Below are 57,671 nucleotides of genomic sequence, written 5' to 3'. Positions count from 1 at the left end.
CCCCTCCGACTCCGCGACCGGCAAGATCACCCTGGCGGTGCGCCTGGGCGACGCCGGCTCGCGCCGGATGTTCGTCGCGCTGGCGTGCATGCCGCTGGTCGCCTCGGTGGCGCTGGCGTTCGCCACCTGGCCGGCGCTGGCCGGGCTGGTCGCCGCGCCCCTGGTCCTCGCCGGGGCGCGCCCGGTCGTCGGCGGGGCGCTGGGCAAGGACCTCATCCCGGTGCTGGGTGCCACGGGCCGCGCGATGCTCGTGTGGGCGCTGCTGACCGCCGCGGCCCTGGCCCTGGCGCCGACCGGCTGGCTGCCCGGGGTGTGACGCCATGATCGGGGTGGTCACCGGCTTCGCCATCATCTTCACGGTGGTCGGCGCGGGCTTCGCGCTGGGCAGGGCCGGCGTCTTCGGCGGCGACGGCGGGCGCCTCGTGCTCAACCGCGTCGCCTTCCACGCGGCCACCCCGGCGCTGCTGTTCACGGTCGTGGCCAAGTCCGACCAAAAGGAGCTGTTCTCCCCGGTCATCCTGGTCAGCCTGCTGGCGGCGGTCGTGACCGCGCTGATCTACGCGGCCGTCTCGGCGGTGTTCTTCCGCCGTGACCTGGCCACCACGACGATGGGCGCGGCGGCGGCCAGCTACGTCAACTCCAACAACATCGGCCTGCCCGTGGGCATCTACGTGCTGGGCACGGGCGCCTACGTCGCGCCGGTGATCGTGCTGCAGGTGGTGCTGTTCACCCCGCTGATCCTGGCGCTGATCACCGCCGAGGACCACCGCGGCGCCTCCCGTGCGCGCCGCATCGGCCACTCGCTCCGCGAGGCCCTGGCCACTCCCCTGGTGCTCGGCTCGGTCGCGGGCCTGGTGGTCTGCCTGGCCGGCTGGGAGATCCCGCAACCGGTCATGGCGCCGCTGGAGCTGCTCGGCGGGGCGTCGATCCCGCTGATCCTGATGAGCTTCGGCGCCTCGCTGACCGAGCAGAAGATGCTCGACTCCCCCGCCGACCGCCCGGCCGCGCTGGTGGCCACGGCTATGAAGCTGGTCCTGATGCCGGCCGTCGCGCTGGTGCTCGGCCTCGGGCTGGGGCTGTCGGGCACGCAGCTCTACGCCGCGCTGATCCTCGCCGCGCTGCCGACGGCGCAGAACGTCTACAACTACGCAGCGACCTACCGAAAGGGCGAGATCGTCGCGCGCGACACCGTGTTCCTGTCCACCTTCCTGGCGCTGCCCGTGATGCTGGGCATCGCCGCACTGTTCGGGGGTTGAGCCATGATTGACGACGTCGCGCCCGCCTCCCGCACCGCGCGGACCACCGTGGCGTGGTTGGCGGTGGTCACCGTCGCCGGTGTCGCGCTGCGCACGGCCGTGGCGGCGCGCGGGTGGTTCTACTGGGACGACCTGACGCTCTTCGCGCAGGCCATGGGTGTCGGAGACGGTGCCGCGGACGGCGCAGGCGCGGACGCCGGTGGGCCGAGTGGTTTGGCTGCCCAGGAGTTGTTTGGGCTATTGGCCACGCCGCACGACGGGCACCTGATGCCCGGGGCGTGGCTCATCGAGTACGTGCTCGCCCACTCGGCGGGGCTGAGCTGGCCGGCGGCCGTCGGCACGCTCGCTCTGCTGCAGCTGTGTGCGGCGGTCGCGGTGGCCTGGCTGTGCGCGGAGCTGTGCCCGGGGCGGTGGGCGGCGGTGCCGTTGGCGGCCTACCTGCTCACGCCACTGACGCTGACGTCGACGACGTGGCTGGCCAACGCGGTCAACGTCCTGCCGCTGCACGCCGCCCTGGCCGCGGCGCTCGCGCTCTCGGTCCGCACCCTCAAACGCGCCGGTTCCCACCGGATTCCTGATCACCGTGGTCACTCACGCGCGACGCTCGACGTTCGCGAGCACGCCGGAGCCGGTGGCCGGAGTGCCGAACGAACCACCGCGGCAACCAGATTCCGCACGACGACACAGCTGGGGCCCGCGTTGAGGTCTGCTTCGGGTGTCGCGGCGATCGTGCTGGCCGGCTGCCTGTTCAGCGAACGGGCGATGGCCGCCGCCGTCGTCGTGCCCGGCTTCCTCGTCTGCTACCTGGCCAGCCGACGGGGACGGACTCCCGCCCAGCCGTCGAGGCGCCCTACGGGCCCGGAGGCACCTCGCACGGCGGTGCTGGCGCTGAGCGCGGGGGCAGGCGCGGCGTCGGCAATCTGGGCCGTCGTCTACGCGCTCGCCGTCGGGGACCCGCGGGGTTGGGGCACGGGGCCGTCGGCAAGTGAGCTGACCTGGCACGGCTGGGTGCACGGGCTCCTGCCGACGCTCGCCGGCGGGCCGTGGGCGTGGCCGCGGTGGCAGCCGGGCCCGCCGTTCGCCGACGCCGGGGTCGCGGGGGTGATCGCGGGCGCGGTCGTTCTGGTGGCGGTGCTCGTGTGGTCCGGGCGGCGCGCGCTGGCGTGGGTGCCGGGGCTCGTCTACCCGGTGCTGCCGCTGCTCGCGCTCGGCGTGGCGCGCGGCGGGCCCGACACCGCGCTCGAGATCACGCTGACGCTGCGGCACTTCTCCGAGGCCGCCGTGCTGCTCGCCGCCGGGCTCGCCGTGACGTTGGCGGGGCGGGGCGCGCTGCGGTGGCGGCGCGCGGCCGGTGTGCTGGGCGTGGCGCTGGCGGTCTCGGCCGGGGTCTCGACGCTCGCGTACGCGCGGTCGTGGGCGCAGCAGCCGACGCACGACTACGTGACGACGCTGCGCGGCGAGCTCGCCGGCCACGACGGGCCGATCCTCGACCAGGACCTGCCCGCCGACGTACTGCTGCCGGTGGTGCACCCGTACAACCGACTCTCGGCGATCGCGCCGGGGCTCGGCGGCGACGAGGTGGTGGCGGACTGGACGCGCGAGCCCACGCTCGTCGACGCCGACGGGCGGCTCGTGCCCGCCGGGCTGGTGACGATGCGCGCGACGGTGCCCGGCGACGATCCCGGCTGCGGGGCACGGGTGACCGGCAGTGAGGCGCTCGAACTGGACGGGCCGTTGATGGACGCCGAGTGGGTCGTGGAGTTCAACTACTTCGCCGACCGCGACGGCGAGTTCGCGCTGCGGCTCGACGGGCAGGAGGTCGCGGTGCCGGCGCGCGCGGGGCTGAACCAGGTGTGGGTGCAGCTCGAGGGCGGCGGCGAGCGGCTCGAGGTCAGCGCGCGCGACGGGCTGGAGCTGTGCGTGGGGCGCTCCCCCGTCGGGCGGCTCGCGGTGCAGTGACGCGGCCGGGTTCTGTGATTCGAAGGCGGTGACCGGCGTGATCCGCCTGCCGTGCCGTGGCTAAGCGGGAGCGGAGAGGGCTGATCGGGCTACTACGGCGGCTGCGTCCGGAGCATTCCCCGTGAGGGCACGCCGAATCGCCCGGCCAGTGGACCGGGTTTTGTGGTTCGAAGGCGGTGACCGGCGTGATGGCGGCAGCGAGGACCCCCACGCGCTACCGCGAGTGGGCGGGACTGCCGGTCAGCCCAGGCGGGGTGGGTGTTTCGGCGGTTTAAGCGGCCCGGGCGGTGCGGCGGGCGGCGTGCTCGGCCATCATCCGCCGCGCCAGAGTCGGCGTGGCATCCCGCTGCTTCCGACCACCCGGCAACACCCGGTAGACGTCCAGACCGTCGCGTTCGATCCGACCGTGACGGACCGGGCCTTCCGGATCGTCGTCGTTGGCGGCGTTGTGGTACTTGCACAGCGGCGTCAGGTTGTCGATGTTGGTCATCCCGCCACGCACCCACGCGATGTCGTGGTCGGCCTGGCAGAACTCCGCCGGCTGGTTGCACTCCGGATGGGCACACACCCCGAAGGTGGCGCCGAGCATCGTGCGCTGCTTGCCGTTGGCGAAGCGTCTTGTCCGGTACAGGTTGCTCGGGCCCTGGGTCGGGTGGACGAGCATGATCATCGAGTCGGCGTCGAAGATCATCTCCGGGATCCTCGTCGGGATCTCCGCGGCGAACAGTTCCAGGTCCGCAGCGTCCTCGGCGTTCTCGGCGTCGGTGTCCGGGACGGGAACCAGTTGGCCGCCGGGCCGGAGGCCAGCCAGGTTTCCGGTTGCCTGGTCGCGGTGTCCCCGCGAATCATCAGTGCCGGCGTCCGCCGCGGTGGCGGCTTCGGCTTCGTCGCCGGGCTCTGCGGCGGGGCGGGTGGTGCCCGCCTGGCGCAGCAGGCGCTGAAGGAACTCCGAGCCCGTCATTCGCGAGCCATCCGAGGCGACCAACTCGATGTCGTCGCCGTGGCCGTCCTCGATGCGCACCGCCTCATTCAGGCTCAACCCGACCACCGCGTGCACAACTGATCCGGGCGCGCCCTCGGAGAGGAAGTTGGCGAAGGCCTCACCGCAGGCCTCGGCGTCGACGTTGTCCTCGCCGACCGCCTTCGCCGCCGCGGTGTGGGCCGCGTGGCGAAGCGCTCCGATCTCCGCCGACGGACCGCGGAACAACAGTCCCTGCCCCTTGGTCTTGGAGTTGATGAACTGCAGGCTGCGGGTCTGCGGGGCGGGCTCAGCCGGCCCGTTGTACTCGTCGAGTAGCTGCCGGCAGGCCTTGCGTACCTCGTCGTGGGTGCCAGCGGTCCGGCAGGCCCGGGTGCGGAAGCCCCAGGCGCGGCGTTGGTTTTTCACCTTCGCGGCAAACGACTCGATCATGTCCAACGTGACGATCGAGTGGCCGTTGGCCCGTGCCGCCTCGATCGCGTTGGTCTTCGCGGAGGTTACCGGGAAGTACTCGCGGGCCACCCGCGCGATCTTCTGCGCGTCCACGGGCAGCACGCCCAGTTCGATGAGTTGGTGTTTGCTCATGCCTCGGGCGCCTTCGGCGAGGCCTATGCCTTGCCGGGTCACCGTGATGAGTTGGTCGAGCAGGTTCATGTCCCCCAGCATGACGGGCCCGCAGACAGCACGCGAGAGTACGTTGCGGCGTCTGTGGAGCGCGGGGAGCGGTCCACAGGCGGCCCTCCGGGGCGCCGCACGGGGGCGGCGACTTCCGGTACGGGGCTCAGCGCCCGGCGAGCTCCTCGCGGATCCACTCCTTGCGCTGCCGCCGGCGCTCGTGGCGGGCGGCGACGGCCTGCGTGGCCTCGACACGCATGCGCGGGAAGATCAGCATCGACAGCGGGAACGCCACGAGCAGCGCCAACAGCGCCGACATCACCAGCGGCACCGGCGCGCCGATCAGCCACGCCGCGACCTGGATGACCACCGTCAACGCCACGAACAGGCCGAGGCGCGCCAGACCGTAGCGGGTCAGCGCCCGGCGCGCCCGGGAGCGGATCTGCTCGTCGCTCTCCTCGGCGCCCACCGCGCGCGCGTCGTCGGTCGGTTCGGTCGGGGTCGGATCCTGATCTGTCACGCCCCCAGGCTACTAAACCCACGCCCATCATCCGTATTGTGGTTATCGGACGCGAAGGGAGGACCCCGTTGGGACGCCTGATTCTGTTGGCCCTGATCATCCTGGCCGTGGTGCTGCTGTGGAAGGCATTCGGCCCCGGCTCCGGAAAGCGCACCGGCGCCGGCCTCGACCGGCCCGCCGAGCGCCCCGAGATCAAGGGCCCCGACGACGACGAGGAGTTCCTCTGGACCCTGGAGAAGAACCGCTTCAAGGAACGCCGCGCCCGCGAGGAGGCCGAGCGCCAGGAGAACGAGCGCATGCGCCGTGCCCACGAGCGTTACGACGCCGCGCCCGCACCCGAGCCCGGGACAGAGTCGCCGTCTGACGCCACGGGGGACACCACACCCGGCGCAGGTTTCAGCCATTCCGGGAACGACCCGGAGGCAGGCACCGAGGACACCGACGGCCCGGACGCCGGCGAGGACCACCCCGAACGGTGACCACGGCGCCCACGCGGGCCGCCGCCCCCTAGCCCCGCTCGCGCTCGAGGATCTCCAGCAGGTACTCGCCGTAACCCGACTTGCGCAACGCGTCCGCACGGGCGCGCAGCGCGGCGTCGGAAATGTAGCCCATGCGCCAGGCGACCTCCTCGGGCGCGCCGATCTTCAGCCCCTGGCGCTGCTCGATGGTGCGCACGAAGTCGCCGGCGGCCATCAGCAGGTCCACCGTCCCCGTGTCCAGCCACGCCGTGCCGCGCGGCAGCACCTCGACGTGCAGTTTCCCGCGGCGCAGGTACTCGTTGTTGATGTCGGTGATCTCGAGCTCGCCGCGCGCGCTCGGCGAGAGCCCCCGCGCGATCGAGACGACCTCGTTGTCGTAGAAGTACAGCCCCGGCACCGCGAAGTGGCTCGCCGGGCGCTCGGGCTTCTCCGCCAGCGACAGCGCGCGGCCCTCCGCGTCGAAGTCCACCACCCCGTAGGCCTGCGGGTTGGACACCCAGTAGGCGAAGATCGCCCCGCCGTCGGGGTCCGTGAAGCGCCGCAACCGCGTGCCCAGCCCGGCGCCGTAGAAGATGTTGTCGCCGAGCACCAGCGCCACCGAGTCGTCGCCGATGTGGTCGGCGCCCACCACGAAGGCGTCGGCGAGCCCGCGCGGGCGGTCCTGCACCTCAAACGAGATGCGCACCCCGAACTGCGAGCCGTCGCCGAGCAGCCGCTCGAACTGCGGCAGGTCCGCCGGCGTCGTGATGACCAGGATGTCCGTGATGCCCGCGAGCATCAGCGTGCTCAGCGGGTAGTAGATCATCGGCTTGTCGTAGACGGGCACGAGCTGCTTGCTCACCGCGTAGGTGATCGGCCACAGCCGCGAGCCGGTGCCGCCGGCGAGGATGATGCCTTTCACAGGCCGGCCTCCTCGGCCGCCTCCGCCCAGCCCGCGCGCAGCTCGTCGAGGCGCCCGCGGCAGACCTCGACCTCGGGAAGCAGCCCGCGCTCCTCGAGCTCGACCAGCGACGGTGCGGCCTGGTCCTTCTCGGAGCGGATGTAGTCCATCGTCGGCCACGCCACGTCGACGTCGCCGTCCAGCGCGTCGAAGCCGTGCTCGACGCCGGGCTGGTACTCGGAGGTGGTCAGGTAGACGACCACGGAGTCCGCCAGGGCGAGGAAGCCGTGCGCGTAGCCGGAGGGGATGAACACCGCGTGCCGGTTGGCGGCGGTCAGCTCGAAGGCCTTCCACGCCCCGAAGGTCTCCGAGCCGCGGCGCACGTCGACGAGCACGTCGGAGACGGCGCCGGCCGGGCACGTGACCAGCTTGGCCTGTCCGGGCGGCACCTCCGAGTAGTGCAGCCCGCGCAGCACGCCCGCCTTCGAGACGGACATGTTGGCCTGCTGCAGGTCGAGCGGGAAGCCGAGCGCCTCCTCGAAGGCGGAGGCCTTGAACCACTCGTGGAAGGTGCCGCGGTCGTCGGGGTGCACCTCGGGCACCATGTGCAGGACGCCGTCAAAGCCGTCGACTGGAGTGAACATGGCGCCCAGTGTAGCCGCGGCTCAATTGCCGACGTCCCGCACAGCACCGCGAGCGGGAACCCGCGCCGTGGGCGCGGCGCGGCGCTCGGTGGCGGCGTAGAAGTCCTCGGCGGCGTCGAAGGCGGCGCGCCACCACGGCTCGTTGGCGCGGTACCAGTCGACGGTCCCGGCCAGGCCGGCGGCGAGGTCCATGTGGCGCGGGGTCCAGCCCAGCGCGCGGGTGGAGGCGGCGTCGATGGCGTAGCGGCGGTCGTGGCCGGGGCGGTCGGTGACGTGCTCGAAGTCGTCGGCGTCGCGGCCGAAGGCGCGGTTCAGCGCGCGCACGACGTCGAGGTTGCTCGCCTCGCCGTCGGCGCCGATGAGGTAGGTCTGGCCGGGCTCGCCGCGCTCGATGATCGCCCAGACGGCGTCGTTGTGGTCGTCGACGTGGATCCAGTCGCGCACGTTCTCGCCGGTGCCGTAGACGCGCGGCGGGCGGCCGGAGAGCAGGCGGAGGATCTGGCGCGGGATGAACTTCTCGGGGTGCTGGCGCGGGCCGTAGTTGTTCGAGCAGTTCGAGATCGTCGCGCGCAGCCCGAAGCTGCGCACCCAGGCGCGCACGAAGTGGTCGGCCGACGCCTTCGACGCCGAGTAGGGGCTCGAGGGCCGGTAGGGCGTCTGCGGGGTGAAGCGGGCCGGGTCGTCGAGGGCGAGGTCGCCGAAGACCTCGTCGGTGGAGATGTGGTGCAGGCGCACGTCGTGGCGCGCGCAGGCGGTGAGCACCGCGACGGTGCCCTCGACGTTGGTGCGCACGAAGGCGGCCGGCTCGCGCAGGGAGCGGTCGTTGTGGCTCTCGGCGGCGAAGTGGACGACGAGGTCCGCGTCGGCGACGAGCTTGTCGACGAGCGCGGCGTCGCAGACGTCGCCCTCGACGAGGCGGCACCGGCCGGCGTCCAGGTCGGCGAGGCTGGCCGGGTTCGCGGCGTAGGTCAGCTTGTCGAGCACCGTGACCCGCGTGTCGGGGCGGGTGGCGAGGGTGCGCCGCACGAAGTTCGAGCCGATGAAGCCGGCGCCGCCGGTGACGAGGATGCGCATGGGCTCAACGGTAGCGTCTCGGGGAGCCGGATCCCGCGGGCGGGCCCGACGCCGAGCGCGCTCGCCTCGTTCAGAGATGTGCCGCGAGAACTCGGCGGGACGCCCCCGGACGGAGTTTGTTCTCCTGACTTCCGGTGGCCGGCACCGGGAGGTCAGTTACGGGCAGTGGCTTCCGCGGGTTCCGCATCAGCGGCTTCGACCGCCGCGGCCCCGGAGGCCTCGGCGAAGCAGAGCTCGAGGCCGAGCACCCGCGCGACCGACTGGACCTTCTCCCAGCGCACCCCCGTCGCGCCGTGCTCGATGGCGTGCAGGGTCGAGCGGGAGACCCCGGCGGTGGCGGCGACGTCCTGCTGGAGCCGCCCCAGCTCCCGGCGGCGCTCGGCGAGTTCGGATCCCAGCTGGACCAGCTCGGGGATGTCGCCCGCGGGTTTGCCGGTCTTGCGCCTGGGTGCGCTCATCGCTGATTCCTCCTGTGTCCTGCGCTGGTCCGGGGGCACCCGGGCCGACGGTGACGCCAACTTTTACAGTAAGCCTAGCCTTAGAACATACCCGGACCGCGGGCGGAAAATCCAGCCCCTGGGCCACCCCCTCCCCCGCCGTCGTGACACCGGCCCGATACGACGCAACCCCGCCGTCCGGGGAGGAATCCGGAGGCGGGGTGATGCTGGCCGACGGCGCCGGCCGCGCGGGCGGGCACGGCTGCGCCAGCCGCGCGGGCGGGCACGGCGTGCCGGCAGCGCGGGCCGCGGTCAGTTCAGACCGGCGTAGGAGTGCAGGCCGGAGACGACCATGTTGATGAAGAAGAGGTTGAAGACCATCGTGCCCATCGCCACGATGTTGATCCAGGCCGCGCCGACCTTCCAGCCGACCGTCGCACGCGCGTGCAGGTAGGCGGCGTAGAGGATCCAGGTGATGAAGGAGAACGTCTCCTTCGGGTCCCAGCCCCAGAACCGGCCCCAGGCCGCCTCGGCCCAGATCGCGCCGAGGATGATGCCGATGCCCAGGATCGGCAGCGTGTACACGGCAAGGCGGTAGGCGATGCGGTCGAGCTTCTCGGCGCTCGGCAGCGGGCGGACCACCGGGGCGAGGAAGCCGTGCTCCTCGCCCACGGGCTGCCACACGCGCAGCAGGAACAGGATCGAGAACACGCCCGAGACCAGGCCGATCGACGCGCCCACCGACACCGAGGTGACGTGGATGGGCAGCCAGTAGGACTGCAGCGCCGGCACCACCGGGGCGGCCTCGGCGTAGAGCTTGGTGCCCGCGAAGAACATCAGCACCAGCATCGGGGTCAACAGCCACGGCCAGACCACGCGGCTGCCGCGCGCCTGCACCACCACGGTGGCCACGACCATGGTCGCCGCGGTGATCATCAGCATGTACTCGTAGAGGTTGCCCAGCGGGAAGCGCCCGACGGCGAAGCCACGGGTGACCACGGCGACGACGTGCAGGATGATGCCCAGCCAGACCACCGACTGCGTCGCCCCGCCCCACTTGCGCGCGCTCGCGCGCTGCTTCGCCAGCGTCTCGTCCGCCGCGCCGTCGCCGGGGACGGCGACGTCTGCGCCGGGGGTTCCGGGCGCGACGTCGGAAATCGGGGCGTCCGAGCCGGCGCCGACGGTGACGAGCTCGCGCTCCTCGGTGCGGCGGCGGGTGCGGGCGATGATCGCCTGGGCGCGCACGTAGTAGAACAGCGACAGGACCAGGGCGATGAGGTAGACGAGGAACGTCGCCTGGAACGCCCGGTCCGACAGGGTCGCCATGGTCGGATCGACGATGCTATCCACTGAAGCTCTCTCCTTCTTCCGCCGGCCCGACCGCCACCGGCGGCAGGCCACGTATGAGGGGGAGATTACCAGAACCGCACGTAAAACCCGAGGTCGGCCCCGTTGGGCGGACCACCCCGGGCGGGGGTGGCCGGCGCGCGATTGCCGACGTCGCGCGGCGCGCCGTGGGCGGTTCCGTCACGGCGGGGCGGGTGTGCGCGCGTGCGTGCGGGCTCGGGATTCGACACCCGCAAGTTCAAGACCCGGTACCCGGTGGACCCGCGTGCGCGCGGGCGCGGGCGTGGTCCGCACGCGGAGCCTCGGGCACCGCAGCGCCGGCGCCCTGCGACTCCCTGGGCCTGCCGGGGCGGCGCCGGGACCACGCCGGGCTAAGTGCGCGGGCCCTCGATGAGCTCGTCCTCGTCGGGCTCGCCGGCGCCGCCCTCGACCTCGTCGGGGTCGGGCAGGTCGAAGATGTCGCGGTAGAGCTTCTCGAACTCCTCGCCCCAGCCGGCGCGGTCCGTGCGCGCCAGGCCGGCCATCTCCAGGTCGGTGCCGCCGGTGGCGGACGGGCGCACGCGCACCCACACGCGGCGGCGCTTGATCGCCAGCGAGGCGACCAGCGAACCCAGCATGACCACCGCCGAGACCAGGACCCAGCCCTGGAAGGGGTCGCGGGCGATCTGGTAGTTCGCGTACTCGCTGGCGCCGTCGAAGGTCAGCTCGGTGCCGTCGTCGAGGGTGACCGACTCGCCCTGGTCGAGGTTGACGCGCTCGATGCGCTGCAGCTGGCCGGAGTGCACCAGCGAGGAGTCCAGGCTGAAGATCGACTGGCCCACGCCGGTGTCCAGGCCGTTGTCGCCGCGGTAGACGTCGATGGCCACGGCCGGGTCGCGCAGCTCCGGGAACGAGGAGCTGAGCAGCGCGCCGTTCTCGCCGGTCCACTCGGCCGTCGGGGCGAACAGGCCCTCGATGGCCAGCTGGTTCTGGCGACGCTCGTAGAGGTCCGGGTACATGCCGGCCGGCGGGTCGAAGCGCATCGCGCCCGAGGACAGGAAGTTCGTCGGGTCGTCCGGGCGGAACTGGATGGTCTGCGTGCGGGTCTCGCCGTTGGGCCACTTGACGGTGAAGGTCGGCGCGAAGCCGTGGCCCTGCAGGTAGACACGGTCGCCGCCGAGCCGCAGCGGGTGATTGACCTTGAGCTCGTAGTCGCGCCAGGTCTTCGGGTCCGTGGTGATGTCCTCGCCCTCGGCGTAGGAGATGTTCGAGGTGAACATCTCGGCCTGGCCGTTGGGCAGGTAGTCCGCGGTGAAGTCGTGGGCGACGAAGCAGAACGGGCTCAACTTGCCGCGGTAGAGCGGACCGGAGCGGAAGGAGTCGAAGTTGGAGTCCGAGGTGTTGCAGAACTCCGTGGACTGGTCCAGGGCGACCGCCCCGGTCGAGCCCGACTCCGTGACGACGATGACCTGGCCCTCGTAGTAGACCATCCGCCCGGCGGCGATGGTGACCAGGATGGCCACCAGGCCCAGGTGGAAGACGAGGTTGAAGAACTCGCGGGCGTAGCCGCGCTCCGCGGACAGCGAGCGGGCCCCGGCGCGGTCCTCCTCGGCGGAGAACACCGAGACGCGCCAGCCCTTGAGCCGGCCGCGCACCTGGTCGAGCACCTCGTCCGGTTCGGCGTCGAGGTGGCCGGTGTGGTGGTGCGGCATGCGCGTCAGGCGCTTGGGCGCACGCACCGGCTTGGCGCGCATCGCCTTGTAGTGCTCCCAGCTGCGCGGGATGATGCAGCCGACCAACGAGATCGTCAGCAGGACGTAGATCGCCGTGAACCAGGACGAGGAGAAGACGTCGAAGAGCTGGAGCTTGTCGTAGATCTCGGCGAGGCGGCCGTTGTTGGCGATGTAGTCGCTGACCTTCTCCTCGTTGAGGCTGCGCTGCGGCAGCAGCGCGCCCGGGATCGCCGCGACGGCGACGAGGAAGAGGAGGATCAGCGCCGTGCGCATGCTGGTCAGCCAGTTCCATGCGCGACGCAGCCAGCGCGTCACCTGCTTCATCTGTTCCTTCTCCTCTGTCCTCTGGTCGGGTATCGGATTTTTCCGGGGTCATGCCCGGGCGGTTGCTGCCGCGGGCGGCCTTCGTCGGCCGTGCTGTCCTCCGCCGGGACCGTGGCGCCGACCGCGCACCGGTCGCGCCCAGGTCTCACCTGCGCCGGCACCGGCCTCGGGCGATCCTAGATCACGGTCGTTCCGTAGCCGAGCGTCCACTGGCGGACCCAGCCGACGAACTCGGCCCACACCCCGGTCACCAGCGCGAGGCCCACGAGGATCATCAGGACCCCGCCGATGACCTGGATGGTACGGGAGTGCCTGCGCAGCCAGCCCACGCCCCGCAGCGCCCAGGTCGAGCCCAGCGCGAGCAGCAGGAACGGCAGGCCGAGGCCCAGGCAGTAGGCCACGATGAGCACCACCCCGCGCGCGGCCGTGGTGCCCTCGGTGCCGGCGGCCACCGAGACGATCGCCGCCAGCGTCGGGCCCAGGCACGGCGTCCAGCCCAGGGCGAAGACGCCGCCGAGCAGCGGCGCGCCGACCCAGGTGGTCACCCGCTTCGGGCTCATGCGCGTGTCGCGCTGCAGCCCCGGGATGAAGCCCAGGAAGACCAGGCCCATCACGATGGTGACCACCCCGCCGACGCGCATGAGCGTCTCGGCATTGAGGGTGAGCATCCCGATCGCGCCGAAGACGGTGGCCGTGCCGAGCACGAAGACCACCGTGAAGCCGAGGATGAACAGCAGCGCGGCGATGACCACGGCCCACTGGCGGCGCCGGCCCACGGTCGGGCCGTGCTCGCCGGAGTAGTCCATCTCCCCGCCGACCGTGCCGGCCAGGTAGGAGAGGTAGCCGGGCACCAGCGGCACCACGCACGGGGTGGCGAAGGAGACCAGGCCGGCCAGCGCCGCGGCCACCAGGGCCAGCACCAGCGGGCCGCCGGCGACCGTCTCGGCGAAGGTCCCGCCGGCGGCGAGCAGGTCAACGCCCGCCGAAGCAGCGCCGTCCGCCAGGAACGCCGTGTCGGATGCCCCCGCCGCGCCGGTCGCGCCGGTCGCGCCGGCTGCCTGGCCCGCCGACGCCGCGCCGCCGACCAGGAACTCCGTCACCGTCGAAAGGTTCACTGCTCCTCCAGGAGGCCGTCGACGACCTCGGAAATCTCGGTGTCGGTGATCCCGCGCAGGAAGACGGCGGCCGGACGGTGCTGCTTGTCCAGCACGATCGTCGTGGGCACCACGGAGGTGGGCACGCCGCCGAGCGCGGCGGCGGTGCGGAACGGCGGGTCGTAGATCGAGGGGTAGGTCACCCCGTTGTCCTTGACGAAGTCCCGCGCGATCTCCGCGTTGTGGTCGCGCACGTTGATGCCGAGCACCGTGGCGGGCTTGTCGCCCTCCCGGAAGGACTCCTGCAGGCGCTCGAGGTCGTCGACCTCCGCGCGGCACGGCGCGCACCACTGCCCCCAGGCGTTGAGCACGACGACCTGGCCGTCGAAGTCCGACAGCGAGATCGTCTCGCCCTCGTCCATCAGCGACTCACCCGAGAAGCCCTGCAGCGGGGCGCGCTCGGACTCGTCGTAGAAGACCTCGGTGCTGCCGCTCGGCGAGTAGAAGTCGAAGGTGCCGCCGATGGCCACGGCGTCGTCGCCGCCGGCGTCCTCCATCGAGCACGCCGACAACGTGCCCGCCGCCACCACGACGGCGCCCAGCAGCCCGGCCACGCGCGCGGCGCGGCGCACGCGACCACCGGCACCGCCGCAGACGACGTCGCGGACGGTCCGGTCAGAACGCCCGGCGCCCACGGCGCCGGCACCCGCACCCACAGCGCGGGAACCGCGGCGGCGCAGGGCGGGACGTCGGAAATTGAGGGGTTCCGCCACAGTCAGATCTCCTGCGCGGGCTCGGTGTAGACGCACTCGGCGACGGCGGCGCCGCGGAAGACCAGCGAGGTCACGCTCGCCAGCTCGCAGCGGCGGTCCCACGGCATGTGCGCGACGTCGAGACCGGCGACCCAGCGCTGCACGGTCACGATCGGCAGCTGGTGGGTGACCAGCACGGCCTCGTGACCCTCGGCGGCCAGGCGGGCGCGCTCGACGGCGTCGAGCATGCGCGACTGGATGTCGCGGTAGGGCTCGCCCCAGCTCGGCTCGGAGGGGTCGACCATCAGCGGCCAGCGCACCGGGTTGATCAGCTGGGTGCGCCAGCCCTTGGTGCGCAGCCCCTCGAAGCGGTTGCCCGCCTCGATGAGGTCCTCGTCGACCTGCGGCTCCAGGCCCGTCACGCGCGCCATCGGCAACGCGGTCTGGCGGGTGCGCTGCAACGGCGAGCAGGCCAGGTGGGTCACGTCGTGGCCCTCGAAGGCCTGGGCCGTGCGCGCGGCCTGGGACTCCCCGCGCGCGGAGAGGCGGAAGCCCGGCAGGCGACCGTAGAGCACGCGCTCCGGGTTGTGCACCTCCCCGTGGCGCACGAGGTGGACGATCGTCGTGGACATGGCTGTCTCCTAGGAGTTCGGGTCGGCCGCGGCGGCGGCGCGGGCGGCCGGGGCGAGCGCGGCCTCGATGCGCTCAAAATCATCGTCGGTGAGCGCCGACGAGACAAACCAGGTCTCGAAGACGCTCGGCGGGGCGTAGACGCCCGCGTCGAGCAGCGCGTGGAAGAACGCCGGGTAGCGGAACGTGTCCGCGGCCTTCATGTCGGAGAAGTTGCGGCCGGCGCCCTCGGCGAAACGCACCGAGAGCATCGTGGCGGCGCGCTGGATGTGGTGCGGCACGCCCTCGGCCTCCAGTGCGGTGTCGATCAGGCCGGCCAGGCGGTCGGCGTTGGCGCTCACCGCGTCGTAGACCTCCGGGGTGGCGCTGGTCAGCGAGGCCACACCCGCGGCGGTGGCCACCGGGTTACCGGACAGGGTGCCCGCCTGGTAGACGGGGCCCTCCGGGGCGAGGTGCTTCATGATCTCGGCGCGCCCGCCGAAGGCCGCCGCGGGCAGGCCGCCGGAGACGACCTTGCCGAAGGTGGTCAGGTCGCCGGCGACCCCGTCGACGCCGTACCAGCCGTTGTAGGAGGTGCGGAAGCCGGTCATGACCTCGTCGAGGATGAGCAGCGCGCCGTCGGCGTGCGCGATCTCCTTGAGCGCGGCGTTGAAGCCCTCGTCCGGGGCGACGGTGCCCATGTTGCCGGCGGCGGCCTCGGCGATGATGCAGGCGATCTCGCCCGGGTGCTCGGCGAAGGCGCCGCGCACGGCCTCGAGGTCGTTGTAGGGCACGACGATGGTGTCGGCGGCGGCCGCGCCGGTCACCCCCGGCGAGTCCGGCAGCGCGAAGGTCGCCACCCCCGAGCCGGCCGAGGCCAGCAGCGCGTCGACGTGGCCGTGGTAGCAGCCCTCGAACTTGAGCACCTTCGGCCGGCCGGTGTAGCCGCGGGCCAGGCGCACGGCGGACATCGTCGCCTCGGTGCCGGAGTTGACCAGGCGGACCTCCTCGACGGAGGTGCGGTCGACGATCAGGCGGGCCAGCTCGACCTCGCCGTAGGAGGGCGTGCCGAAGGACAGGCCCTTGAGCGCGGCCTCACGCACGGCCTCGACGACGGCCGGGTGCGCGTTGCCCATCAGCATCGGGCCCCAGGAGCAGACCAGGTCGACGTAGTCGTTGCCGTCGACGTCGGTCAGGTGCGAGCCCGTGGCCGACTCGATGAAACGGGTCTGGCCGCCGACGGAGCCGAAGGCGCGCACCGGGGAGTTCACCCCGCCGGGGGTGAGCCGGCGGGCCTCGGTGAACATCTCGGCGGACCGGGCGGTGTTTTCGGAGGTGGGCTGGGAACCGGGGGTAGTCATGGGGACCATTGTAGGGACCACCGCCCGGATGTCCCCACCGGCCGCGGTGTGCGGTGCCCCTCCCCCGGCAGCGTGCACATGGCGCGGCACCTGGCGCGCACCGCCCGGCGCGCGCCCGGCGCCGGGCTCAGTCCCCCTGGCCGAGCAGCCGGGCGGCGGCCGCACGCGCGTCGGCGATGACGGCCGGCACGCCGACGCCGCCGGCCCAGGAGCCGGTGACCTCGACGCCGGGCACCTCGGCGACGGCCGCGCGGGCGGCGGCGACGTGCTCGAGGTGGTGCTCGTCGTAACGCGGGATCCCGCCGAGCCAGCGCTGCACGTAGATCTCGGCCACGCCGGCCTCGCGGGCGTCGAAGCCGGTGATCGTCTTCAGGTCGTCGAGCGCGTAGTCGACGAGGGTGTCCTCGTCCTCGCGGATCAGCGCGTCGTCGCCGAAGCGGCCGAAGCTGGCGCGCAGGGTCAGCCCGCCGCGCTCGGCCAGGTGCGGCCACTTCTTCGACGAGAAGGTGAAGGCCTTGGCGTGCACGCCGGGCTCGTCGCCGGCGACGAGCACCCCGGAGTTCTCCGGGAAGCCCTCGCCCGACTCGAGGCGCAGCCCCACCACGACGGAGCCGGCGAGCTTGACCGGCCCCAGCGCCTCGGCGGTCGCCGGGGAGACGGCCGCGAGCAGGCGGGCGGTGGTCGGTGCCGGGGTGGCCAGCAGCACGGCGTCGTACGTGCCCTCGCCGGCGCCGGTCAGGCGGTAGCCCTCGCCGTCGCGGGTGAGACCGCTGACGAAGGCGTCGAGGTAGATCCTGGCGCCGGAGGCCTCGGCGAGCGCCTCGTAGAGCTCGCGGAAGCCGCCGCGCAGGGTGCCGAAGATGACGGGGCGCTTCCTCCGCTTGCCGACGCCGTCCTGGTCGCCCTCGGCGCCACCCGCACCGTCGGCGGGCTGGGCGCCGTCGCCGGCGCCCGTGGCCTGCGTCCCGGCGGGGTGCGCGGCACTGGTGCTCGGCTCGGCGGTCGCGGCCACGGAGCCGCGCGCCTCCTTCTCCCCACGCTTCGCGGCGGCCTGCGCGGCCCGGGAGTCGAGCACGCGCTGCACGGCCCCGGAGAGCGTGGGCTTCTCGCCGGCCTCGACCATCGCGTCGAAGGCCTCGGCGAGCTGCGGCACGGTCGCGCGCACGCCGAGGTCGTCGGCGGTGCAGGAGTAGACGCCGCCGAGCAGCGCGGAGACGGCCCGCTCGACGACCTCGCCGCCGTAGCGCGCCCGCACCAGCTCACCGACGTTGAGGTCGCCGCCGACCGGCCAGTCGACCGGCTCGGCGTCGCCCTCGGCGTCGATGCGCGCGGCGGTCTCCGCGGAGACCAGGTGGGCCACCGGCCCGCTCGTGGCCGGGATGCCCATGACGGTGCCCGCCGGCAGCGGCTTCATGACCCCGCCGGTGAAGACGGTCGAGTGCAGCCCGGAGGTGCCCACCACGTCGTCGCCCAGACCGAGCTCGTCGATGAGCTCGCGGGCGGCGGGCCGGCGCACCAGGAAGGCCTCCGCGCCGAGGTCGACGGGGCCGCCCTCGAAGGGCACCGAGCGCAGCTTGCCGCCGATGCGGTCGGTGGCCTCGAAGACCTCGACCTCGGCCTCCGGGTCGCGGCGGTGGATCTCCCAGGCGGCGGTCAGGCCGGCGATGCCGGCCCCGATGATGGCGTAACGCACGGGGTTGTGCTCCTTCACTACTTCACTACTCGACTACCCGCGTGTCTCGCGGGCGCTAATCCGTCTCGTGGACGATGCGGACGGCCTCGGTGACGGCCTCGGCGGGGGTCTCGGGCAGCACGCCGTGGCCCAGGTTGAAGATGTGGCCGGTGGCGTAGCCCTCGTCGACCGCCCGGCGCGCGGCGGCGCGGATGCGCTCCACCTCGGCGCGCACGACGTCGGGACCGGCGAACAGCAGCGCGGGGTCCAGGTTACCCTGCAGCACCTTCGGCCCGGCCGCGCGGAAGATGCGCTCGGCGGCGCGGTCCAGCGGCACGCGCCAGTCCACGCCGACGACCTCGGGGCCGGCCTGCGCCATGTCGGCGAGCAGCTCGCCGGTGGTCACGCCGAAGTGGATGCGCGGGATCTCCGCGCCGGCGACGGCCTCGAAGATGCGCCGCGAGTACGGCAGGACGTGCTCGCGGTAGTCGTACTCCGAGAGGTAGCCGGCCCAGGAGTCGAAGAGCTGGACGGCGTCGACACCGGCGGCGATCTGCCCGGACAGGAACGCGGTGACCGTGGGCACGAGGCGCTCCATGAGCGCGTGCCAGGTCTCCGGCTCGGTGTGCATCAGGGCCTTGGTGTGCCGGTGGTTCTTGCTCGGCCCGCCCTCAACGAGGTAGCTGGCCAGGGTGAACGGGGCACCTGCGAAGCCGATGAGCACCTGGTCGTCGCGCAGGCCGTCGAGGATCCCGGAGATGCCCTCGCCGACCTCGGCCACCGGCTCCTCGAGCACGGGCAGCGCGTCGACGTCGGCGCGGGTGCGCACGGGGTGGTCCATGACGGGCCCGCGGCCGGGCACGATGTCCACGCCGACGCCGGCGGCCTTGAGCGGGACGACGATGTCGGAGAAGAGGATCGCGGCGTCGACGTCGTGGCGGCGCACCGGCTGCAGGGTGATCTCGGTGAGCAGGTCGGGCCGGAAGCAGGACTCGAGCATGCCCACCCCGGCGCGGATCTCGCGGTACTCCGGCAGCGAGCGGCCGGCCTGGCGCATGAACCACACCGGCGTGCGCGTCGGGGTCCGCCCGGCGACGGCGTCGAGGAACGGGGCGCGGGTGAGCCGGCGACGTGCCGGGGATGGGGTGATCATGCCCCCGATTGTGCCCGAACCCGTCGGGGCCCGGCCAACCGCCGTGCGCTTGCCGACGCCGTGCGTACCCCCGCGTGCGCCGCACCGGCGCCGCCTGCGCCGCGCACCGCGCCCCGCGCGGTGTCGCGCGCCGTGCCGTCCGGGGCGCGGCGCGCCCGGTGCGGCGTCGCACACCCCGCACCGCGCCCGCCGACGGGGACGGGCGGGACGTCGTCAATCGGTGGGTCAGAACTCCACGGGCCGCGCGGCGAGGTTGGACATCGCCTCGATGACCAGGGAGGCGGCGAGCATCGCGACGGTCGCGCCGAGCGGGTGGAGCACGCCGGTGAGCGCGCCGACGACCGCGACGGCGTTGTAGCCCCAGGCGAAGAGGATGTTGCGGTCGATGATGCGGCACACGCGGCGGGCCAGGGCGAGCAGCTCCTCGATGGCGCGGACGTCCTTGCGCAGCACCACCACGTCGACACCGCGGTCGATCTCGTCGCCGTCGCGGTCGGGCTCGAGCGGGACGGTGCCCGATACGAGCACGCCGACGTCGGCCACGCGCAGCGCGGCGGAGACGGACTCGTCGCCGACCATCGTCACCGTGTTGCCCTGCGTGTGCACGGTGCGCACGGTGCGGGCCTTGCGGCCGGGGGCGATGCCGGCGAGCACCCGGGAGATGCCGACGCTGTCGGCGAAGCGGCGGGCGACCGGGTAGATGTCGCGCGAGATCATCATGGTCTCGATGCCGAGCCCCTCGATGCCGTCGACGGCCTCCGCGGCGTCCTCCTTGACCGGGTCGTGCAGGGTGATCACGCCGCGGTCGACGCCGCCGATCGCGACGATGATCGGGGTGCCCTGCGCGGAGGCCAGGGAGGCCAGCGGCTCGTCGAGGTCGCCGACGGTGCACGGGCGCCACAGGCGGGCGTTGACGTGGCGCTCGCGGCGCCTGCCCTCGGGGCCGTCGACCGGCAGCGTGCAGGTGGCCACGAAGTCGCCGCCGGCGGTGACCTTGGCGCTGGTGACGGGCACGCGGCGCGGCACGGCGGTGTCGCCCGGGGCGTGCGGGATGGAGCGCGCGGCGCGCACGATGGCGCGGGCGGCCGGGTGCGGCGAGTCCGCGACGAGGCTGGCGGCCACGCGCAGCAGCAGGTCCTTGTCGTTGCCGGGCAGCGCCTTGACGGACTCGACGACCATGTCGGAGGCGGTCAGGGTGCCCACGCGGTTGAAGATCAGCGTGTCGGTGCTCTCCAGGCGGCGCATCACGCCGCCGTCGCGCAGCAGCAGGCCGTGCCGGGCCCCGGCCTCGGTGCCCAGGCGCAGCGCGAGGGCCGAGGAGAGCGCCAGCGCCGGCGGAGCGACGCAGGCGAGCACGGCCAGGCCGGTGGCGAAGGCCCCGGTCGGGTTGCCGGTGAACCACCACCAGCCGAGGAAGGAGACCACGGCCAGGAAGCAGGAGACGACGATCAGCCAGGACGCCGAGCGCGTCGAGAGCATCACCGCGTCGTTCTGGCGGCGGTTGACCTGGGCGACCCACCGCTCGACGGCCGCGATGCGCGTCGCGTGGCCGGTGCGGCGCACGCGCACCTTCAGGGTGCCGGACTCCACCCGGTCGCCGGCGCCGACGTGCCCGCCGACGCTGACCTGGTAGGTCGGCGTGGTGTGGCGGTGGTGGCCCAGGCCGTGGCCGTGCATGTGGGTGTGGCCCTCGCCGTGGCCGTGGTCCGGGCCGCGCGCGGCGGAGAGCACCGAGGCGACGATGACGCCGGAGCCGCCGACGACCATGCCGTCGACGGGCACGAGCTGGCCCGGGGTGAGCACGATGTCGTCGCCGACGTTGACCTCGCCGAGCGGCAGGCGCTCGCCCTCCGGGTCGTTGGGGTGGCGGCGCCGCTGCGCGATGGTGACCTCGGAGTGCAGGTCGGGGCGTGCGGCGGCGAGCTCCTCGACGAGGCTGGAGCGCGACTGGATCGACCAGCGTCGTCCGACCAGCAGCAGCGTGGTCATGCCGCAGGCGACGTCGAGGAAGATGTCGGGCCCGGAGCCGCCGAACATCGGCGGGGTGAAGAAGCCGGACTCGGAGAGCCAGCCCGGCCGGCCCGCGTCGGTGAACAGCAGCGCGCCGAGCGACCAGACGAAGGCGGCGGACACGGCGATCGAGCTCGCCCCGTCCAGGGCGGTCGCGCCGCGGCGCACGCCGCCGGCCAGGGCGCGGTGGAACGGCCAGGCGCACCAGGTGACCACGGGCAGCGACAGCGCGAGGGTGACCCACTGCCAGTAGTCGAACTGCCAGCCGGTCACGAGGCTGAGCAGCAGCACCGGGATCGTCAGCACGAGGGCCGTGACCAGGCGCGGGGTCGTGATCAGCCCGCGGGCGGTGTAGAGCACGTCGCGGCTCTCGCCGAGCCGGCCCCGGTTGACGGCGTGCGCGACGGTCGCGGAGGCGGGGGCGCCGTTGTTCCGGCGTTCGGCCTCGGCGTCCTCGCGGGCGGCGGCGCGCAGCCAGCCCTCGCGGCGGGCGCGCTGCAGGGCGCGCTCCTCGCCGGCGGAGCGGCGCACGGGCCGGCGGTTGCGGCGCACCCGGGCGTGCCGGGTCTGCTCGAGCTGCGCGACGCGCCGGCGCGTGGCCGGCGTCGGGGTGGCGGTGAGCCCGAACTGCGCGAAGATCGCCGTGAGGCGCTCCCGCGGAATTTCCGACGGCGCGCTGACCCACGCCCTGGCGTCCGGGTAGATGACGCGCGCATGGACGCCGGGCACGGCCTGCAGGGCGTCGACGAGGTGCTCGACGTCGCCGGCGTCGACGGTCTCCTCGCCCAGGCCCTCGAGGTCGAAGGCCCAGGAGACGAGGGTGACCACGTCGTCCTCGACCTCGACGCCGGCGCGGGCGGCGGCGTGCCGGGCGCGCTGGATGACCTGGTCGAGGCCCTCGCCGGACGGCGGCGTCTGCTCCGCGCGGGCCGCCTGCTCCTCTGCGCTCACCCCGTCTCCGCCTCCTTGCGTGTGTCTCGGGTGTCTCTGGTGTGTCCCGGCGTCGGCCGGGTCGGCCGGGTCGGCCGGGTCGGCCGGGTCGGCCGGGTCGGCCGGGTCGGCCGGGTCGGCCGGGTCGGCCGGGTCGGCCGGGATGTGTCCGGATAGCGGGCACTTCCCGGGCTCTTCCCGGGCACTTCCCGGGCTCTTCCCGGGCAATCCCGGGACTCTCCCGGCCGGTTGATTTGTTCCACTGTAGACCGCCCCGACACGAAACACCCGCCCGACCGGGAATCCGGCGGGCGGGTGCGGGGTGCGGGCGGCGTCGCGGTGGCGCTCCGGCACCTGCGTGGGCCGCGCGGGCTGCACGGCGTGGTGCCCGGGTTGGGCCGGTACCTGTGCGGAGCTCGCGGGCCGCGCGGCGTGGGTGCCGGAGCTGGGCCCGAGCTCTAGGCGCCCGGGGTGTCGACGCCGCTGTGGTGGCGGATGTAGCCGTTGGCGTCGGGCCGGAACATCGCCACCGCGGCCGCGGCGAAGACGACCAGGCTCAGCAGCACCGCCGGGCCGACGACCTTGGCCACCAGCGCGATCATGTTGCCCACGACCAGTAGCACCAGCAGGGCGGCCACCCAGCGCCGCCACACCCGCGAGCCGGCGCGCACCTGCGGGGCGCACAGGCCCACCAGCAGGGCGCCGACGAGGTTGAACCAGGCGACGAAGCGCATGTTGGAGCGCACGTTCTCGGCGTGCTCGGCGTTCCAGTCGACGATCTCCTGCGGCACGTCGGTGGTCAGCAGCATCAGGCCGGCCACGGCGCACAACACGGCCCCGGCGACGAGCAGCCAGTACGCCACGTCGAGCGAGCGCGGCCGCCCGGACTCCGGGTCGTAGTGGTAGTCGCGGTTCGGGTCGGGCCGGTTTCCCCCGCTGGCGGGGGTCGGGAACATCGTCACGGCGGATCCTCTCTCAGCGGTTGCCCGGGTCGGTCCAGGTGCGGTCCTGCTCGGCGGCGGCCTCGGCGGTCCAGCGCACCGTCTCCGAGTTGAAGATGTACACGAGCGCCAGGGCGGCGGCCACCCCGGCGAGCACCTGCACCGAACCGTCGACGGCGAGCAGCGCCACGGGGATCGAACCGACCCCGGCCGCGCCGACGCCGAAGAGGGCGACGGCCCGGATGACCAGGTAGATGCTGAAGAACATCAGCAGCCGGCGCGAGCCGTCCGACCACCGGTGGCGCCGGGCGATCATCACCGTCGCCCACAGCAGGATCAGCTGGATGGCGACGCCGAGCAGCGCCGAGAATCCCGCGGAGGCGTAGACGGCCACGTCCAGCGTCTGCGGCGAGACGTCCGCGCCCTCGGTCTGCTCGAGGGTCTCGCGGGCCATGGTGCGCAGCGCCGTCGGGTCGGCGAGCACACCGGCGACGCTGAGCAGCTGGTGCAGGATCTCCAGGCCGACGATGCCGCGCCACAGCGCGACGAGGATACGCACGGCCTCCGGCGGCCGGTTGGCGTCGTCGTCCCTGCCGGCCGTGGCCGGTCCGCCGGCCTTGGCCGGCCCGCCGGCATTGGCCGACCTGCCGGACGTGCCCGGTGCACCGGTTACGTCTGCGCGCCTACCGGGCCCACCGGGGGCACCGGGTGCGCCGGGGCCGTCATCCACGGCGGCGGCGGTGCTGCCCTGCACTCCCGGGGTGCCCGGGGCGCTGGTCCCCGCCCCCGGGGCGCCCGGGTCGCCGGTCCCCGTCCCCGGGGCGCCCGGGGTGCCCGGCGTCTCCCGGCGGTCGTGTCCGGTGGTCATCAGGTGCTCCTCCTTCGTCCGCGGCGCACCACGGCCGCACGTTACGCAGGACGCCGCGCGGCGCGGCGTCGTTAATTCAACTCCGCGGCGTCAGTCGCGGGCGAGCGCGCGGGCGGCGTCGACGGCGAAGTAGGTCAGGATCTGGTCGGCGCCGGCGCGCTTGATCGAGGTCAGCGACTCCATCATCACGCGGTCCAGGTCGATCCAGCCGTTGGCGGCGGCCGCGTGGATCATCGCGTACTCGCCGGAGACCTGGTAGGCCGCGACCGGCACCGGGCTCGACGCGGCGACCTCGTGCAGGATGTCGAGGTACGGCAGGGCGGGCTTGACCATGACGATGTCCGCGCCCTCCTCGATGTCCAGCTGGGTCTCCAGCATCGACTCGCGCGCGTTGGCCGGGTCCTGCTGGTAGGTGCGGCGGTCGCCCTTGAGCGAGCTGCCGACGGCGTCGCGGAACGGGCCGAAGAACGCGGAGGCGTACTTGGCGGAGTAGGCCATGATCGCCACGTCCTCGAAGCCCTCGGAGTCCAGGGCCTCGCGGATCGCGCGGATCTGGCCGTCCATCATGCCCGAGGGGCTGACGATGTGGGCGCCGGCCTCGGCCTGGGCGACGGCCATGGCCTGGTAGAGCGGCAGGGTCGCGTCGTTGTCGACGTAGGTGTTGCCGTGGCGGTCCTCGCTGAGCGAGCCGCAGTGGCCGTGGTCGGTGAACTCGTCGAGGCAGGTGTCTGCCATGACGATGACCTCGTCGCCGAACTCCTCGCGCAGGGCGGCCACGCCGCGGTTGAGGATGCCGTCCTCGCGCCAGGCGACCGAGCCGGTGGCGTCCTTGTCCCCGTCACGCGGCACGCCGAAGAGGTCCACGCAGCGCACGCCGGCGTCGAGGGCCTCGTGCACGGCGGCCTTGAGCGAGTCGATCGTGTGCTGGTACTGCCCCGGCATCGAGGGGATCTCGCGGGCGGCGTCGATGCCGTCGGCGACGAACATCGGGAGGATGAAGTCGCTGGCGTCGAGGCGGGTCTCCGCGACCATGTCGCGCATCGCCGGGGTGGTGCGCAGGCGGCGCGGGCGGCGGACCGGCACGGTCAGCGGGAAGGTCTTGTCCGGCTGCGGGGTGGGGTTGGACACGGTGAAAGGCGCCTTCTTTCTCGGGTTCTCTGCCTTGCTTACCCGACCATCTTAGGTACTCCCCCGCGGCGCGGCCGGGCGGGGCGTTTCCGCCCCGGCCCCGGGCGTCCTATTTCCCGGAGTTCTTGCCCGAGTCCTTCCCCGAGCCCTTCCCCGTGCTTTCCGACGCGTCGTGCGACGCGCCCTTGGCGGAGCCCTTCGCCGGGGAGTGCGACGAACCCTGCGAGGCGGCGCGCTTGCGGCTGCGGCGCTTCTTGCGCGGCGGCGGCAGCTTGCGCGCGGCGCGCAGCGCGGCGACGTGGTCGGCCAGCGAGTCGACCAGGTGCGGGATGTCGGCGACCTCCGGCACGACGTCGACGCGCAGCCCCTGCTCGCGCACGGCCTGCGCCGTGGACGGGCCGATCGCCGCGATGACGGTGCGCTGGTGCGGCTTGCCGGCGATGCCGACGAGGTTCTTCACCGTCGACGGCGAGGTGAAGCACACCGCGTCGAAGCCGCCGGACTTGATCATGTCGCGGATGTCCGCGCTCGGCGGCGCGGCGCGCACGGTGCGGTAGGCGACGACGTCGTCGACCTCCCAGCCGAGGCCCTCGAGGCCCTCGACGAGGGTGTCGGCGGCGATGTCGGCGCGCGGCAGCAGCACGCGGCCGACCGGGTCGAGGTCCTCGACGTACTCCGGGAAGACGTCGACGAGGCCGAGCGCGTTCTGCTTGGTCGCCGGGGGCACGACCTCGGGGGCCAGGCCCTGCACGCGCAGCGCCTCGGCGGTCTTGCGGCCGACGGCGCCGAGGTGGATGCCGGCGAAGGCGCGGGCGTCGAGCCCGAACTCGGAGATCTTGCGCCACACGGCGTTGACCGCGTTGACGGAGGTGAAGATCACCCACTGGTAGCGGCCCTCGACGATGCCCTTGATCGCGCGCTCCATCTGGTTGGGGTTGCGCGGCGGCTCCAGGGAGATCGTCGGCACCTCCTGCGGGATCGCGCCGTGCGAGGCCAGGCGCGCGCTCATCGGCGCGGCCTGCGACTTCGCGCGCGGCACCAGCACCCGCCAGCCGTAGAGCGGGCGGTTCTCCCACCAGGAGTACTTCGAGCGCGAGTCGACGGCGGTGCCCAGAGTCACCACGAGCTGGCCGTCGAGCTCGGTGTCGAGGCGGCCGAGGGTGCCCAGGGTGGCGTCGACGGTGCGCTGCAGCCGGGTGGTGCCGTTGACCGTGACCGAGGCGGGCATCGCCGCGGGCAGGCCGCGGTCGAGCAGCTGCTCGGCGATGGTGGGCAGGTCCTCGCGGGTGGCCTGCAGCACGAGGGGCTGCGGCGCGGAGGCCAGCTGGTCCCAGTCGACGTCGCCGTCGGTGACGTCGGTCTCGGTGAAGGTGGAGCCCAGGGCGATGCCCGCGTAGGCCGGCACCGTCGAGGGCAGCGACATGCCGGGCACGACCTGGAAGTCGGCGTCGGCGGCGGCCACGGCGTTGATCTCGGCGAGCACGCCTTCGCGCGAGAGCGGGTTGCCGGCGACGAGGCGCACGACGTTCTCGCCCTCGACGGTCAGCTCGACGAGCCGCTTGGCGACGTCCCGGGGGTCGTCGCAGGCGAGCTCCTCCACCTCGGCGGCCGTGGGCGGCGCCGGGCGCGGCGGGCGGCGGCGGGCGCCGCCCGCCTTGGTCTCCTCGACGAGGCGCTTGTAGGCCTCCTCGGCGGCGTCGATCTTCTCCTGCGGGACGGGCAGCGCGCTCGCGACGACCGCGCGCACGCCGTCGAGGACCTCGGGTTCCACCAGCGCGGTGGCCGTGTGGGCGAGCACCTCGCGGGCGCGGACGGTCAGCAGGTCGGAGTTGCCTGGGCCGGCGCCGACGAAGACGACCGTGCCCCGGGGCTGGGGGGACTCCTGCTGGGCCATGCTCATGTACTTCTTTTCTCGCTCGCGGACGGGGACCGGGCACCGGGTGCGGGACGCCTCGTCCGCCGCGGCCGGCGGGCGGCGCGACGGGTGCCCTCCACCCCACGGACCGCGTCTCCGGGGTGCGTGTGTCGGGCGTCCCCGTGATGGGCAGTAGTACGGCCCGCCGGTTCGACGGGCCGTAAGAGGCGACCCCGTGGGCCGCCGCTCCATCACTATGTGGTATACACACCATAATTTAGCGGGCGGCAAATGAAAAACCGTCGCCCGCGGGCGGCCCGGCTTTTCCTTATTATCTGGTCCGCTTTCCGACGTCCCCGTGGTCGCCGTCGGCGGGGCCGTCACCGTCTGCGCCGCGGGCGCGCGGGCGCCCGTGACACCGTGGGCGCGGGGGTCGTTCCGTGGGAGCCGACGGACCGGGCGGCTCATTGGTCGGCGTCTTCGGCGGTGGAGTCGCCATGGGCGCCGGCGGACGGGCCGGCCTATTCTTCGCCGCCGTCTGTGTCAGCATCCGGGTCGGTGAGGCCGGCGAGCTCGCGCAGGCGCTGCGCGTACTCCTCGGCGTCCGGGGTGGACACGACGATGCGGCCGACCGTGACTCCCTCGAGATCGACGGCGACCCCGGGGCGCGGGCGTCCGGTGGTGCCGTGGCAGACGGCGAAGACGGGGCCGGCGTCGGGGGCGTCGGGCGCGTCGAAGGTGCCCGTGACGGTCACCCCGCGGATGCGGGTGGCGGGCACGCGCTCGCCGCGGGCGACGGCCGGGTCGGCGAAGACGTCCTCGAGGACCTCCACCCCGGTCACGGCGCGCAGCGGCACGCTCAGGTCCGAGCGGTGCGCGGCGAGTTTCTCCCACCACTCCAGCTCGACGGTCAGTCTCCGGTCGGTGATCTCCAGGCGGGCCACGGCGTCACTCCCCCACCGTCACTCGGTGCCGAGGAGCTCGGCGGCCCCGTCGGCGAAGAGGCGCTCGGCGAGCTGCTCGCCGAGGGCGCGCGCGGTGCGCGGGTCGGCCTCGGCCTCCCCCTCGGCGCGCAGGGAGCGCGAGCCGTCGAGGGCGAAGACCCCGGCCTTCAGGTGCACACGGTCGCCGTCGATGACGGCGTGGGCGGCCACCGGCGCGGTGCAGCCGGCCTCGAGGCGGGCGAGCACGCCGCGCTCCGCGAAGGCCGCGACGGTGGACTCGCGGCAGATCAGGGAGTCGACCGCGGCGCGGGTGTCCTCGTCGTCGGCGCGGCACTCGACGGCCAGCGCGCCCTGGGCGGGCGCGGGCATGACCCGCTCGGTGTCGAAGACCTCGGTGGCGCGCTCGCCCTGCCCCATGCGGACCAGGCCAGCGTAGGCGAGGACGACGGCGTCGAGCTCACCGGAGGTGACCTTGCCCATGCGGGTGTCGATGTTGCCGCGCAGCGGGCGGATGTCCAGGTCGGGGCGGTGCACCTTGAGCTGGGAGATGCGCCGCGGCGCGCCGGTGCCGACCTTCGCGCCCTCGGGCAGGGTGTCCAGGGTCAGCCCGTCGCGGGCGATGAGCGCCTCGCGCGGGTCCTCGCGGCGCGGGACCACCAGGTGGAAACGCTCGTCGGGGGCCGTCGGCAGGTCCTTGTGGGAGTGCACGGCGATGTCGCACTCGCCGCCGGCCAGCGCGGCGCGCAGCCGCTGGGTGAACACGCCCACGCCGATGCGCTCGACGGGGGCCATGTTGACGTCACCGTGCGTGGTGACGATGTGGAGCTCGGCGTCCCACCCCGCCTCCGTCAGGTCATCGCGGACGTGGCCGGCCTGCGTGGTGGCCAGGCCGCTGCCCCGGGTACCGATCTGGAGGATGTGGTGGTCGTCGCTCATGCAGTCTCCTTGCGTTCGGCGTGCCGGCCCTCCTCGTCGGGCCGGCTGCGGAAGTCGCCGGCGGGCAGGTGCGCGGCGGGCACCGCGACGCTGCGGTCGGCGTCACCCGCGTAGTCTAGCCCGAACAGTTCCTGCAGGGCGGTGTCGTAGGAGACCGTCCCGGACTCGACGGCGAGCTGCTTGACGCGCACCGTCGGCTGGTGCAGCAGCTTGTCCACGACGCGGTGCACCGCGCGCGAGGCCGCCGAGAACTCGTCGTCCGTCAGCTCCGGGGCGCGGTTGCGCAGGCGCTTCAGCTCGGCCTCGGCCAGCTCGTTGGCGTGGCGGCGCAGGGCTGCCACGGCGGGCACGACGTCGCGCACGCGCTGCTCGGAGGAGAAGGAGCGCAGCTCCTCGGCGATGATTGCCTCGGCCTCGCGGCGGGCGTCGGACTTCTCGTCCTCGGTGTCGCGGGCGGCGCGCAGGCCCTCGATGTTGATCAGGCCGGCGTTGCGGCAGTCCGCCACGCCCGGGTCGATGTCGCGCGGCATGGACAGATCCACGAGCACGAGCTCGCGGCCGGCGGCGTCGACGTCGTCGCGGGTGACGGTGAAGGTGCCGGCGCCCGTGGCGGAGACGACCAGGTCGACGCCGGGCAGGGCGGCGGCGCGGTCGGCGAAGTCGACGACCTCGGCGGCGACCCCGGCCTGGCGGGAGTGCTCGGCGAGGCGCTCGGCGCGCATCCGGGTGCGGTTGGCGATGACCAGGGAGTCGACGCCGAGACGGCCCAGGTGGGTCGCAGCCAGCGAGGCCATGGCCCCGGCGCCGAGCACGAGGGCGCGGCGCCCGACCAGCGGGCGCTCGGCGCCGGCCGGGTCAGCGCCGGCGCCTGCGGCGTCCCCACCGGCGACGGCGCCGTCGGCGTCTGCGGCGCCCACCGGGACGTCGTCAATCGCGGGCAGGATGTCCAGGGCGTGGTCGAGCGCGTAGGTGACCATGGAGGCCCCGGCGTCGTCGATCGCGGTCTCGGAGTGGACGCGCTTGCCGGCGTGCAGCGAGGCCTGCGCCAGGGAGTGCAGGCGCGGGCCGACGCTGCCGGCCTCGGCGGCGTCCTGGTAGGCGGCGCGGACCTGGCCGATGATCTGCTGCTCGCCGGTGACCATGGAGTCCAGGCCGGCGGTGACGGTCATGACGTGCTCGGCGGCGGCGTCGCCGTAGCGGACGTAGAGGTAGCTGCGCAGGGTCTCCAGGTCGACGCCGGAGACGTCGTGGAGCATGTTGAAGATGTCCTGCACGCCCTTGTGGAAGCCGCTGGTCACGGCGTAGACCTCGAACCGGTTGCAGGTCGAGACGATCATCGCCTCAGAGACCGACGGGCCGTCGAGGAGCTCCTCGGCGGCGGAGTGCTTGGTCTCCGTGTCCATGCTCAGCCGCTCGAGAAGGGACACGGGCGCGGACCGGTGGGACATTCCGACCACGAGCACGCTCACGTTTAACTCACCGCTTTCCTGGGCCGCCTGCTCCACCGCCGACGCCCGGCCGGTGCGCGTCTCCGACGGCTCCTCCACCCCCACGCGCGCGAGGGCTCCGCCCCGCACACGATAGGTAAATCAATCCAATGGTTTAAATTTTAATAGGCCGGAGAGGCTAGGACAACAAAGCTCGGCCTAACTCGTCGTTGTCCACTTCCCAGGCGGCGAACTCCTCGCCGTCGAGCACCACGACCGGCACCCGGTCGCCGTACTCCTGCGCCAGCTCCGGGTCGGCGTCGACGTCCCGGACGGCCAGCCAGGCCCCGGCTCCGGCGACGACGTCGCGGATCTGGTCGAGCACCCGCAGGCACGAACCGCAGCCGGCCCGGACCATGAGTTCCACCCGGTGGTCGTTCACCCGCGCGCCTCCTCGCGGCGCCCGCGGCGCCCCTCGAACCTGAAAGTCAGACATTCAATAATTACCACCCCCGCCGGGCGAACGCAGAGTGAGGCCGACCTATCCCACAACCCGCGAGCAGCAGGGAAAACGCCCGGTCGGCGCACCCCCGTGGGCGGCGCGGGGCGCGGCCGCGCACACGCACGGACGCCGCACGTGCCGCGCACCCGGGGGCGACGGGACGTCGGCAAGCGCACACGGTCTCGACGCGCGCGGCCGGGCCCGTGCGGCCTACGATGGTGGGGTCCGACGACCGCCGCGAGGCCGGTCGCCACCGCGCGGCGCCGCCCGTCCGAGGCCGCCGCGCGCCCGCAGCCCCGACCCGCCGACCCGCCGCAGAAAGGCGCCGAACGTGACATCCCAGGTCCCGCCCCGCTTTCCGGGCAATCCGAGGGACTTTCTCGCCCAGTGGTCCGCCAGCCGGGGAAATCTGCGCAACTTCCTGGAGACCACCGCACTGCCCCCGCTCGACGACGCCGCCCAGCAGACCGCCGGCGAGGCCGCGGCCGCCGCGGCCGTGCGCGAGGTCTTCGGCATCGACCTCGAGGAGTTCGAGCTCGGCGTCGAGTCCGTCTCCGGGTCGATCAAGGCCGCCGGCGGGCTGAAGGTCTCGCCCGCGGACCCCGACATCCCCCAGGAGCCGGGCGTGGCCGCCTTCTTCGACGTGGACAACACGCTGATCCAGGGCTCCTCGCTCATCGCCTTCGCGATGGGCCTGGCGCGCAAGCGCTTCTTCACGCTCGGCGAGATCGCCTCGATCGGCTGGAAGCAGCTGAAGTTCCGGCTGACCGGCTCCGAGAACGCCGACGACGTCGCCGAGGGCCGCGCGATGGCGCTCGAGATCATCAAGGGCCGGCCCGTCGACGAGATCGTCGCGCTGTGCGAGGAGATCGTCGAGAACAGCATGCAGCAGCGCGCCTTCCCCGGCACCCGCGACCTGGCCGACATGCACCTGGCCGCCGGCCAGCAGGTCTGGCTGGTCTCGGCCACCCCGGTGCAGCTCGCGCAGATCCTCGCGCGCCGCTTCGGGTTCACCGGGGCGCTCGGCACCGTCGCCGAGGTCGAGGACGGCCGCTTCACCGGCCGGCTCGTCGGCGACATCCTCCACGGGCCCGGCAAGAAGCACGCGGTCGCCGCGCTGGCGGCCATCGAGCACCTCGACCTCGAGCGGTGCACGGCCTACTCCGACTCGGTCAACGACATCCCGATGCTGTCGATGGTGGGCACACCGGTGGCGGTCAACCCGGACCGCAAGCTGCTCGCCGAGGCGCACGCGCGCGGCTGGCAGGTGCGCGACTACCGCAGCCTGCGTAAGGCGGTGCGCACCTACGGGCTGCCGAGCCTGTTCACCGCCGCGTTCAGCATCGCCGGGTGGCGGCTGCGACGCCGCTGGCGGCGAAGGGGGTAGGACCGGCGCGGGCCGGGGCTGTCGCCGTGCGGAGACGCCGCACGGAGCCGCCCGTCGGCCTCACGGCGGGCCGGGGCTGTCGCCGGCACCCTGCCCCACGGTCCGAGCCCCCTCAGACACGACGACGGCGCCGCCGCCACCGGGATGATCCGGGGCGAACGGCGCCGAGAGGCCGTGCGGGCGCGCTTACTTGCCGAGCTTGCGACGCTGCACGCGGGTACGACGCAGCATCTTGCGGTGCTTCTTCTTCGACATGCGCTTGCGGCGCCACTTGGTCACGGAACCCATGGGGCTTTTCCTCACTTCGTTTGACGATGTTCTCTGCCTGTGCCGCGCCGGGCCGACGGCGGAGACGGCGGGCGACACGAATGCGGTCCAGTGTAGCGGCAGGTCGCCCTGCAACCAAAAGGACCCCGGGCGCCACGGCGCCCGGCGGGCGTCGCGGCTCCCGGGGTCGGGGACCTGTCGGGGCTAACCGGCGTCGTAGAACGACGCCTCGAGGTACTCGTTGACGGCCGACTCGTGGACCCGGAAGGAGCGCCCGACGCGGACGGCGGGCAGCTCGCCGGAGTGCACGAGACGGTAGACCGTCATCTTGGAGACACGCATGATCTCCGCGACCTCGGCGACCGTCAGGAAGGTCCCTTTATCTTCATTGGCCATAAAATTACCTAACCCTTCAGCAAGTGACGCGCTGCAGGCTTCCCCTCCCGCAGAACGAACACGCACGTGCTCGGCCAAGCTTAGCGTGAACGGTGTTACTCGTGCGACCCACGTGCAAGAAAAAATTCTCTGCGCTGGGAGTGACCCACGATTGCGGATGGGACCGCTCCCCCCGGCCGGGGTGGATCGAAGAGAAGCGCCCGGGGACTCCCCGGGCGCCCCTCCGGGCGCGGTAAGCGGCGTTTTGCGCGGCGTTGAGCGCGGCGTTTTGCGCGACGTCGGGAGCGGCGTTGAGAGCAAACGTGGCGCGCGGCCGTACGCGCCGCTCAGCGCCCCACGGCGCGCGGCGCAAGGAGAACTACTCCTCGCCGCTCCCCTCGTCCTCCTCGTCGACGGCGCCGAGCTCCGCGGAGCGGCGCGCGCAGGCCTCGGTCGCGCGGAAGAACATGCCGCGCAGGCCGGACTCCTCGAGCTGGCGCAGGGCGGCGACGGTGGTGCCGGCCGGCGAGGAGACGGCGGCGCGCAGGTCGGCCGGGTCGGCGCCCTCCTGCTCGAGCATCGCGCCGGCGCCCGCGACGGAGCCGGCGGCCAGCTGGGTGGCGACCTCGCGGCGCAGGCCCAGCGAGACGCCCGCGTCGACGAGCGCCTCGGCGACCAGGAAGAGGTAGGCGGGCGCGGAGCCGGCCAGCGCGGTGACGGCGTCCATGTCGGACTCGGCGACGCGCACGACGTCGCCGACCGAGGAGAGCAGCTCGGCGACTGCGTCGGCGGCCTCGTCGTCGACGTAGCGACCCGCGGCGATGGCGCTGACGCCCTTGCCCACTGTCATCGGGGTGTTCGGCATGACGCGCACCACGGCGGCACCGGCGCCCATGGCGGCCTCGAGGGCGCCGAGGGTCACGCCGGCGGCCATGGAGGCAACGGTCGAGGTCGGCTCGTTGTCGTTGACGGTCTCCGCGATCTCCTCGGCGACGGCGAGGGTCTTGTCCGGCTTGACGCACAGGAAGACGATCTCGGCGCCGGTGGCGGCCTCGGAGTTGTCGGTCACGGCGGTCACCCCGTACCGCTCGGTGAGCTCCGCGGAGCGCTCCTCGCGCCGGTTGGAGACGGTCACGTTCGCGGGGTCGACACCCGCCGCGGTCAGGCCGGCGACGAGGGCCTCGCCGATCTTCCCGCAGCCGATAACAGCGATTGAAGTCATGCGCACAAGGGTGCCACTACGCACCGCGCAACTCCACCCGAGCGTGCGACCTGCGGCGATGCGCGTCTCCACCGCGATTGACGACGTCCCGTCCCACCCCGTGCGCGCTCCCGCGCCGTCCGTGCGTGGACCGGCGGCGTGCGCCGCCGGATGGACGCCATGGGCTGGGCTCGCACACTCCCCGTGGCACGCGGAGCCCTCGCCTGTAGTTGGACGCGGTACCCTCGCCCGTCGTGGCACACGGTGCCCTCGCCAGTAGTGGGACGCGGTGCCTGGGCCCGTCGTGGCACACGGTGCCCTCGCCAGTAGTGGGACGCGGTGCCTGGGCCCGCCGGAGACGGCGAAACCCGGCCGCCCCGTAAGTGGGGCGACCGGGTCTCGGCGCCGGGACCGGCGGACCGGTCGGCGGATGATCAGATGATCATCGGCAGGTACGGCCCGAAGGTCATCAGCAGGCCGACGACGGCGGCCAGGCCCATGCTCAGCCCGTCGCGGGCGGTGCGCAGGGCGTGGACGACGCCGACGAGGACGGCCGTGACGGCCAGGGCGAGCACGGCGACCAGGATGCGCGAGAGGCCGGACTCCCAGAGCTGCTGGAAGCCCAGGAAGACGATCGCGCCGACGACGATGCCGAGGACCGCGAGGATGATCACGGAGCCGATGCCGCCGGAGGTCTCCTCGTCGTCTTCGTCGTATTCCGCATCGTCGTATTCCGCATCGTCGTAGTCGGCCGAGTCGTGGTCGGCCGGGTCGCGGTCGTCGGCGCCGTCGAGCTCGGTGGTGTGGTCCGAGGTGTCCTCGACACGGGCGAGCTCGCCGGTCTCGGAGTCGCTCGGCGCGGGGGTGTCCGTGGCGTCCGCGGCGGTCGAGCCGGTGGCGCCGGCGGCCGCAGCCGTGGCGGTGCCGGCGGCGGCACCCTTCGCGGCACTGCCGGCGCCGGAGGTCTTCCCGTCGGCCTCCGGCTTGGCGATCTTCACGGAGTCGGAGGCCCGCTTCTCAGCGGCGTCCTTCTTCGCGGCGGCCTTGTCGGCCGTGGCCTTGTCAGCCTTGTCCTTCTCAGACTTGGCCTTCTCGGCCGTGACCTGATCCACGGCCTTCTTCTCGGCCGCCTTCTTGTCCGCTGCAGCCTTTTCGGCGGCCTTCTTCTCGGCCTCCGCCTTCTCCTTGGCGCGCTTCTCAGCGGCGGCCTTCTCAGCCGCCTTCTTGTCAGCCTCGGCCTTCTCGGCATTCGCCTTGTCGGCGGCCTTCTTCTCCGCCTCAGCCTTGTCGGCGGCCCTCTTTTCCGCCGCCTTCTTTTCAGCGGCCCGCTTCTCGGCGGCCGCCTTCTTCTCGGCCTCGGCGCTCTTCCCGGCCGCGGCGGTCTGCGCCGCCTTCTTCTCGGCGTCGTCGGAGGCCTTGCGGGCGGGCGAGGCCGGCGCGTCGATCGGCACCGAGGAGTGCCGCGACTCGACGGGCTTCTCGCGGACACGCGGCATGTTGCCGGTCAGCTCCGCGACCGAGATGCCGCCCTCCTCGAGGCTGCGGCGGTGGCGCCGCCGGCGGGACTTGGATCCCGAGCCGGACCCGTCGCCGGAGCGGGAGAGAAGCTCGGCAACGGTCAGCTGCTGCTTCCCCTCCTGGCTGTCCTTGTCGCTCATGGTGTCCCTTTCTATTCGAGGCCCTTGTCGATGCGCTGCAGGATGACACCCTCACGCAGCGCCCACGGGCAGATGTCGAGCTCCTCGAGGCCGAGGGCACGCATGGACGCCTCCGCGACCAGTGCACCGGCGACGATCTGGTGCGAACGGTCGGCGCTGACACCCTCGAGCTCCGCGCGGTCGCTGGCCGTCATGCGCGAGATGAACGCGATGAGCTGGCGCAGACCGGGGGCGGTGAGGGTGCGCTTGGTGAAGGGGCCGGCCGAGGACGGCGCGGCACCGGTGAGGCGGGCGAGCGTGCGGAAGGTCTTCGAGGTCGCCGCGGCGACGCGCGGCTCGCCGAAGGCGCGCATCATCTTCGCGGGCTCGGCGAGCTCGGCGTCGATGTAGTCGCGCAGCAGGTTGATCTTCTTGCGCTCGGGCGGATCGGTGTCGAACCACGCGTGGGTCAGGCGGCCGGCACCCAGGTCGAGCGAGTACGCCACGTCCGGGTGCTCGTCGGAGCCGGTGCTGATCTCGAGCGAGCCGCCGCCGATGTCGAGGTTGGCGATCCGCCCGGCCGACCAGCCGTACCAACGGCGCGCGGCGAGGAACGTCAGGCGCGCCTCGTCCTCGCCGGAGAGAATCTCGAGCGTGATGCCCGTCTTCTTGGCGACGTGCTCGATGACCTCCTTCTTGTTGGTCGCCGATCGCACGGCCGACGTGGCGAAGGGGATCACCTCGTCGCAGCCGAGCTGCTCGGAGAGCTCGGCGGCCTCGGAGACCGCCTTGGTCAGCTTCTTCAGCCCGCGCTCGTCGATCGCTCCGTCGTCGTCGACGAGCTCGACGAGCCGCAACGACGTCTTCCAGTCACTCATCGGGGTCGGCCGGCCACCGGCCGTCGCGTCGACCGCCACGAGGTGGACAGTATTGCTGCCCACGTCCAATACACCTAGTCGCACACCCATCAGGGTAGACGGTCTACCGTGGGCAGGTGTGAATCACCCGCAGTCGACCCCGGTGTTCCTCGGCTTCCCGGAGGCCTCCCCGGCCGGCCGCTCCATCACCGCCGGCCGTGAGGTGCCCCCGGACTTCGCCCGGGAGATCTACGAGTTCCCCGACCCCGAGGACCCCCAGCACGTCTTCTCCGTGGACCTGACCTGGGTCGAGTCCCACTGGGAGTGCGCCTTCGGCACCCCGGAGTGCCACGGCATCGACGCCGATCTCCCCGAGGTCGGCTGCTGCGTGCACGGCGCCTTCCTCAGCGACGAGGAGGACCGGGAGAATCTCGTCGAGCGTGTCGCGCAGATGCCGGCGCGCTTCTGGCAGCTGCGCCCCGACGACACCGACGACTGGCTGGCGGGCACCGGCGACTACGCCGGGGTCGCCGCCGAGGCCGAGATCGAGCCGTGGCTGGTCTGGGACGAGCTCGACGACGAGGACGGCGAGCCCGAGCCCGCCCTGAAGACGAAGGTCGTCGACGGCGCGTGCATCTTCGCCAACCGCGCGGGCTGGGCCACGGGCGCCGGCTGCGCGCTGCACCAGTGGGCCGTCTCGGAGGGCATCGACATCACCGAGGCCAAGCCCGAGGTCTGCTGGCAGGTTCCCTTCAACCGCGACGAGCGCTGGGTCACCCGCGACGACGGCCAGGAGATCCTGCGCACCGTCATCGGCGAGTACGAGCGCCGCACCTGGGGCGACGGCGGCGAGGACTTCGACTGGTGGTGCACGGGTGCGCCGCGTTGCCACACCGCCGACCGGCCCGTCTGGCAGCACCAGGAGTCGGAGCTGCGCGGGCTGATGGGCGACGCCGCCTACGAGCGGCTCGCCGAGCACTGCCGCGAGCGCGCCCGCCTGCGCGAGGCGGCCGCGGCCGGCGCCGCCGACCCGAGGGTCGCCTGGCCGGCGCACCCCGCCACCCGCGCCAACCTCGAGTCGCGCGGTTAGTCAGAGCCGGCCCTCCCTGCGAGGGCCCCGCCCGACACGGGGGACACCAACCGGTGCTCACCGACGCCCCTCCCCCGCGCCGCCAGCAGGCACCGTTCCCCGGCGGCGCCATGAGGCGCCGCCCCACGCAACTGGCCGCAGGTGCGCGCCACGGCGCGCTGCGGGACGTCGTCAATTGACGACGCCGCGCCCCACCCCGAGCGCGCGAAAGTCCCGCTCCGCCGGTCGGGCGGGCGGGACGGGGGCCGGCGGCGGACCGCCGGCGGATCAAGCGGCCACCAGAACAGGCCCGTGCGAGACCAGGCCGCAGCAAGGGCAGGCCCATTCGCGAGCAGGGCAGCCCTGGCGGGAGCACGCCGCCGCCAGAACAGGCCTGGCGGGAGCACGCCGCCGCCAGAACAGGCCCGTGCGGGATCAGGCCTCGAACTTGTAGCCCAGGCCGCGCACCGTGACGAGGTTGCGCGGGCGGGAGGGCACCTGCTCGATCTTCGAGCGCAGGCGCTTGACGTGCACGTCGAGGGTCTTGGTGTCGCCGACGTAGTCCGCGCCCCAGATGCGGTCGATCAGCTGGCCGCGGGTGAGCACGCGCCCGGCGTTGCGCAGCAGGTACTCGAGCAGGTCGAACTCCTTGAGCGGCATGTTGACCGGCTCGCCGTCGACGGTGACCGTGTGGCGCTCGACGTCCATGCGCACGCGGCCGACCTCGAGGACGCGCTCGGGCTCCTCCTCCGTCTCCTCGGTGTCCACGGCCTGGCGACGCAGGACGGCGCGGATGCGGGCGATCAGCTCGCGCGAGGAGTACGGCTTGGTCACGTAGTCGTCGGCGCCCAGCTCGAGGCCGACGACCTTGTCGATCTCGGAGTCGCGCGCGGTGACCATGATCACCGGCACGTTCGAGGTGGTGCGCAGCTGCTTGCACACGTCGGTGCCGGACATTCCCGGCAGCATCAGGTCGAGCAGGACGATGTCGATGTCGTTGGCCTCGAACTCCTCGAGGGCCGTCGGGCCGTCGCCGGCGATGACCGTCTCGAAGCCCTCCTTGTTCAGCAGGAAGGCCAGCGGATCCGCCAGTGACTCCTCGTCTTCGACGATGAGGATGGTGGTCATTGTGTCTTGTCCTTTCTCCTGGCGGTCACCCGCGAGACCGCCTTGCGCAGCGGTCCGTCGTCCTGCGGTTCACCACGGTTCTCCCGTCCGTCCCGGTCGTCGGGTCCGTCACGGTCGGCGCCGCCGGTCTGCCCGGCCCGGCTGGTCTGACCAGCCTGACCGGCTTTGCCGGCCTTGCCGGAGTGCCCGGCCCTGCCTGCACGGCCGGCGTGTCCGGCCTTGCCGGCCCTGTCGGACCTGCCGGCCTTGCCGGAGTGCCCGGCCCTGCCTGCACGGCCGGCGTGTCCGGCCTTGCCGGCCCTGTCGGACCTGCCGGCCTTGCCGGAGTGCCCGGCCTGACCGGTGGGACCGGTGTGACCGGTCCTGCCGGCCGCGGCCTGCCTCGCCTGGCGCCCCGGACGGTCCGGTCCGCCGACGACGTCCTCGGCCGCCGGGTGGTCCGGGTCCGCCGGGTCGGCGGAGTCCTCGGGACGGTAGATGGGAAGTTCCACGGTGAAGGTCGAACCCGTGCCCGGTTTCGACCACAGTCTTATGTTACCGCCGTGGTTGGCCACGACGTGTTTGACGATGGCCAGACCCAGTCCGGTGCCGCCCGTGGAGCGCGACCGGGCCTTGTCTACGCGGAAGAATCGCTCGAAGACGCGCTTCTGGTCCTCCGCGTCGATGCCGATGCCGCGGTCGGTCACGCGGATCTGGATGACGTCGCTGTCCACGATCTTCTGCGTCAGGGAGACCGGCATGGACTCCGAGGAGTAGTGGATCGCGTTGGAGACCAGGTTGGACACGGCGGTGACCAGCAGTGACTTGTCGCCGTTGACGTAGACGCCGGAGCGCTTGCCGCGGGTCAGGGTCATCTTGTGGTTCTCGGCGGCCAGCTGGTTGCGGGCGATGGCCTCGTCGACGACGGCGTCGACGGAGACGGGCTCCATCTCGGGCAGGGCCTCGGCGCCCTGCAGCTTGGACAGGCTGATCAGCTCGGTGATCAGATCCGACATGCGCAGCGCCTCGGTGTGCAGGCGTTTGCCGAAGTACTGGACCTGCTCGGGCTCCTCGGCGGACTCGGTGAGCGCCTCGGCGAGCAGCGCCATGCCGCCGACCGGGGTCTTGAGTTCGTGGGAGACGTTGGCCACGAAGTCGCGGCGGGCGTTCTCCATGCGCACGTTCTCGGACTCGTCGGTGCCGTAGACGATGGTGAAGCGGTCGTCGACCAGCGTCAGCGGCTTGACCACCACGCGCACCGAGGTCACGCGCGAGCCGGTGCGCCGCTCCGGAAGGTTGAGGTCGAGGGTGTGGGTCTCCTTGTCCTCGTAGGCGCGCAGCGCGAGCTCCCACACCTCGGGCAGCACGCTGCGTTCGTGGACGAGGCTCATCTCGTGGGCCCAGCCGTTGGAGAGCACCACCTCGCCCCCGCGGTCGAGGACGACTATGCCCGTCGGCGAGCCCTGGATCGCCAGGTGGAGCACCTGGCTGACGGTGGTGACCTGGTTCTCCTCGAGCGTGGCGGCCGAGCGGTAGCGCCGCAGACGCCTGCGCAGGAACGCCAGAAGTGGCGGGAGCAGCCCTGCGAGGGCCGCCCCCGCCACGAAAGCGAGGAGGATCTGCCAGGTCAAGGCGGAATTTATTCCGTTACTTACCCTGCGAGGCGACGGCGGCGGCGCCGGCGGCGGCGGCCTCGGGATCCAGGTAGGTGCCGCCCGGGTTGGCGACGGAGCCGTCCTCGTTGATCTCGTAGACCAGCGGCTGGCCGGTCGGGATGTTCAGGCCGGCGATGTCGTCGTCGGAGATGTTGTCCAGGTACTTGACCAGGGCGCGCAGGGAGTTACCGTGCGCGGCGACGAGGACCTGCTCGCCCTTGGCGGCGCGCGGCAGGATGTTGTCGGTGAAGTACGGGACGAAGCGGGCGACGACGTCCTTGAGGCACTCGGTCAGCGGGACCTGCGGCAGGTTGTAGTAGCGCGGGTCGCCGACCTGGGAGTACTCGTTGTCGGCGTCGATCTCCGGCGGCGGGGTGCCGTAGGAGCGGCGCCACTCCATGAACTGCTCCTCGCCGAACTTCTCGCGGATCTCGGCCTTGTTCAGGCCCTGCAGCTTGCCGTAGTGGCGCTCGTTGAGGCGCCAGTTGCGGATGACGGGGATCCAGTGGCGGTCGGCCGCGTCCAGCGCCAGGTTGGCGGTGGTGATCGCGCGGCGCAGCAGGGAGGTGTAGACGACGTCCGGCAGGACGCCCTTCTCCTTGAGGAGCTTGCCGCCGGCGATGGCCTCCTGGCGGCCCTTCTCGGTCAGGTTGACGTCGACCCAGCCGGTGAACTGGTTGGACTCGTTCCATTCGCTCTGGCCGTGCCGGAGCAGAATCAGCTTTCCGTTGCTCATGGCGACCATTCTGCCATGTTTTTGCCCGTCTCGCCGCCCACGGGTGCCCGACCGGGCACATTCGGACATTTACGACGCCGCGTCTGCCCCACCGCCGTGCCCGGCGCGCGCCGTGGGCGCTTTCCGACGCCCCCGCGGCACCCCCGCGGCGTTCCGCGCGGCGTCGGTGTGTCCGTACGGACGGGATCGGGCAATGCGGGAATTGTGCGGGGAACACGGCGGAGAGCACCGTTCATGCGCGCGGGGACGTGGCGACGGTCATCAACGTGGTCAAGTCGCTGGTCGAGCGCGTTCGTACGCGCGGGGACGTGGCCCGGCCAGGCGCACGGCGCGCGGCACGGGAACCGGGCACGGGCGTGGGGCGCGGCGTCGGAAATCACCGGCGGCGCCGGGAGTTGAACTTCTAGCCGGCGGCGTTGCGCTCCTGGCAGTCCGGCACGCCGCGGTTGACCAGCGGGCGGTAGACGTCGAGGAGCGCGGCGGCGCTGGCCGCCCAGGAGAACTCGGCGGCGTGGCCGACGGCAGCCTCGCCCATGCGGATGCGGCGCTCGTCGTCGTCGAGCAGCTCGCCGAGGGTGCGGGCCCAGTCGGCGGGGTCGTGACCGTCGACGAGCAGGCCCGTCTCCCCGTCCGCGACGGCGTAGGGCAGCCCGCCGACGCGCGCGGCGACGACCGGCGTGCCCGAGGCCTGCGCCTCGAGGGCGACCAGCCCGAAGGACTCGTTGTAGCTGGGCACGGCCACGACGTCGGCGGCGCGGTAGATGCCGACGAGCTCCTCCGGCGGGCGCGGGTCGAGGAAGCGGACCACGCCGGCCGCGCCGAGCTCCTCGGCCAGGCGGTGATACTGCTCCGTCGTCGCCCGCGCGCCCGAGGCCCCGCCGCAGACGAGCACCCGCAACGGGCGGTCGGGGCGTTCCGCGACCATTTCGGCGGCGGCGCGGATGAGCACCTGCGGGCCCTTGAACTCCTGGAGCCGGCCGACGAAGGCGACGACCTTCGCCTGCATCGGCACGCCGAGCTCGCGGCGGGCGCGCTCGGTGTTGCGGTCGGTGCCCGGGGTGTAGAGCTCGGTGTCCGCGCCCGGGGAGACGACGGCGATGTCGCGGCCCTGGGCGTCGTAGTGGGACATCAGGTCGCGCGCCTCCTCCTCGGTGTTGACCACCAGACAGTCGGCGTTGTCGACGATCTGCTGCTCACAGATGCGCCGCGCCTCGCTCTCCGCGGTGTCGCCCGCCGAGCGCGAGAGGTTCTTCACGGCCGCCAGGGTGTGCGCCGTGTGCACCTGCGGCACTCCCCACAGGTCGCGCAGCAGCCAGCCGACCTGCCCCGAGAGCCAGTAGTGCGAGTGGATCAGGTCGTAGCTCAGCCCCTCGCACCGGGCGTGGGCGAGCACGCCGCCGGTGAAGGCCGCCAGCTGCGTCGACAGCTCCTCCTTCGCCAGACCCTCGTAGGGCCCGGCGACGACGTTGACCACGGCGTAGTTGTCCTCGACGTGGACGACCTCGCCCTGGCTCGGCCGGGTCGCTCGCGTGTAGACGTCGACCTGCACGCCCTTGCGCGCGAGCTCGCGGGCCGTGGCGTGGACGTAGACGTTCATGCCGCCGGCGTCGCCCGTGCCCGGCTGCTCGAGAGGGGAGGTGTGCATGGAGATGATCGCGACGCGCATGCGTTCATCGTACGACCGTTCGCGGGGCGGGGACGGGGAGTGCGCACCCCCTCGGGCTGAAGACCACGCGGGGTCACGCTTATACTCGGGGAAACAAGAACCTACGTTCCAGTAACTTCGACACCGACCACCTCGACGACGACGTCGACAACCACGACAGCAACGCCGTCGACAACCACGCCAACACCAACCCCGACAACACCAACCCCGACAACACCAACCCCGACAACACCAACTCCAACAACCACGCCGCGGTGACGATTCGGCCACGTGCCGACCACGCACCACGCACCGCAGCAACCGATCCGTCATCGCCCCGGGCCCGGGGCGCGGGCGTCGGAAAGCGCCACGGCGCACGGCACCCGGACAGGATCCCGAAAGGATCGCCCAGCACATGACAGAGATGACCGACAAAGACCGCATCTGGCTGCAGCACTACGGGGACTGGACCCCGCACCACCTCGACTACGGCGAGACCACGCTGCTCGACATCTACGACAACAACCTCGCGGTGAACCCCGGCAAGCCCGCCACCTGGTTCTTCGGCCGCTCGTTGACCGTCGCGGAGATCGACCGCCAGGTGCGCGCCGCGGCCGCCGGCCTGCGCGCCCTGGGCGTGCGCCCCGGCGACCGGGTGGCCGTCGCGCTGCCGAACTGCCCGCAGCACCTCGTCATCTTCTACGCCGTACTCAAGCTGGGCGCGACCGTCGTCGAGCACAACCCGCTCTACACCACCCCTGAGCTGCGCGGACCGTTCCAGGACCACGCCGCGCGCGTGGCCGTCGTCTGGGACAAGGCCGCCCCCGTCTTCGAGCGGCTGCGCGGGCAGTCCGAGCTCGAGACGATCGTCACGGTCAACATGATCGACGAGATGCCCAGGACCATGCAGCTGGCCCTCAAGCTGCCGCTGCCGATGCTGCGCAAGAAGCGCGACCAGCTGACCGCGCCGGCTCCGAACTCGCTGCCCTGGGCGATGCTGCTCTCGCCGCAGCTGGGCGGCAACGGCGACGACGTCGAGACCCCCGGGGAGGTCACCCGCGATTCGGTGGCGCTGATCCTCTACACCTCGGGCACCACCGGCTCGCCGAAGGGCGCGCAGCTCAGCCACGGCAACATCTACGCCAACCTGCTGCAGGGCAAGTACTGGGTGCCGGGCCTCGGCGAGCAGCCGGAGCGCATGCTCGCCGCGCTGCCGGGTTTCCACGCCTACGGCATGACCATGAACTACGCGCTGATGATGCTCATCGGCGGCGAGCTCGTGCTGCTGCCGAGCCCGCAGATGGACCTGATCATGGACGTGTTCAAGAAGCACCCGCCGACATGGATCCCGGGCGTGCCGACCCTCTACGAGAAGATCGTGGAGACCGCCCAGAAGAAGGGCGTGAAGATCGAGGGCGTGCGCAACTCCTTCTCGGGTGCGTCGACGCTGCCGGTCTCGACGGTCCGACGCTGGGAGGAGATGACCGGCGGCCTGCTCGTCGAGGGCTACGGGCTGACCGAGACCTCCCCGATCGTCACCGGCAACCCGATGAGCGAGCACCGCCGCCCCGGCTACGTGGGCGTGCCGTTCCCGGACACCGACGTGCGCATCGCCGACCCGGAGAACCTGGACCGCACGATGCCGTACGGCGAGGAGGGCGAGCTGCTGGTCAAGGGCCCGCAGGTGTTCAAGGGCTACCTGAACAACCCGGAGGCCACGGAGAAGAGCTTCCACGACGGCTGGTACTGCACCGGTGACATCGCGGTGATGGAGGAGGACGGCTTCGTCCGCCTGGTGGCCCGCATCAAGGAGGTCATCATCACCGGCGGCTTCAACGTCTACCCGGCCGAGGTCGAGGAGGCGCTGCGCGAGCACCCGGCCATCGAGGACCTCGCCGTGGTGGGCGTGCCGCGTGGCGACGGCTCCGAGTCCGTCGTGGCGTGCGTGACCCTCAACGAGGGCGCGGCGCTGGATCCGGAGGGACTCAAGGAGTTCGCCCGTGAGCGTCTGACCCGCTACAAGGTGCCGCGCACCTTCTACCACTTCGAGGAGCTCGCCCGGGACCAGATGGGCAAGATCCGCCGCCGTGAGGTGCGCGATGACCTGCTCAAGATTCTGGAGAAGAACGAGAAGTAGGTCGGGCGCGGGACACTTGCCGGCGCCGGAGCCGGAGCGTCCGGCCTCCAGCTTCACCGGAACCGTAGCCCGGTAGACCAGGCGTCGTAGGCCCGGCCAAGTCATTCCCGACCCCCAGCCCTGCCCTTTCCGCTCACGCGGAGAAGAGGTGGGGCTGTTCGCCGTCTTCGGGGTCATCGTCCCGGCCGGCGTCGCTCGCGGCACCGTCGCTGTAGTGGGCGTCGAAGGGCCCGTCGGGTTCCACCGTCCATTCGGCTTCGGCCTGCGCCCACGCCTCGCGGTCGCGCTCGGCGCGCAGTTCGTCCAGCAGTTCCGCTTCCTCGGCCGCCGGCTGGTCAGTGGGCTCCTCCCCCGACGGTTGGCCGGCGGAGTACTCCCCCGGCGGCCTGGCGGTGGTGTCGTCCCTCACCGACTGGTCGGCGTGGCCCTCGGTCGGCGTACCCGGTGACGGGCCCACTGCTCCCGACCGACCGGGTGGCGCACCTGTCATTTCGCCAGGTCCACCGCCGGGTCCGCCACCGGGTTCACCGCCGGCGCCGTCGTCGGATCGGTCGTTCGACTGGACATCGGATTGTGTGCCCGCATTGAGGTCATTGAGGGCACGGATGCGCGCCCCGGCCGAGAGTTGTGCCTGGGCCGTCTCGTTGTACTCGATCTCCGGGGAGCCGGGCCACTTCTGCCCGATCCGTCCGTCCGACCCGCGGGCCGCCCATCCCCTGGCGAGATTCGCGTTCCGGCGGTCGTTGTTGTCCGTGTGGTGGGTGCGGCACCGCAGCGTCAGGTTCTCGATGTCGGTGCGCCCCGCGAGGAAGAACGCGATGATGTGGTGGACGTCGCACGCCTCGGCGCGCTGGGTGCACCCCGGGAAGGAGCAGACCAGCTCGGTGGCCACCAGCGCGGCCTTCTGGATGAAGGTAGCCGAACGGTAGGCCCGGCCCGCGATCAACGGGTTTCCGTCCTTGTTGTGCAGCACCATGATGTCGTGGCGGGCAGCCTGCAGCTGCAGCACCGCGAACAGGTCGAGGTCTGCACGGGTGTTGGTCGGGTACGTCTTCAGGAGGCCGCCGGGTGATCGCCCGGCGCTCGCGGTGACCTCCGCAAGCGATCGGGTGTCGGGCGGTAGGTCGGGGCCGGGGCCGGCGGGGCTTCTGCCCGGCGGCGCCGACACACCCGGAGCAGCAGCGGCACCGCCGGCGCCGCCGGAACCTCCGCCACCATTGGGGCTGCCCTCAGGGCCGCCGGCCCGGGCACCGTCTTCGGCATCCGAGTCACAGCCGCCACGGTCGTCACTGCGATCCCCGCCATCACGACCGGAGTCGCCGGGCTCTGCGCCGCCGTCAGCGCCGTCGGCGCCCGCACCCCGTCGGCTGTCCCCGTCACCGGTTCCGGCACCGGCCGCCCCCTCCGGGGAGAGGTCGGTGAGATCAGGGGCGGCGAAGGAGACCACCACGGAGGCCGCGCCGCGCCTCCTCGAGTCACACGAGGCCGCGTGCAGCAGCGCCTGATGCAGGGCGTCGGCCCGGCGCTGGTCCAGCGTGCGCGCGTCATCCATCTCGACGCCCTCGGGGAAGTCGAAGCCGGGTCGACGCGCTGGCGACACCAGGCTCTCGATCAGCGCCAGCGTCTCCGCCGGCACATACCCGCCGATGCGGGCACCGCCGTGTGCGTCGGGCTTGCCGATCCAGAACTTGCGCAGGCGCCGGCCCGCGAAGGGGTCCCGTGCCAGCGCGTTCGCACGGCGCACCCGGTGGCGCAGCCAGTCGCGGAGGTCCTCGACCCCACGACGGTCCGCCTGTTCGAGAGCCTCTCGCAGCAGTTGGTCGTAGCCGGGCCGGGCGGTCGGCAGGAGCTCCTCGAGCTCCGAGGCGATCACGGCCTTCTTCTCCGCGGCCACCCGCTTGCGGTACGCCTCCTTCCTGGCCTTCTCGCGCTCCTCGGCGGCGCGACGTCGCTCCGCCTCACGTCTCTCAGCCTGCAGCCGCTCCCACTCCTCCCGCTTCCTCCGCTGTTCCTCCTCCTCGCGCCGCTGCCACTCACTCTGCGCGTCCGAGCCGTCCGACCCGTCGGACCCGCCCTGGCCGGCCTGCCGATCCTGCGCGCCCTGCTGATCCTGCTCATCCTGCGGGCGGCCGTCAGCGCTGTCAGTGCCGTCAGCACCGTCGGCACCACCGTCGTGCCCGGGAACGGCGTCATCGCCGCCCGAACCGGCGCCGGCGCCGTCGGCCGAACCGGAGTGGACATCCCTGGGCGGACGCGGCTCGCCGAAGGTCATCTCCGCGCGCCGGATGCGGTCGAAGGCTTCCTTGCGGGACAGACCCAGACGGCGCACCAGGAACTGCTCGGCCTTGTTCGAGCCGACCATGTCACCGGCGTGGTGCATCCCCGCCAGGTGGGCGACGACCTCGTCGACGAGCTCCTTGGAGCCCATCGCCTTCTCCAGGCGTTCGACCGCGGGGACGATCACGGCGAAGTCCTCGGCGCTCATCTCCGGGGTCACCAGGTCCGGCAGCGCGACCAGGGCGTCGGCGGCGGCATCCAGCGCCGCGAGCACAGCTTCCGCACTCGAGGCGAAGTTCGCCTTCGAGCCCGGTCGCGTCGACGCAGATTCATCGCCCTGATTATTCGAACGCCTGGACGTTTCCGCGAGAGTTTTCCGGCCACTCATGGATGCACACCCCCTCTCCCCAACTGGAGAAGCTGCCGATCAACCACCATCCCGCGAAGCCGCAGATAATGGCAGTTCAACGAGTTAGAAGTCGATATTTCCTTGCCCCGGAGCCCCGCCACCGAACCGATGAAACGTCGTCCCCCGAGATTTTCCGTTCACCCCTGAGGGTACAGCCCCATAAGCTGATTCGCAACCCTGTTCGGTAAATTTCTCGAACTTTTCCGAACCCTGCAGGTCGGCGCACTTCAGCCCCTCACCCGCCACCCAAGACAACGGAGATAACGACAACCGAAGCGCCGAAACAACAGCGACAACAGCCACAGGAGCGCCGGAGCTACAGCTCCAGACCGGCGACCCCGCGGCCCCGCAACCCCGCAACCCCACGACCCCCGCAGCCACAACAGCCGCCACCACACCCACCCCGCCCCACCCCACCCCAAGAACCCCACCCCAAGACCCAAAGCCCCCGCCTCAACCTACGCAGACGTAATAGCGCCAGGAGAAACATTTAGCCCCGCCCACCACGCGCGACACTCTCAAACATGAGCGTTTCTTCACATTATCGGCCATCGTCGCTATGATGTTGCCTCGGCCAAAGAAACGTGCAGCCCAGCAGCCCGCCCAGACGGGCCGTCAGACCGCTGCGGCCGACCCCTGACCGCCGATTCGCGAAGGATAAGCATGTCCCTCACCCCCCTTCTGTCCATGGAGCACCCGGCCCTGATCTTCGCCGGCCAGGGTTCCCCGTGGCAGCTGGCCGTCTCGACCGCGGCCGCACAGCCCGGCGTCGCGCCGCGCCTGCAGGCCCTCATCGACCGCGTGCGCACCCGCACCGCGCCGCTGGCCCGCGAGATCGGCAGCACAGTTCCCGGCGTCTTCGAGCGCCTCACGAGCCTGACCGGCCCGGACGCGACCGCCGAGGCACTGCCCGCCGACGCCCAGCCGGCCGTCTCCGTGCCGGGCATCGTGCTCGGCCAGATCGCCGCCGTCGAGCACCTCCGCGACCTCGGTCTGGACCTGACCGCCACCGAGTGCGCCGGCCACTCCCAGGGCGACCTCGGCGTCGCCGCCGTGCGCCACCCCGAGGCGGCGCTCGCCCTCGCCGTGCTCATGGGCACCGCGCTGTCGGCCCCCACCGCCTTCGACAACCGCTCCCGGATGCTGTCCGTGCGCGGGCTGTCGCTTGACGACGTCGCGTCGGCCGCCGATGCGGTCGACGGCACCGCCGTGGTGGCCGTCGTCAACGGCCCCACCCACCAGGTGCTCTCCGGCACCCCGGAGGATCTCGCGGCCGTGCGCCGCGCCCTCGAGGAGCTCGTCTCCGCGCACAACCGGCGCGTCGAGGAGCGCGAGACCGGCGGTGACCCGCTCGAGCCGCGCTTCGACGAACTGCCCGTCGCCGCCGCCTTCCACAACCCCGTCAACGCGGAGGCCGCCGCCACCGCGATCGAGTGGGCCCGCCGCTGCGGCGTGGACGCCGACGTCGACGCCGCCGGGCTGGTCAACGAGATCTTCGTCAACCACTTCGACTGGTCCGCCCGCGTCCGCGACCTCCGGGACAAGGGCGTCACCCACGTGCTCAGCCTCGACACCGGCCTGGCCCGGATGACCGAGAACCTGCTGGCCGGCACCGGTGTTCCCGTCATCCCGGCCGGCTCCGCCGCCGAGCGTGACCGCCTGGCCACCCCGGGCAGTGCCCTGCCGCAGGCCGAGACCTGGGAGGACTTCGCCCCGCGCCTGGTCCGCCTGCCCGACGGCGAGGTCAAGCTGCAGACCCGCTTCTCCAAACTGACCGGCTACTCCCCCGTCATCCTCGCCGGCATGACGCCGACCACGGTGGACCCGGACATCGTCGCCGCGGCCGCCAACGCCGGCCACTGGGCCGAGATGGCCGGCGGCGGGCAGTTCTCGGAGGAGGTCTTCACCGCCAACAAGGACGCCCTGATCGCCCAGCTCGAGCCGGGCCGCGCCGCCCAGTTCAACTCCATGTACTTCGACCGGTTCCTGTGGAACCTGCAGTTCGGCCAGCAGCGCATCGTCTCGCGCGCCCGCGCGGCCGGCGCCGCCATCAACGGCGTGACCGTCTCCGCCGGCATCCCCGAGCCGGAGGAGGCCCGCGAGCTGCTCGCCCAGCTGCACGCCGACGGCTACCCCTACGTCGCCTTCAAGCCGGGCACCTCGGTGCAGATCCGCGCCACCCTGGCCATCGCCGACGACAACCCGGACACCGCCATCATCATGCAGGTCGAGGACGGCCACGCCGGCGGCCACCACTCCTGGGTCAACCTCGACGACATGCTGCGCGCGACCTACGCGGAGATCCGCCGCCGCCCGAACGTCACCCTCGCCGTCGGCGGCGGCCTCGGCGACCCCGAGCGCGCCGCGGACTACCTGCTGGGCACCTGGTCGGCCGCCTACGGCCTGCCGGCCATGCCCGTCGACGCCGTGCTCGTCGGCACCGCCGCGATGACCGCCCGCGAGGCCAAGACCTCCCCGCAGGTCAAGGAGCTGCTGCGTGAGACCCCGGGCGTCGCGCCCGAGGACAACGAGGGCTGGGTCGGCCGCCTGGCCTGCGCCGGCGGTGTCACCTCCGGCCAGTCGCACCTGCTCGCGGACATGCACGAGCTGGACAACGACTTCGCCGCGGCCTCCCGCCGCATCACGGAGCTGGACTCCGACTCCTACGCGGAGCACCGCGAGGAGCTCATCGAGCTGCTGTCCAGGACCTCCAAGCCCTACTTCGGCGACGTCGACGAGATGACCTACGCCGAGTGGGTCGACCGCTTCGTCGACCTGGCCTTCCCGTGGATCGACCCGACCTGGCCGGACCGCTTCCTGGACCTGCTGCGTCGCGTCGAGGCCCGCCTCAACGCCGCCGACCACGGCGAGATCCCCACCCTCTTCCCCGACCTGGCCTCCGTCGAGGACGGGCCGGCCGCCGCCGCCCGCCTCAGGGAGGCCTACCCGGAGGCCGCCGAGACCGCCGTCGCCGCCCGCGACGCCGCCTGGTGGGTCGGCCTGAACCGCAAGCACCACAAGCCCATGCCCTGGGTCACCGCCATCGATGGTGACCTCAAGCGCTGGTTCGGCCTGGACTCCCTGTGGCAGTCCCAGGACGAGCGCTACCCGGCCTCCGCCGTGCGCGCGATCCCCGGCCCGGTCTCCGTCGGCGCGATCACCACCGTCGACGAGCCCGTCGCCGACATCCTGGACCGCTATGAGCAGGTCGCCGCCGGCCGCATCGACGCCGAGCCGGTCGCGCGCTTCGCCCGCCTCGAGGACGCCGCCGACGCCCGCGAGCTGATCACCGCCTCGCCGACGATCGTCTGGCACGGCCACCTGATCGACAACCCCGCCCACGTGCTGGCCCCCGGCGCCTTCGAGCTCATCCCCGGCGACTCCGACACCGAGTGGACCGTGCGCGTGCTCGCCGAGACCCGCTGGGACGACCTGCCCGAGCGCCCCTACGCCGTGCGCAATGTCGACATCCCGCTCGACCTGGGCCCGGCCGTGCACACCGGCGCCTCCCCCGTGGTCAGCGACGCCCGCCTGCCCGAGAGCGTCTTCGCCCTGCTCGCCGGCGTCGCCGGCGTGGGCTCCGCCTCCGCCGCCGGCGACACGATCGACGCCCTGCCGACCGTGGGCGCGACCACCGAGGCCGCCCCCTACGGCCTGGTCACCGACTCCTTCCACCTGCCGGAGCACCTGCTGCGCGCGCACAGCGCCGTCACGGGCGCCCCGCTCGGCGTCGAGCCCGGCACCCCCGACGTGCTCGTCGGCCCCTGCTGGCCGGCCATCTACACCGCGCTGGGCACCGGCCGGCTCGCCGACGGCTACCCCGTCATCGAGGGCCTGCTCAACGCCGTGCACTTCGACCACTCCGTCGAGCTGCGCCGCCCGCTCGCCGAGCTCGCCGCCCCGGGTGAAGGCCGCCGCCTGACCGTCGAGTCGCGCTGCACCTCCATCGACGAGTCCGCCTCCGGGCGCATCGTGCGCGTCGACCTCGACGTCTTCGCGGACGCCGGTGAAATTGACGACGTCGCGCACGCCGGCGTCGGCGCCGACGGCGCCGTGGGCGCGCCCACGGCGACCGACGGGACGTCGGCAAGCGGACGGGTGCTCGTGGCCACCCTGGTCGAGCGCTTCTGCATCCGCGGCCGCGCCGTCGGCCACGCCCAGCCGCCGGCCGCGCCGGAGTACGGCGACGCGCCGGCCGCCGCGGGCATCCGCTCCGGCCAGCGCTCCTTCGTCGACCGCGCGACCGTGACCGCGCCGGGCAACATGACCGCCTTCGCGATGGTCTCCGGCGACTACAACCCGATCCACACCTCGGCAAACGCCGCCCGCCTGGTCGGCCTGGACGCGCCGCTGGTGCACGGCATGTGGCTCTCGGCGACCGCCCAGCACCTCGCCGGCCGCCACGGCCACGTCGAGGGCTGGACCTACAACATGTACGGCATGGTGCAGCTCAACGACGAGGTCGAGATCACCGTCGAGCGCGTCGGCCGCGCCGGGCTGCACGCCGCCCTCGAGGTCACCTGCCGCATCGGCGGCGACGTCGTCTCGCGCGGGCAGGCGCTGCTCGCCGAGCCGAAGACCGCCTACGTCTACCCCGGCCAGGGTGTGCAGGCCACCGGCATGGGCGCCGCGGACCGCTCCGCCTCGGCCGCGGCCCGCGAGATCTGGCGCCGCGCCGACCGCCACACGCGCACCGCGCTGGGCTTCTCCATCCGGCACATCGTCGACGACAACCCGACCGAGCTGACCGTGCGCGGGCGGACCTTCCGCCACCCCGCCGGCGTGCTCAACCTGACGCAGTTCACCCAGGTCGCGCTGGCCGTGGTCGCCTACGCGGAGACCGAGCGCCTGCGCGACGAGGACGCCGTTGCCGACAGCCCGGGCGTGATGTACGCCGGGCACTCCCTCGGCGAGTACACGGCCCTGGCCAGCCTCGGCGACATCTTCGAGCTCGAGGGCGTCATCGACATCGTCTACTCGCGCGGCTCCGCGATGGGTTCGCTCGTCCCGCGCGACGAGACCGGCCGCTCGAACTACGGCCTGGCCGCCCTGCGCCCGAACATGATCGGCGTGGGCCCGGACGCGGTCCAGGGCTACGTCGACCGGGTCGCCGGGCAGAGCGGCGAGTTCCTGGAGATCGTCAACTACAACATCCCCGGCCAGCAGTACTCCGTGGCCGGCACCGTCGCCGGGCTCGACGCCCTGGCCGCGGCGGCCAACGCCGTCAACCCGCGCGCCCTCGTGCGCATCCCGGGCATCGACGTGCCGTTCCACTCCACCGTGCTGCGCCCGGGCGTGGCCGCCTTCGCCGAGAAGCTCGACGAGCTGCTGCCCGCCGAGATCAACCTCAAGGCGCTGGTCGGCCGCTACGTGCCGAACCTCGTCGCCCGGCCCTTCGAGCTGACCGACGACTTCCTCGACGCCGTGCGCGCCGTCGCCCCGTCCGAGCGCCTCGCCGGGGTCACCGCGGACTCGCTGAGCCCGAACGACCTCGCCCGCGTGCTGCTCATCGAGCTTCTGAGCTGGCAGTTCGCCTCGCCGGTGCGCTGGATCGAGACCCAGGAGCTGCTGCTGGACTCCGTCGACCAGATCGTCGAGGTCGGCCTCGCCGCCTCCCCGACGCTCGCGAACATGGCCAAGCGCACCATGGACGTCCTCGGCCGCCACGTGCCCGTCTTCAACGTCGAGCGCGACCACGACGCCGTGACGCTTTCCGACGTCGCGTCCGCACCCGCGGCGGAGACGTCGCCGTCCGCTGACGCGGCGGCCGCTGACGTGGCGACCGCTGACGCGGCCGCCACCGAGGAAGGTGCCGCAGGCCAGGCCGCCACCGGGCAGGGTGGCGCTCCCGAGGCGCCCTCCGAGTCCGGGGCCGTGCCCGCCCCGGCCGCCGAGGTCTCGCCCACCCCGGCTGCGGTCGCCGAGGTCGGTTCCGCCGGTCCCGCCGCACCCGCCGCCCCGGCGGCCGGCGGTTCCGCCGCCGACGCGCCCGAGCTCCCCTTCGACGCGGCCGACGCGATCATGGTGCTCTTCGCGTTCCAGAACAAGATCCGCCTCGACCAGATCAACGACTCCGACACCGTCGAGGAGCTGACCAACGGTGTCAGCTCGCGCCGCAACCAGCTGCTCATGGACATGTCCGGTGAGCTGGGCGTGCCCGCCATCGACGGCGCGGCCGACGCGGACGTCGCCACGCTGCGCGAGCGCGTGCGCACCGCCGCCCCGGGCTACCGGCCCTTCGGCTCCGTCCTCGGTGAGGCCGTCGACTCCCGCCTGCGCGCCCTGACCGGTGCCGCCGGCCTGAAGCCCGCCGCGATCGGCGAGGCCGTCACCGGCTCCTGGGGCCTGCCCGAGAGCTGGGTCGGCCACGTCGAGGCCGAGATCCTGCTCGGCTCCCGCGAGGGCGAGTCCGTCCGCGGCGGCGAGCTGACCACCGTGCCCACCTCCGCCTCCACCAAGCAGGAGGTCACCGCGCTTGTCGACGCCGCGGTGGCCGCCGTCGCCGCCCGCGCCGGCGTCTCCGTCTCCCGCGCCGCCGCCGGCGGCCAGGGCGGCGGGGCAGTCGTCGATTCGGCCGCGCTGGACGCCTTCGCCGAGACCGTCACCGGCGCGGAGGGCGTGCTCGCCACCGCCGCCCGCGGCGTGCTCGAGCAGCTGGGCCTTTCCACCGACGCCGACGAGGCCGCCGCCGCGCTCGCGGCCGCCGGGGAGGGCGCCGCCGAGGCGGCCACCCTGGCCGCCACCGTCGAGGCCGAGCTCGGCACCGACTGGCTGCGCCTGGTCACCCCGAGCTTCGACGGCAACCGCGCCGTCCTCTTCGACGACCGCTGGGCCTCCGCCCGCGAGGAGCTGGCCCGCATCGCCCTGGGTGACGACGGCTTCGCCGCCGCCACCGATGACAAGGCCATCAGCACCGGGAACAAGGACGCCGCCACCGATGACAAGGCCATCAGCACCGGGAACAAGGACGAGGAGCAGATCCTCGCCCGCTTCGCCGGGACCGGCGCCACCGTCGCCGCCCAGGCCGACTGGTGGGCGCACAACGGCGGCGAGAACCCCGCCCTGCTGCGCCGCATCGCCGAGGCCGCGGCCGAGCCGGCCGCCGAACAGCGCTTCGCCGACCAGATCGCCCTGGTCACCGGCGGGGCCCCCGGCTCCATCGCCGCCGACGTCGTCGCCCGCCTGCTGGGCGAGGGCGCCACGGTGATCATGACCTCCTCGCGCGTCACCCAGGCCCGCAAGGAGTTCGCCCGCACCCTCTACGCCCGCCACGCCGTCAACGGCGCGGCCCTGTGGCTGGTGCCCGCCAACCTCTCCAGCTACCGCGACGTCGACGCCCTGATCGACTGGATCGGCACCGAGCAGGTGGAGACCCAGGGCAACCAGACCACCGTGATCAAGCCCGCGCTGGTGCCCACGCTGGCCTACCCCTTCGCCGCCCCGTCAGTCTCCGGCTCCCTGGCCGAGGCCGGCCCGGCCGCCGAGAACCAGGCCCGCCTGCTGCTGTGGTCCGTCGAGCGCACCGTCGCCGGGCTCTCCCGCCTGGCCCAGGACGCCGTGGACACCCGCTGCCACGTCGTGCTGCCCGGCTCCCCGAACCGCGGCATGTTCGGCGGCGACGGCGCCTACGGCGAGGTCAAGGCCGCCCTCGACGCGATCTGCGCCAAGTGGTCCGCCGAGGCCGGCTGGCCCGAGGGGGTCACCCTGGCCCAGGCCCGCATCGGCTGGGTCGCCGGCACCAACCTCATGGGCGGCAACGACGTCCTGGTGCCCGCCGCCCGCGCCCACGGCATCCACGTCTGGAGCCCCGAGGAGATCTCCACCGAGCTCGTCGGACTGGCCGACGCCGAGACCCGCGAGAAGGCGGCCTCCGCCCCGGTCATCGCCGACCTCACCGGCGGCCTCGGATCCGCGGCCGTCTCCATCACCGAGCTGGCCGCGGAAGCCGCGGCGTCCGCTGACGCGAACGCCGCCAACCAGGCTGACACCGCAACGGACGCAACTGCGACGGCCGACGGGACGTCGTCAATCGAGCCCAGCATCACCGCGCTGCCGAACTCCCCGCGGCCCGTCCAGCCGAACGGCGAGGGCGTGCAGCTGAACGAGGTCACCCAGGACCTCGACGACATGGTCGTCATGGTCGGCCTCGGCGAGGTCTCCTCGTGGGGCTCCGGACGCACCCGCACCGAGGCCGAGTACGGCATCCGCCGCGACGGCTCCGTCGAGCTGACCGCCGCCGGCGTGCTCGAGCTGGCCTGGATGACCGGCCTGGTGCACTGGGCCGAGGACCCGACCCCGGGCTGGTACGACGCCGAGGGCACCGCCGTTCCCGAGGAGGAGATCTACGAGCGCTACCGCGACGAGGTCGTCGCCCGCTCCGGCATCCGCGCGCTCAGCGACAAGTTCTTCCTCAAGGACGGCGGCTCCGTGGACGTCGCCGAGGTCTTCCTCGACCGCGACATCACCTTCACGGTGCCCACCCGTGCCGAGGCCGAGGACATCGCCGCGGCCGACCCCGCCAAGACCTCCGTGCGCGAGGCCGACGGCGAGTGGGAGGTCACCCGCCACAAGGGCGCGACGGCCCGCGTGCCGCGCCGCGCCACCCTCTCGCGCAGCGTCGCCGGCCAGATGCCGGACGACTTCGACCCGGCGCGCTGGGGCGTGCCCGCCTCCATGATCGACGCCGCGGACCGCATCACCGTGTGGAACCTGGTCACCGCCGTCGACGCGTTCATCTCCTCCGGGTTCTCCCCGGCCGAGCTGCTGCGCGCCGTGCACCCGACCGACGTCGCGTCCACCCAGGGCACCGGCATCGGCGGCATGGAGAGCCTGCACAAGGTGTTCGTCTCCCGCTTCCTCGGCGAGGACCGGCCCAGCGACATCCTCCAGGAGGCGCTGCCCAACGTCGTGGCCGCGCACGTCATGCAGGACTACGTCGGCGGCTACGGCGCGATGATCCACCCGGTCGCCGCCTGCGCCACCGCGGCGGTCTCCGTCGAGGAGGGCGTGGACAAGATCCGCCTGCACAAGGCCGACGTGGTCGTCGCCGGCGGCATCGACGACGTCCAGGTCGAGTCCCTCCAGGGCTTCGGCGACATGAACGCCACCGCCGAGACCGCGAAGATGACGGCCAAGGGCATCGACCCGCGCTTCATCTCCCGGCCGAACGACCGGCGCCGCGGCGGCTTCCTCGAGGCCGAGGGCGGCGGCACCGTGCTGCTGGCCCGCGGCTCCGTGGCCGCCGAGCTGGGCCTGCCGGTGCTGGCCGTGGTCGGCTACGCCGCCAGCCACGCCGACGGCGCGCACACCTCGATCCCCGCGCCCGGTCTGGGTGCGCTCGGCGCCGCGCGCGGCGGGGCGGACTCGACGCTGGCGCGCTCCCTGCGCGAGCTCGGCCTGACCCCGGACGACGTGCGCGTGGTCTCCAAGCACGACACCTCGACCAACGCGAACGACCCGAACGAGTCCGAGCTGCACGCCCTGATGTGGCGCGCCGTCGGCCGCGACGAGGGCAACCCGCTGTTCGTGGTCTCGCAGAAGTCGCTGACCGGCCACGCCAAGGGCGGCGCCGCGCTGTTCCAGATGGGCGGGCTCGTCGAGATCCTGCGCTCCGGACGCCTGCCGCAGAACGCCTCGCTCGACTGCGTCGACCCGGAGATCGGCACCAAGGGCGGCCCCCTGGTCTGGCTGCGCGCCCCGCTCGATCTGGGCGCCGGCGCGGTGAAGGCCGGCGTGCTGACCTCGCTGGGCTTCGGCCACGTCGCCGCGATCGTGGTGCTCGCGCACCCGGCCGTCTTCGAGGCGGCCCTGCGCGACGCCCGCGGCGAGCAGGCCGCGCGCGACTGGCGCAGGCGCGCCACCGCGCGCCTGCGCGCCGGCGTGCACCGCCTGGAGGCCGGCATGATCGGCCGCGCCACGCTCTACGAGGCGCCGGACGCCCGCCGCCTGCCGGAGCAGGGCTCTCACGAGGCCGAGATCGCCCTGCTGCTCGACGCCGGCACCCGCCTGGGCGCCGACGGGATCTACCCGTCGAGCTCGACGCCGACCCAGACCGGCTCGGGCACGAGCGTGACCCCGAAGTAGTCGCGCACCCCGTCGCGGATCTCGCGGGCCAGGCCCACCAGATCCGCGGTGCGCGCCCCGCCCCGGTTCGTCAACGCCAGCGTGTGCCTGGTGGAGACGCGGACCGGGGCTTCGGCGTCCGGGTAGCCGCGCGGGAACCCGGCGCGCTCGATCAGCCACGCCGCCGAGAGCTTCACCCCACCGGGCGCGGCGTAGCGCGGCATGCCGTCGGCCTCCGCGTCGCCGTAGGTGGCGCGCACGATGTCGCACACGGCGCCGGCCGTCTCCGCGTCGACGACGGGGTTGGTGAAGAAGGAGCCGGCCGACCAGGTGTCGTGGTCGGCGGCGTCGAGGACCATTCCCTTGCCGCGGCGCAGCTTCAGCACCTCCTCGCGCACCTGCGCGGCCGGGAAACGCTCGTCGGCGTGTTCGGCGCCGAGCG

41 protein-coding genes and 1 pseudogene (2 of these 42 only partly in view) are annotated in these 57,671 nt (G+C 72.8%); 8 read left to right on the top strand and 34 right to left on the bottom strand.

Annotated features, from left to right (window positions below; genetic code table 11):
- The 3 genes in view from CFRA_RS01645 to CFRA_RS01635 are tightly spaced (at most 4 nt apart) and all read left to right on the top strand, a layout consistent with a single transcriptional unit that may run on beyond the window.
- Nucleotides 1-316 carry the 3' end of a 1,4-dihydroxy-2-naphthoate polyprenyltransferase gene (locus tag CFRA_RS01645; protein WP_075663172.1) on the top strand. It extends 641 nt beyond the left edge of the window, so 316 of the gene's 957 nt are visible here — the last part of the coding sequence; its start codon lies off the left edge, out of view; its stop codon occupies nt 314-316.
- Between the two features lie 4 nt (nt 317-320).
- A complete protein-coding gene (locus CFRA_RS01640) occupies nt 321-1,256 on the top strand; it encodes an AEC family transporter (protein ID WP_075663171.1) in 936 nt (311 codons plus the stop codon).
- Nucleotides 1,257-1,259: 3 nt separating this feature from the next.
- Nucleotides 1,260-3,215 (top strand): hypothetical protein, encoded by a 1,956-nt coding sequence (locus CFRA_RS01635; RefSeq protein ID WP_075663170.1) that lies wholly within the window; start codon nt 1,260-1,262, stop codon nt 3,213-3,215.
- A gap of 271 nt (nt 3,216-3,486) precedes the next feature.
- On the opposite strand, the gene CFRA_RS01630 is transcribed toward CFRA_RS01635, so the two are convergent.
- Nucleotides 3,487-4,779: an HNH endonuclease signature motif containing protein gene (locus CFRA_RS01630; protein ID WP_156887932.1), complete on the bottom strand. Its 1,293-nt coding sequence runs from the start codon at nt 4,777-4,779 to the stop codon at nt 3,487-3,489.
- Nucleotides 4,780-4,975: 196 nt separating this feature from the next.
- Nucleotides 4,976-5,329, bottom strand: a complete 354-nt coding sequence (locus CFRA_RS01625; protein ID WP_415684492.1) for a DUF4229 domain-containing protein — start codon at nt 5,327-5,329, stop codon at nt 4,976-4,978.
- 68 nt (nt 5,330-5,397) lie between these two features.
- Here CFRA_RS01625 and CFRA_RS11800 point away from each other — a divergent pair, with 68 nt between their 5' ends.
- The gene (locus CFRA_RS11800; RefSeq protein ID WP_075663168.1) at nt 5,398-5,808 is read left to right on the top strand and encodes a hypothetical protein; all 411 of its coding nucleotides are present in this window, start codon (nt 5,398-5,400) and stop codon (nt 5,806-5,808) included.
- 28 nt (nt 5,809-5,836) lie between these two features.
- Here CFRA_RS11800 and rfbA read toward each other — a convergent pair whose 3' ends face one another.
- From rfbA to CFRA_RS01510, 21 genes are all read right to left on the bottom strand, one after another.
- Nucleotides 5,837-6,709 (bottom strand): glucose-1-phosphate thymidylyltransferase RfbA, encoded by an 873-nt coding sequence (gene rfbA / locus CFRA_RS01615; RefSeq protein WP_075663167.1) that lies wholly within the window; start codon nt 6,707-6,709, stop codon nt 5,837-5,839.
- A complete protein-coding gene (gene rfbC / locus CFRA_RS01610; RefSeq protein WP_075663166.1) occupies nt 6,706-7,332 on the bottom strand; it encodes a dTDP-4-dehydrorhamnose 3,5-epimerase in 627 nt (208 codons plus the stop codon). Before rfbC ends, rfbA begins: the two co-directional genes overlap by 4 nt.
- Nucleotides 7,333-7,353: 21 nt before the next feature.
- Nucleotides 7,354-8,406 carry a dTDP-glucose 4,6-dehydratase gene (gene rfbB / locus CFRA_RS01605; RefSeq protein WP_075663165.1) on the bottom strand — a complete coding sequence of 351 codons (1,053 nt, stop codon included), beginning with the start codon at nt 8,404-8,406 and terminating at the stop codon, nt 7,354-7,356.
- Nucleotides 8,407-8,558: 152 nt separating this feature from the next.
- The gene (locus CFRA_RS01600) at nt 8,559-8,864 is read right to left on the bottom strand and encodes a helix-turn-helix domain-containing protein (protein ID WP_075663164.1); all 306 of its coding nucleotides are present in this window, start codon (nt 8,862-8,864) and stop codon (nt 8,559-8,561) included.
- A 291-nt stretch (nt 8,865-9,155) separates the two neighbouring features.
- The gene (ccsB, locus tag CFRA_RS01595; protein WP_075663163.1) at nt 9,156-10,169 is read right to left on the bottom strand and encodes a c-type cytochrome biogenesis protein CcsB; all 1,014 of its coding nucleotides are present in this window, start codon (nt 10,167-10,169) and stop codon (nt 9,156-9,158) included.
- 392 nt (nt 10,170-10,561) lie between these two features.
- Complete coding sequence (gene resB, locus CFRA_RS01590; RefSeq protein ID WP_075663162.1) at nt 10,562-12,226, bottom strand: cytochrome c biogenesis protein ResB; 1,665 nt, start codon at nt 12,224-12,226, stop codon at nt 10,562-10,564.
- 176 nt (nt 12,227-12,402) lie between these two features.
- Nucleotides 12,403-13,197 carry a cytochrome c biogenesis CcdA family protein gene (locus CFRA_RS01585; RefSeq protein ID WP_156888032.1) on the bottom strand — a complete coding sequence of 265 codons (795 nt, stop codon included), beginning with the start codon at nt 13,195-13,197 and terminating at the stop codon, nt 12,403-12,405.
- A 140-nt stretch (nt 13,198-13,337) separates the two neighbouring features.
- Nucleotides 13,338-13,877 (bottom strand): TlpA family protein disulfide reductase, encoded by a 540-nt coding sequence (locus CFRA_RS01580; protein ID WP_083666997.1) that lies wholly within the window; start codon nt 13,875-13,877, stop codon nt 13,338-13,340.
- A gap of 218 nt (nt 13,878-14,095) precedes the next feature.
- Nucleotides 14,096-14,704, bottom strand: coding sequence for a histidine phosphatase family protein (locus CFRA_RS01575; protein ID WP_075663161.1), 609 nt, complete (start codon nt 14,702-14,704; stop codon nt 14,096-14,098).
- 9 nt (nt 14,705-14,713) lie between these two features.
- A complete protein-coding gene (gene hemL / locus CFRA_RS01570; protein WP_415684496.1) occupies nt 14,714-16,042 on the bottom strand; it encodes a glutamate-1-semialdehyde 2,1-aminomutase in 1,329 nt (442 codons plus the stop codon).
- 127 nt (nt 16,043-16,169) lie between these two features.
- Nucleotides 16,170-17,735, bottom strand: coding sequence for a protoporphyrinogen oxidase (locus tag CFRA_RS01565; RefSeq protein ID WP_075664798.1), 1,566 nt, complete (start codon nt 17,733-17,735; stop codon nt 16,170-16,172).
- 55 nt (nt 17,736-17,790) lie between these two features.
- Nucleotides 17,791-18,867, bottom strand: coding sequence for a uroporphyrinogen decarboxylase (gene hemE / locus CFRA_RS01560; protein ID WP_075663159.1), 1,077 nt, complete (start codon nt 18,865-18,867; stop codon nt 17,791-17,793).
- A gap of 225 nt (nt 18,868-19,092) precedes the next feature.
- Nucleotides 19,093-21,828, bottom strand: a complete 2,736-nt coding sequence (locus CFRA_RS01555; protein WP_075663158.1) for a heavy metal translocating P-type ATPase — start codon at nt 21,826-21,828, stop codon at nt 19,093-19,095.
- 437 nt (nt 21,829-22,265) lie between these two features.
- Nucleotides 22,266-22,763 carry a hypothetical protein gene (locus CFRA_RS01545; protein ID WP_075663156.1) on the bottom strand — a complete coding sequence of 166 codons (498 nt, stop codon included), beginning with the start codon at nt 22,761-22,763 and terminating at the stop codon, nt 22,266-22,268.
- A 19-nt stretch (nt 22,764-22,782) separates the two neighbouring features.
- The gene (locus CFRA_RS11525) at nt 22,783-23,616 is read right to left on the bottom strand and encodes a hypothetical protein (RefSeq protein ID WP_156887931.1); all 834 of its coding nucleotides are present in this window, start codon (nt 23,614-23,616) and stop codon (nt 22,783-22,785) included.
- Between the two features lie 90 nt (nt 23,617-23,706).
- Nucleotides 23,707-24,705, bottom strand: coding sequence for a porphobilinogen synthase (gene hemB / locus CFRA_RS01535; protein WP_075664797.1), 999 nt, complete (start codon nt 24,703-24,705; stop codon nt 23,707-23,709).
- A gap of 148 nt (nt 24,706-24,853) precedes the next feature.
- Nucleotides 24,854-26,638: a bifunctional uroporphyrinogen-III C-methyltransferase/uroporphyrinogen-III synthase gene (locus tag CFRA_RS01530; protein ID WP_425429716.1), complete on the bottom strand. Its 1,785-nt coding sequence runs from the start codon at nt 26,636-26,638 to the stop codon at nt 24,854-24,856.
- A 482-nt stretch (nt 26,639-27,120) separates the two neighbouring features.
- On the bottom strand, nt 27,121-27,543 hold the full coding sequence (locus CFRA_RS01525; RefSeq protein ID WP_075663154.1) for a hypothetical protein: 423 nt from the start codon (nt 27,541-27,543) through the stop codon (nt 27,121-27,123).
- A gap of 18 nt (nt 27,544-27,561) precedes the next feature.
- Nucleotides 27,562-28,479: a hydroxymethylbilane synthase gene (gene hemC, locus CFRA_RS01520; RefSeq protein WP_075663153.1), complete on the bottom strand. Its 918-nt coding sequence runs from the start codon at nt 28,477-28,479 to the stop codon at nt 27,562-27,564.
- Complete coding sequence (locus CFRA_RS01515) at nt 28,476-29,948, bottom strand: glutamyl-tRNA reductase (protein WP_083666996.1); 1,473 nt, start codon at nt 29,946-29,948, stop codon at nt 28,476-28,478. Before CFRA_RS01515 ends, hemC begins: the two co-directional genes overlap by 4 nt.
- A gap of 157 nt (nt 29,949-30,105) precedes the next feature.
- Nucleotides 30,106-30,324 carry a glutaredoxin family protein gene (locus CFRA_RS01510; RefSeq protein ID WP_075664795.1) on the bottom strand — a complete coding sequence of 73 codons (219 nt, stop codon included), beginning with the start codon at nt 30,322-30,324 and terminating at the stop codon, nt 30,106-30,108.
- Nucleotides 30,325-30,739: 415 nt separating this feature from the next.
- Here CFRA_RS01510 and CFRA_RS01505 point away from each other — a divergent pair, with 415 nt between their 5' ends.
- Nucleotides 30,740-31,795, top strand: a complete 1,056-nt coding sequence (locus CFRA_RS01505; protein WP_075663152.1) for an HAD-IB family hydrolase — start codon at nt 30,740-30,742, stop codon at nt 31,793-31,795.
- 186 nt (nt 31,796-31,981) lie between these two features.
- Here the strand turns inward: CFRA_RS01505 and CFRA_RS01500 are convergent, their stop codons facing one another.
- The 5 genes from CFRA_RS01500 to CFRA_RS01480 all read right to left on the bottom strand — a co-directional run bounded on the left by CFRA_RS01500 (nt 31,982) and on the right by CFRA_RS01480 (nt 36,237).
- Entirely contained in the window at nt 31,982-32,083 is a 102-nt protein-coding gene (locus tag CFRA_RS01500) for a 30S ribosomal protein bS22 (protein ID WP_075663151.1), read from the bottom strand.
- A 183-nt stretch (nt 32,084-32,266) separates the two neighbouring features.
- A complete protein-coding gene (locus tag CFRA_RS01495; protein ID WP_075663150.1) occupies nt 32,267-32,458 on the bottom strand; it encodes a helix-turn-helix domain-containing protein in 192 nt (63 codons plus the stop codon).
- Nucleotides 32,459-32,816: 358 nt separating this feature from the next.
- On the bottom strand, nt 32,817-33,659 hold the full coding sequence (gene proC / locus CFRA_RS01490; protein WP_075663149.1) for a pyrroline-5-carboxylate reductase: 843 nt from the start codon (nt 33,657-33,659) through the stop codon (nt 32,817-32,819).
- A gap of 413 nt (nt 33,660-34,072) precedes the next feature.
- Nucleotides 34,073-35,296: a hypothetical protein gene (locus CFRA_RS01485; RefSeq protein ID WP_075663148.1), complete on the bottom strand. Its 1,224-nt coding sequence runs from the start codon at nt 35,294-35,296 to the stop codon at nt 34,073-34,075.
- 11 nt (nt 35,297-35,307) lie between these two features.
- A complete protein-coding gene (locus CFRA_RS01480; protein WP_075664794.1) occupies nt 35,308-36,237 on the bottom strand; it encodes a Ppx/GppA family phosphatase in 930 nt (309 codons plus the stop codon).
- Between the two features lie 34 nt (nt 36,238-36,271).
- Between CFRA_RS01480 and CFRA_RS01475 the strand changes: the two genes are divergently transcribed.
- A complete protein-coding gene (locus CFRA_RS01475) occupies nt 36,272-37,222 on the top strand; it encodes a DUF3109 family protein (RefSeq protein WP_075663147.1) in 951 nt (316 codons plus the stop codon).
- 414 nt (nt 37,223-37,636) lie between these two features.
- Here the strand turns inward: CFRA_RS01475 and CFRA_RS01470 are convergent, their stop codons facing one another.
- From CFRA_RS01470 to mshA, 4 genes and pseudogenes are all read right to left on the bottom strand, one after another.
- Nucleotides 37,637-38,329, bottom strand: a complete 693-nt coding sequence (locus CFRA_RS01470; protein ID WP_075663146.1) for a response regulator transcription factor — start codon at nt 38,327-38,329, stop codon at nt 37,637-37,639.
- Nucleotides 38,330-38,691: 362 nt separating this feature from the next.
- Nucleotides 38,692-39,939, bottom strand: a pseudogene (locus tag CFRA_RS01460) (sensor histidine kinase); the annotation flags it as partial.
- Between the two features lie 16 nt (nt 39,940-39,955).
- Nucleotides 39,956-40,699, bottom strand: a complete 744-nt coding sequence (locus CFRA_RS01455) for a phosphoglyceromutase (protein ID WP_075663145.1) — start codon at nt 40,697-40,699, stop codon at nt 39,956-39,958.
- 403 nt (nt 40,700-41,102) lie between these two features.
- Nucleotides 41,103-42,365 carry a D-inositol-3-phosphate glycosyltransferase gene (gene mshA, locus CFRA_RS01450; RefSeq protein WP_075663144.1) on the bottom strand — a complete coding sequence of 421 codons (1,263 nt, stop codon included), beginning with the start codon at nt 42,363-42,365 and terminating at the stop codon, nt 41,103-41,105.
- Nucleotides 42,366-42,768: 403 nt separating this feature from the next.
- Between mshA and CFRA_RS01440 the strand changes: the two genes are divergently transcribed.
- Nucleotides 42,769-44,481 carry a long-chain-fatty-acid--CoA ligase gene (locus tag CFRA_RS01440; protein ID WP_415684546.1) on the top strand — a complete coding sequence of 571 codons (1,713 nt, stop codon included), beginning with the start codon at nt 42,769-42,771 and terminating at the stop codon, nt 44,479-44,481.
- Nucleotides 44,482-44,614: 133 nt separating this feature from the next.
- Here the strand turns inward: CFRA_RS01440 and CFRA_RS01435 are convergent, their stop codons facing one another.
- On the bottom strand, nt 44,615-47,032 hold the full coding sequence (locus CFRA_RS01435) for an HNH endonuclease signature motif containing protein (RefSeq protein WP_075663142.1): 2,418 nt from the start codon (nt 47,030-47,032) through the stop codon (nt 44,615-44,617).
- 798 nt (nt 47,033-47,830) lie between these two features.
- Here CFRA_RS01435 and CFRA_RS01430 point away from each other — a divergent pair.
- The gene (locus CFRA_RS01430; protein ID WP_156887930.1) at nt 47,831-57,250 is read left to right on the top strand and encodes a type I polyketide synthase; all 9,420 of its coding nucleotides are present in this window, start codon (nt 47,831-47,833) and stop codon (nt 57,248-57,250) included.
- Here CFRA_RS01430 and CFRA_RS01425 read toward each other — a convergent pair.
- A protein-coding gene (locus CFRA_RS01425; protein ID WP_075663140.1) for a UDP-N-acetylmuramate dehydrogenase crosses the window boundary here: on the bottom strand, nt 57,190-57,671 show its final stretch. 640 nt of this gene lie beyond the right edge of the window; only the last 482 of its 1,122 coding nucleotides appear in the window; its start codon lies beyond the right edge, outside the window — the gene reads right to left on this strand; it ends in the stop codon at nt 57,190-57,192. The two genes, CFRA_RS01430 and CFRA_RS01425, sit on opposite strands and share 61 nt — an antisense overlap.

Origin of the sequence: Corynebacterium frankenforstense DSM 45800 (assembly GCF_001941485.1) — a bacterium.
GTDB lineage: Bacteria > Actinomycetota > Actinomycetes > Mycobacteriales > Mycobacteriaceae > Corynebacterium > Corynebacterium frankenforstense.
This window is presented reverse-complemented; position numbering and strand designations above follow the sequence as displayed.

What these genes read in the sequence shown, in the direction of transcription:
- CFRA_RS01640 (WP_075663171.1), top strand. Translation starts at nt 321, where the DNA reads ATGATCGGGGTGGTCACCGGCTTCGCCATCATCTTCACGGTGGTCGGC.
- CFRA_RS01635 (WP_075663170.1), top strand. Translation starts at nt 1,260, where the DNA reads ATGATTGACGACGTCGCGCCCGCCTCCCGCACCGCGCGGACCACCGTG.
- CFRA_RS01630 (WP_156887932.1), bottom strand. Translation starts at nt 4,779, where the DNA reads ATGAGCAAACACCAACTCATCGAACTGGGCGTGCTGCCCGTGGACGCG.
- rfbC (WP_075663166.1), bottom strand. Translation starts at nt 7,332, where the DNA reads ATGTTCACTCCAGTCGACGGCTTTGACGGCGTCCTGCACATGGTGCCC.
- rfbB (WP_075663165.1), bottom strand. Translation starts at nt 8,406, where the DNA reads ATGCGCATCCTCGTCACCGGCGGCGCCGGCTTCATCGGCTCGAACTTC.
- CFRA_RS01600 (WP_075663164.1), bottom strand. Translation starts at nt 8,864, where the DNA reads ATGAGCGCACCCAGGCGCAAGACCGGCAAACCCGCGGGCGACATCCCC.
- ccsB (WP_075663163.1), bottom strand. Translation starts at nt 10,169, where the DNA reads ATGGCGACCCTGTCGGACCGGGCGTTCCAGGCGACGTTCCTCGTCTAC.
- resB (WP_075663162.1), bottom strand. Translation starts at nt 12,226, where the DNA reads ATGAAGCAGGTGACGCGCTGGCTGCGTCGCGCATGGAACTGGCTGACC.
- CFRA_RS01580 (WP_083666997.1), bottom strand. Translation starts at nt 13,877, where the DNA reads ATGGAGGACGCCGGCGGCGACGACGCCGTGGCCATCGGCGGCACCTTC.
- CFRA_RS01575 (WP_075663161.1), bottom strand. Translation starts at nt 14,704, where the DNA reads ATGTCCACGACGATCGTCCACCTCGTGCGCCACGGGGAGGTGCACAAC.
- hemL (WP_415684496.1), bottom strand. Translation starts at nt 16,042, where the DNA reads ATGACTACCCCCGGTTCCCAGCCCACCTCCGAAAACACCGCCCGGTCC.
- hemE (WP_075663159.1), bottom strand. Translation starts at nt 18,867, where the DNA reads ATGATCACCCCATCCCCGGCACGTCGCCGGCTCACCCGCGCCCCGTTC.
- CFRA_RS01545 (WP_075663156.1), bottom strand. Translation starts at nt 22,763, where the DNA reads ATGTTCCCGACCCCCGCCAGCGGGGGAAACCGGCCCGACCCGAACCGC.
- CFRA_RS11525 (WP_156887931.1), bottom strand. Translation starts at nt 23,616, where the DNA reads ATGACCACCGGACACGACCGCCGGGAGACGCCGGGCACCCCGGGCGCC.
- CFRA_RS01530 (WP_425429716.1), bottom strand. Translation starts at nt 26,638, where the DNA reads ATGGCCCAGCAGGAGTCCCCCCAGCCCCGGGGCACGGTCGTCTTCGTC.
- hemC (WP_075663153.1), bottom strand. Translation starts at nt 28,479, where the DNA reads ATGAGCGACGACCACCACATCCTCCAGATCGGTACCCGGGGCAGCGGC.
- CFRA_RS01510 (WP_075664795.1), bottom strand. Translation starts at nt 30,324, where the DNA reads ATGGTCCGGGCCGGCTGCGGTTCGTGCCTGCGGGTGCTCGACCAGATC.
- CFRA_RS01500 (WP_075663151.1), bottom strand. Translation starts at nt 32,083, where the DNA reads ATGGGTTCCGTGACCAAGTGGCGCCGCAAGCGCATGTCGAAGAAGAAG.
- CFRA_RS01495 (WP_075663150.1), bottom strand. Translation starts at nt 32,458, where the DNA reads ATGGCCAATGAAGATAAAGGGACCTTCCTGACGGTCGCCGAGGTCGCG.
- proC (WP_075663149.1), bottom strand. Translation starts at nt 33,659, where the DNA reads ATGACTTCAATCGCTGTTATCGGCTGCGGGAAGATCGGCGAGGCCCTC.
- CFRA_RS01485 (WP_075663148.1), bottom strand. Translation starts at nt 35,296, where the DNA reads ATGAGCGACAAGGACAGCCAGGAGGGGAAGCAGCAGCTGACCGTTGCC.
- CFRA_RS01470 (WP_075663146.1), bottom strand. Translation starts at nt 38,329, where the DNA reads ATGACCACCATCCTCATCGTCGAAGACGAGGAGTCACTGGCGGATCCG.
- CFRA_RS01455 (WP_075663145.1), bottom strand. Translation starts at nt 40,699, where the DNA reads ATGAGCAACGGAAAGCTGATTCTGCTCCGGCACGGCCAGAGCGAATGG.
- mshA (WP_075663144.1), bottom strand. Translation starts at nt 42,365, where the DNA reads ATGCGCGTCGCGATCATCTCCATGCACACCTCCCCTCTCGAGCAGCCG.
- CFRA_RS01440 (WP_415684546.1), top strand. Translation starts at nt 42,769, where the DNA reads ATGACCGACAAAGACCGCATCTGGCTGCAGCACTACGGGGACTGGACC.
- CFRA_RS01430 (WP_156887930.1), top strand. Translation starts at nt 47,831, where the DNA reads ATGTCCCTCACCCCCCTTCTGTCCATGGAGCACCCGGCCCTGATCTTC.